Annotated in this window: 50 protein-coding genes, 2 tRNA genes, 1 pseudogene and 1 riboswitch (1 of these 54 cut by a window edge); of the genes and pseudogenes, 26 read left to right on the top strand and 27 right to left on the bottom strand. The window is 74.1% G+C overall.

Annotated elements, in window-relative coordinates; translation table 11 throughout:
• The 3 genes in view from CLV28_RS09920 to CLV28_RS09910 are tightly spaced (each overlapping or abutting the next) and all read left to right on the top strand, a layout consistent with a single transcriptional unit that may run on beyond the window.
• Positions 1–229: the 3' portion of a glycosyltransferase family protein gene (locus CLV28_RS09920; protein WP_157802592.1), read on the top strand. 911 nt of this gene lie to the left of the window's left edge; only the last 229 of its 1140 coding nucleotides appear in the window; its start codon lies off the left edge, out of view; its stop codon occupies positions 227–229.
• Positions 226–1317 carry a glycosyltransferase gene (locus tag CLV28_RS15825; RefSeq protein ID WP_157802591.1) on the top strand — a complete coding sequence of 364 codons (1092 nt, stop codon included), beginning with the start codon at positions 226–228 and terminating at the stop codon, positions 1315–1317. Before CLV28_RS09920 ends, CLV28_RS15825 begins: the two co-directional genes overlap by 4 nt.
• Positions 1314–2213 (top strand): sulfotransferase, encoded by a 900-nt coding sequence (locus CLV28_RS09910; RefSeq protein ID WP_100423178.1) that lies wholly within the window; start codon positions 1314–1316, stop codon positions 2211–2213. The genes CLV28_RS15825 and CLV28_RS09910 overlap by 4 nt, the downstream gene beginning before the upstream one ends.
• A 7-nt stretch (positions 2214–2220) precedes the next feature.
• Here CLV28_RS09910 and CLV28_RS09905 read toward each other — a convergent pair whose 3' ends face one another.
• From CLV28_RS09905 to CLV28_RS09895, 3 genes are read right to left on the bottom strand one after another with little or no spacing between them, the layout of a single operon-like run.
• The gene (locus tag CLV28_RS09905) at positions 2221–3480 is read right to left on the bottom strand and encodes a sulfate adenylyltransferase subunit 1 (RefSeq protein WP_100423177.1); all 1260 of its coding nucleotides are present in this window, start codon (positions 3478–3480) and stop codon (positions 2221–2223) included.
• 2 nt (positions 3481–3482) lie between these two features.
• Positions 3483–4382, bottom strand: a complete 900-nt coding sequence (gene cysD, locus CLV28_RS09900) for a sulfate adenylyltransferase subunit CysD (RefSeq protein ID WP_100423176.1) — start codon at positions 4380–4382, stop codon at positions 3483–3485.
• A complete protein-coding gene (locus CLV28_RS09895) occupies positions 4379–5200 on the bottom strand; it encodes an inositol monophosphatase family protein (protein WP_100423175.1) in 822 nt (273 codons plus the stop codon). Before CLV28_RS09895 ends, cysD begins: the two co-directional genes overlap by 4 nt.
• 143 nt (positions 5201–5343) lie before the next feature.
• On the opposite strand from CLV28_RS09895, the gene cysC reads away from it, so the two are divergent.
• Positions 5344–6540, top strand: coding sequence for an adenylyl-sulfate kinase (cysC, locus tag CLV28_RS09890; protein WP_239073049.1), 1197 nt, complete (start codon positions 5344–5346; stop codon positions 6538–6540).
• A 3-nt stretch (positions 6541–6543) separates the two neighbouring features.
• Here the strand turns inward: cysC and wecB are convergent, their stop codons facing one another.
• From wecB to CLV28_RS09860, 6 genes are read right to left on the bottom strand one after another with little or no spacing between them, the layout of a single operon-like run.
• Entirely contained in the window at positions 6544–7644 is a 1101-nt protein-coding gene (gene wecB, locus CLV28_RS09885) for a non-hydrolyzing UDP-N-acetylglucosamine 2-epimerase (RefSeq protein ID WP_100423448.1), read from the bottom strand.
• A gap of 13 nt (positions 7645–7657) precedes the next feature.
• Positions 7658–8605 (bottom strand): ABC transporter ATP-binding protein, encoded by a 948-nt coding sequence (locus CLV28_RS09880; RefSeq protein ID WP_100423174.1) that lies wholly within the window; start codon positions 8603–8605, stop codon positions 7658–7660.
• Positions 8592–9455, bottom strand: a complete 864-nt coding sequence (locus tag CLV28_RS09875; protein ID WP_100423173.1) for an ABC transporter permease — start codon at positions 9453–9455, stop codon at positions 8592–8594. Before CLV28_RS09875 ends, CLV28_RS09880 begins: the two co-directional genes overlap by 14 nt.
• Positions 9452–10192, bottom strand: coding sequence for a DUF6270 domain-containing protein (locus tag CLV28_RS09870; protein WP_157802590.1), 741 nt, complete (start codon positions 10190–10192; stop codon positions 9452–9454). Before CLV28_RS09870 ends, CLV28_RS09875 begins: the two co-directional genes overlap by 4 nt.
• Positions 10189–11955, bottom strand: a complete 1767-nt coding sequence (locus tag CLV28_RS09865) for a glycosyltransferase (protein ID WP_100423171.1) — start codon at positions 11953–11955, stop codon at positions 10189–10191. The genes CLV28_RS09870 and CLV28_RS09865 overlap by 4 nt, the downstream gene beginning before the upstream one ends.
• Positions 11952–13220 (bottom strand): glycosyltransferase family 4 protein, encoded by a 1269-nt coding sequence (locus CLV28_RS09860; RefSeq protein WP_100423170.1) that lies wholly within the window; start codon positions 13218–13220, stop codon positions 11952–11954. The genes CLV28_RS09865 and CLV28_RS09860 overlap by 4 nt, the downstream gene beginning before the upstream one ends.
• Before the next feature lie 119 nt (positions 13221–13339).
• On the opposite strand from CLV28_RS09860, the gene CLV28_RS09855 reads away from it, so the two are divergent.
• The 3 genes from CLV28_RS09855 to CLV28_RS09845 all read left to right on the top strand — a co-directional run bounded on the left by CLV28_RS09855 (position 13340) and on the right by CLV28_RS09845 (position 16406).
• Positions 13340–14440 carry an LCP family protein gene (locus tag CLV28_RS09855; protein WP_239073048.1) on the top strand — a complete coding sequence of 367 codons (1101 nt, stop codon included), beginning with the start codon at positions 13340–13342 and terminating at the stop codon, positions 14438–14440.
• A 200-nt stretch (positions 14441–14640) separates the two neighbouring features.
• Positions 14641–15072, top strand: a complete 432-nt coding sequence (locus tag CLV28_RS09850; protein ID WP_100423169.1) for a MarR family winged helix-turn-helix transcriptional regulator — start codon at positions 14641–14643, stop codon at positions 15070–15072.
• On the top strand, positions 15069–16406 hold the full coding sequence (locus CLV28_RS09845) for an MFS transporter (RefSeq protein WP_100423168.1): 1338 nt from the start codon (positions 15069–15071) through the stop codon (positions 16404–16406). The genes CLV28_RS09850 and CLV28_RS09845 overlap by 4 nt, the downstream gene beginning before the upstream one ends.
• Positions 16407–16415: 9 nt before the next feature.
• Here CLV28_RS09845 and serC read toward each other — a convergent pair whose 3' ends face one another.
• A complete protein-coding gene (serC, locus tag CLV28_RS09840; protein WP_239073380.1) occupies positions 16416–17564 on the bottom strand; it encodes a phosphoserine transaminase in 1149 nt (382 codons plus the stop codon).
• Positions 17565–17726: 162 nt separating this feature from the next.
• Between serC and CLV28_RS09835 the strand changes: the two genes are divergently transcribed.
• From CLV28_RS09835 to CLV28_RS09825, 3 genes are all read left to right on the top strand, one after another.
• Positions 17727–18431, top strand: a complete 705-nt coding sequence (locus CLV28_RS09835; protein ID WP_100423445.1) for an iron-dependent transcriptional repressor DtxR — start codon at positions 17727–17729, stop codon at positions 18429–18431.
• A 238-nt stretch (positions 18432–18669) separates the two neighbouring features.
• Positions 18670–18831, top strand: a riboswitch (cyclic di-AMP (ydaO/yuaA leader).
• Positions 18832–18834: 3 nt separating this feature from the next.
• Complete coding sequence (locus CLV28_RS09830) at positions 18835–19638, top strand: C40 family peptidase (RefSeq protein WP_100423167.1); 804 nt, start codon at positions 18835–18837, stop codon at positions 19636–19638.
• Positions 19639–19849: 211 nt separating this feature from the next.
• Positions 19850–20788: a universal stress protein gene (locus CLV28_RS09825; RefSeq protein ID WP_100423166.1), complete on the top strand. Its 939-nt coding sequence runs from the start codon at positions 19850–19852 to the stop codon at positions 20786–20788.
• Positions 20789–20818: 30 nt separating this feature from the next.
• On the opposite strand, the gene CLV28_RS09820 is transcribed toward CLV28_RS09825, so the two are convergent.
• The 5 genes from CLV28_RS09820 to ddaH all read right to left on the bottom strand — a co-directional run bounded on the left by CLV28_RS09820 (position 20819) and on the right by ddaH (position 26236).
• On the bottom strand, positions 20819–21676 hold the full coding sequence (locus CLV28_RS09820; RefSeq protein WP_100423165.1) for an ABC transporter permease: 858 nt from the start codon (positions 21674–21676) through the stop codon (positions 20819–20821).
• On the bottom strand, positions 21676–22671 hold the full coding sequence (locus tag CLV28_RS09815; protein WP_100423164.1) for an ATP-binding cassette domain-containing protein: 996 nt from the start codon (positions 22669–22671) through the stop codon (positions 21676–21678). The genes CLV28_RS09820 and CLV28_RS09815 overlap by 1 nt, the downstream gene beginning before the upstream one ends.
• A gap of 90 nt (positions 22672–22761) precedes the next feature.
• Positions 22762–24048 (bottom strand): aspartate aminotransferase type Ic, encoded by a 1287-nt coding sequence (locus CLV28_RS09810; RefSeq protein ID WP_100423163.1) that lies wholly within the window; start codon positions 24046–24048, stop codon positions 22762–22764.
• Positions 24049–24155: 107 nt separating this feature from the next.
• Complete coding sequence (rocD, locus tag CLV28_RS09805) at positions 24156–25418, bottom strand: ornithine--oxo-acid transaminase (protein ID WP_100423444.1); 1263 nt, start codon at positions 25416–25418, stop codon at positions 24156–24158.
• Positions 25415–26236, bottom strand: a complete 822-nt coding sequence (gene ddaH / locus CLV28_RS09800) for a dimethylargininase (RefSeq protein ID WP_100423162.1) — start codon at positions 26234–26236, stop codon at positions 25415–25417. The genes rocD and ddaH overlap by 4 nt, the downstream gene beginning before the upstream one ends.
• A 128-nt stretch (positions 26237–26364) precedes the next feature.
• On the opposite strand from ddaH, the gene CLV28_RS09795 reads away from it, so the two are divergent.
• On the top strand, positions 26365–27147 hold the full coding sequence (locus CLV28_RS09795) for a PadR family transcriptional regulator (RefSeq protein WP_100423161.1): 783 nt from the start codon (positions 26365–26367) through the stop codon (positions 27145–27147).
• Positions 27148–27177: 30 nt separating this feature from the next.
• Here CLV28_RS09795 and CLV28_RS09790 read toward each other — a convergent pair whose 3' ends face one another.
• From CLV28_RS09790 to CLV28_RS09780, 3 genes are read right to left on the bottom strand one after another with little or no spacing between them, the layout of a single operon-like run.
• Positions 27178–27642 carry an SRPBCC family protein gene (locus CLV28_RS09790; protein WP_100423160.1) on the bottom strand — a complete coding sequence of 155 codons (465 nt, stop codon included), beginning with the start codon at positions 27640–27642 and terminating at the stop codon, positions 27178–27180.
• A complete protein-coding gene (locus CLV28_RS09785; RefSeq protein WP_239073381.1) occupies positions 27639–28496 on the bottom strand; it encodes a hypothetical protein in 858 nt (285 codons plus the stop codon). The genes CLV28_RS09790 and CLV28_RS09785 overlap by 4 nt, the downstream gene beginning before the upstream one ends.
• Before the next feature lie 17 nt (positions 28497–28513).
• A complete protein-coding gene (locus CLV28_RS09780) occupies positions 28514–29023 on the bottom strand; it encodes an OsmC family protein (RefSeq protein WP_100423159.1) in 510 nt (169 codons plus the stop codon).
• Positions 29024–29127: 104 nt separating this feature from the next.
• Between CLV28_RS09780 and CLV28_RS09775 the strand changes: the two genes are divergently transcribed.
• Together CLV28_RS09775 and CLV28_RS09770 are read left to right on the top strand one after the other, a co-directional pair.
• Positions 29128–29964: a thymidylate synthase gene (locus CLV28_RS09775; RefSeq protein WP_100423158.1), complete on the top strand. Its 837-nt coding sequence runs from the start codon at positions 29128–29130 to the stop codon at positions 29962–29964.
• Positions 29964–30566 (top strand): dihydrofolate reductase, encoded by a 603-nt coding sequence (locus CLV28_RS09770; protein WP_100423157.1) that lies wholly within the window; start codon positions 29964–29966, stop codon positions 30564–30566. Before CLV28_RS09775 ends, CLV28_RS09770 begins: the two co-directional genes overlap by 1 nt.
• Here CLV28_RS09770 and CLV28_RS09765 read toward each other — a convergent pair.
• Complete coding sequence (locus CLV28_RS09765) at positions 30490–31764, bottom strand: acyltransferase family protein (protein ID WP_100423156.1); 1275 nt, start codon at positions 31762–31764, stop codon at positions 30490–30492. The two genes, CLV28_RS09770 and CLV28_RS09765, sit on opposite strands and share 77 nt — an antisense overlap.
• A gap of 196 nt (positions 31765–31960) precedes the next feature.
• On the opposite strand from CLV28_RS09765, the gene CLV28_RS09760 reads away from it, so the two are divergent.
• Together CLV28_RS09760 and CLV28_RS09755 are read left to right on the top strand one after the other, a co-directional pair.
• Positions 31961–32033, top strand: a tRNA-Arg gene (locus CLV28_RS09760).
• Positions 32034–32463: 430 nt separating this feature from the next.
• A complete protein-coding gene (locus CLV28_RS09755; RefSeq protein WP_157802588.1) occupies positions 32464–36825 on the top strand; it encodes a hypothetical protein in 4362 nt (1453 codons plus the stop codon).
• A gap of 404 nt (positions 36826–37229) precedes the next feature.
• On the opposite strand, the gene mscL is transcribed toward CLV28_RS09755, so the two are convergent.
• Positions 37230–37703 carry a large conductance mechanosensitive channel protein MscL gene (gene mscL / locus CLV28_RS09750; RefSeq protein ID WP_100423154.1) on the bottom strand — a complete coding sequence of 158 codons (474 nt, stop codon included), beginning with the start codon at positions 37701–37703 and terminating at the stop codon, positions 37230–37232.
• Positions 37704–37716: 13 nt separating this feature from the next.
• The gene (locus tag CLV28_RS09745; RefSeq protein ID WP_100423153.1) at positions 37717–38472 is read right to left on the bottom strand and encodes an SAF domain-containing protein; all 756 of its coding nucleotides are present in this window, start codon (positions 38470–38472) and stop codon (positions 37717–37719) included.
• A gap of 97 nt (positions 38473–38569) precedes the next feature.
• Between CLV28_RS09745 and CLV28_RS16265 the strand changes: the two genes are divergently transcribed.
• On the top strand, positions 38570–38785 hold the full coding sequence (locus CLV28_RS16265) for a hypothetical protein (protein WP_308440399.1): 216 nt from the start codon (positions 38570–38572) through the stop codon (positions 38783–38785).
• A 14-nt stretch (positions 38786–38799) separates the two neighbouring features.
• On the opposite strand, the pseudogene CLV28_RS16260 reads toward CLV28_RS16265, so the two are convergent.
• Positions 38800–38940: pseudogene (locus CLV28_RS16260) on the bottom strand (FmdB family zinc ribbon protein); the annotation flags it as partial.
• A 134-nt stretch (positions 38941–39074) separates the two neighbouring features.
• On the opposite strand from CLV28_RS16260, the gene CLV28_RS09735 reads away from it, so the two are divergent.
• Positions 39075–41711, top strand: a complete 2637-nt coding sequence (locus CLV28_RS09735; protein ID WP_308440398.1) for a penicillin acylase family protein — start codon at positions 39075–39077, stop codon at positions 41709–41711.
• A 12-nt stretch (positions 41712–41723) separates the two neighbouring features.
• Here CLV28_RS09735 and CLV28_RS09730 read toward each other — a convergent pair whose 3' ends face one another.
• From CLV28_RS09730 to CLV28_RS09720, 3 genes are all read right to left on the bottom strand, one after another.
• Positions 41724–42425: a cation efflux transmembrane domain-containing protein gene (locus CLV28_RS09730; RefSeq protein ID WP_100423442.1), complete on the bottom strand. Its 702-nt coding sequence runs from the start codon at positions 42423–42425 to the stop codon at positions 41724–41726.
• Positions 42422–42754 carry an ArsR/SmtB family transcription factor gene (locus tag CLV28_RS09725; RefSeq protein ID WP_100423151.1) on the bottom strand — a complete coding sequence of 111 codons (333 nt, stop codon included), beginning with the start codon at positions 42752–42754 and terminating at the stop codon, positions 42422–42424. The genes CLV28_RS09730 and CLV28_RS09725 overlap by 4 nt, the downstream gene beginning before the upstream one ends.
• A gap of 102 nt (positions 42755–42856) precedes the next feature.
• Positions 42857–43492 (bottom strand): 5-formyltetrahydrofolate cyclo-ligase, encoded by a 636-nt coding sequence (locus tag CLV28_RS09720; protein ID WP_100423150.1) that lies wholly within the window; start codon positions 43490–43492, stop codon positions 42857–42859.
• Between the two features lie 133 nt (positions 43493–43625).
• Here CLV28_RS09720 and CLV28_RS09715 point away from each other — a divergent pair, with 133 nt between their 5' ends.
• From CLV28_RS09715 to CLV28_RS09695, 5 genes are all read left to right on the top strand, one after another.
• A complete protein-coding gene (locus CLV28_RS09715) occupies positions 43626–44276 on the top strand; it encodes a GNAT family N-acetyltransferase (RefSeq protein WP_100423149.1) in 651 nt (216 codons plus the stop codon).
• Between the two features lie 80 nt (positions 44277–44356).
• Positions 44357–45628 carry a hypothetical protein gene (locus CLV28_RS09710; protein ID WP_100423148.1) on the top strand — a complete coding sequence of 424 codons (1272 nt, stop codon included), beginning with the start codon at positions 44357–44359 and terminating at the stop codon, positions 45626–45628.
• Positions 45629–45691: 63 nt separating this feature from the next.
• Positions 45692–45764, top strand: a tRNA-Ala gene (locus tag CLV28_RS09705).
• 346 nt (positions 45765–46110) lie between these two features.
• Positions 46111–47598, top strand: a complete 1488-nt coding sequence (locus tag CLV28_RS15530) for a hypothetical protein (RefSeq protein WP_157802587.1) — start codon at positions 46111–46113, stop codon at positions 47596–47598.
• 229 nt (positions 47599–47827) lie between these two features.
• On the top strand, positions 47828–49309 hold the full coding sequence (locus tag CLV28_RS09695) for a family 20 glycosylhydrolase (RefSeq protein ID WP_239073382.1): 1482 nt from the start codon (positions 47828–47830) through the stop codon (positions 49307–49309).
• 137 nt (positions 49310–49446) lie between these two features.
• Here the strand turns inward: CLV28_RS09695 and CLV28_RS09690 are convergent, their stop codons facing one another.
• Positions 49447–51381, bottom strand: coding sequence for a dolichyl-phosphate-mannose--protein mannosyltransferase (locus CLV28_RS09690; RefSeq protein ID WP_239073383.1), 1935 nt, complete (start codon positions 51379–51381; stop codon positions 49447–49449).
• Between the two features lie 74 nt (positions 51382–51455).
• On the opposite strand from CLV28_RS09690, the gene rsmI reads away from it, so the two are divergent.
• The gene (rsmI, locus tag CLV28_RS09685) at positions 51456–52409 is read left to right on the top strand and encodes a 16S rRNA (cytidine(1402)-2'-O)-methyltransferase (protein WP_100423146.1); all 954 of its coding nucleotides are present in this window, start codon (positions 51456–51458) and stop codon (positions 52407–52409) included.
• A gap of 21 nt (positions 52410–52430) precedes the next feature.
• Here the strand turns inward: rsmI and CLV28_RS09680 are convergent, their stop codons facing one another.
• Positions 52431–53039, bottom strand: a complete 609-nt coding sequence (locus CLV28_RS09680; RefSeq protein WP_100423145.1) for an isochorismatase family protein — start codon at positions 53037–53039, stop codon at positions 52431–52433.
• Between the two features lie 133 nt (positions 53040–53172).
• On the opposite strand from CLV28_RS09680, the gene CLV28_RS09675 reads away from it, so the two are divergent.
• From CLV28_RS09675 to CLV28_RS09665, 3 genes are all read left to right on the top strand, one after another.
• Entirely contained in the window at positions 53173–54087 is a 915-nt protein-coding gene (locus CLV28_RS09675) for an ABC transporter substrate-binding protein (protein ID WP_100423144.1), read from the top strand.
• Positions 54087–55085: an amino acid ABC transporter permease gene (locus CLV28_RS09670; protein ID WP_100423143.1), complete on the top strand. Its 999-nt coding sequence runs from the start codon at positions 54087–54089 to the stop codon at positions 55083–55085. Before CLV28_RS09675 ends, CLV28_RS09670 begins: the two co-directional genes overlap by 1 nt.
• Positions 55082–55357 (top strand): ATP-binding cassette domain-containing protein (locus CLV28_RS09665; RefSeq protein ID WP_425319655.1); only part of this gene is annotated, 276 nt, incomplete at its 3' end. The genes CLV28_RS09670 and CLV28_RS09665, both read left to right, overlap by 4 nt.

The following is a 55357-nucleotide window of genomic DNA, read 5'->3' as shown; positions in this document are numbered from 1 at the left end:
GCACGTGCCGTTCACGGAGGTGAGTCCGATGATCGAGGCCTACGGTGCCGGGTGGCTGGTCGACGAGGACGACGTCGAGGCGGTCGGGTCGGCGCTCGGCGCGGTGGTGCGGGACAGGGGAGAGCTCGTGCGCCGGCAGGACGGCGCCCAGGCTCTCGCCCAGGACCTCGTCGACGCGCGCGAGGCGACGCGAGCGATGTCGTCGCTGCTCGAGGAGGTGTGCCGGTGACGACCCCGACCCTGCACTTCATGACCCCGACGTACCGTCCGGCCGGCGGCGTGGTCAAGCTCATGGACTACGTCAACCACGCGCTCGCGGGCGGGTATGGCGCGGCCGTCTACTGCGCGGCACCCCGACGGGCGGACGAGCCGCTGTTCGAGATCGAGAGGTTCCGCGGGCTTCGTGACTCGGACGACGTGGCGTTCCTCCCCGAGTCGCAGCTGCAGGTGGGCGACGACGACCTCGTGGTCATCTCGCTGCCCGTGCACTACCCGCTCGCGCTCGCGGGGCTGCGGCCGTGGATGTCGCCCGACCGGATCGTGCACATCGTCCAGGGGGTGCGCCACGCCAACCCGCGCTGGCTCGGCGGAGGGCCGCTGCGGACGCTCTCGCGGCCGGCGTCGCGGATCTCGATCAACGAGATCGTGGCCGGTGTGATCGCGCCGTACCTCGATCCCCGTGGACTCCACCGCACCATCAACCTCGGCCACGAGGTCGGCTACTTCGCGCACCCGGGTCGGGAGGTGCACGACGGGCCCCTGCGCGTCGCGTACACGACCTGGAAGTCGGAGATCGGCGACAAGGTCGCGCACGACCTACGGGACGACGCGCGCTTCGAGCTGCGTGCCGTGCGGGAGCAGACCTCGTGGGAAGGGCTCAGGACTATCTACCGGTGGGCCGACGTCTTCCTCAGCACCCCCGGACCCGAGGAGGGCTTCTACCTCCCCGGCCTCGAGGCGATGGCCGCGGGGGCCGTCGTCGTCACGCCCGACGTCGGGGGCAACATGGCGTACTGCGTGCCTGACGTCAACTGCCTCCTGGTCGGGTACGAGGACGTGGCGGGCTACGTGACCGCGCTGCGCCGCGTCGAGGCCGACCGGACGGGCCTGGCCCGTGCCCTGCGCGAGCAGGGGCTGCTGACGTGCGAGGCGTTCGACCTCGGGTCCGAGGGCGAGCTCTTCCGCGAGTTCGTCGCGCAGGTGCGCGAACGTGCCGCGGACCGCGAGGGGCGGCCGTCGCCGTCGAGGCCCGCGCACGACCGCACGACGACGGGGCCGTCGGCCCTGACGACCGACGTACCGGAAGGATCGCGATGACGACGAGTCTCGAGGGCAAGACCTTCGTGCTGGGGGTCGGGGCCCAGAAGGCAGGGACGACCTGGCTCTACGACCACCTCGACAGGACGCCGGGCATCGAGCTGTCACCGATCAAGGAGCTGCACTTCTTCGACACGTGGTACCTGGGCGGCCCGCAGGCGATGAAGGAGCTGCGCCAGCGCAGCCGCGCCGAGGGCGGGCGGATCGCGCACAACTACTCGGCCGAGAAGGCGGCACGGCTGCTCGCCATCCTCGACCGTTCGCTCATGCTCGACTTCGACCGGTACTTCGCGCACTTCGAGCGGATCGGCGACCCGTCGTCGCCGTTCGTCGGGGAGATCACGCCGGCGTACGCGCTCCTGTCGGCGGAGAACTTCGGCGAGATCAAGCGGGCCTGCAACGACCGGGGGATGCAGGTCAAGGTCGTGTTCCTCATGCGTGAGCCCGTGGACCGCATGCGGTCGGCGGCGCGGATGACCGTGGCGACGAAAGGGGCGGAGTCGTTCGAGGACACGTACCGGCGTCTGCTGTCGATGCGCCCGCACGTCGACCGCGGCCGCTACGAGAAGCAGGTGCCGGCGCTCCGGGAGGTCTTCGGCGACGACCTGTACGTCACCTTCTACGAGACCTTCTTCGGCGGAGGGACCGCGGAGTTCGACCGGCTGGTCGACTTCCTGGGCGTCGAGCGGGTCGCTCCGGACCTGGCGCACCGGGTGCACACCTACGCGATGGAGGCGCGCGACCTGCCTGCCGAGCTCGTCCGGCAGGCCGCCGAGACGTACGCCCCGACCTTCGCGTTCGTCGACGCGGAGTTCGGCGACCAGGTCCCGGCGGCGTGGGCGGCGCGTGGTGGGGCCGGACGTGGACGTCGCCGGGCGGCGACGGTCGGCGGCTGACGCAGCGTCAGGAGCGGGCGACGACGATCCCCGCGCCGACGGTCCTGTTCGTGGACTCGTCGACGAGGATGAAGGATCCGGTCGTCGTGTTCTGCGTGTAGGGGTCGGTCAGCACGGGGCGGGTCGTGCGGAGCCGGACGCGGCCGATCTCGTTGAGCCCGAGCGAGTTCGCCGCCTCGTCGCGGCGCAGCGTGCTGACGTCGATCCGGTAGTCGACCTCCTTGACGACCGTGCGGACCCACTGCGTGGTGTGCTTGAGCGCGTAACGCCCGCCCGGCGAGAGCGACGCGCGGTCGTCGAGCCAGCAGACCTCGGCGTCGACGTCCTGCACCACGTCGGGCTGGTTGTGCGGCCGGCAGAGCATGTCCCCGCGGGACACGTCCAGGTCGTCCTCGAGCTGCACGGTCACCGCCATCGGCGGTATCGCCTCCTCGACCGGCCCGTCCGCCGTCGTGATCGCCGAGATGGTCGACTCGAGTCCCGACGGCAGCACGACGACCGGGTCCCCGGCGCGGAGGATCCCGCTCGCGACGGTCCCCGCGTACCCGCGGAAGTCCCTGTGCTCGTGCTGGTGCGGCCGGATCACGTACTGCACCGGGAAGCGCACGTCGACGAGGTTCCGGTCGCTCGCCACGTGGAGCCGCTCGAGGTGGCTCAGGAGCGTGGGGCCGTCGTACCAGGTCATCGACGCGCTCCGGTCGACGACGTTGTCGCCGAGCAGCGCGGAGATCGGGACGAACGTGAGATCGGTGATGCGCAGCCGCGCCGCGAACTCGGTGAACTCCTCCTGGATGGCGCGGAACACGCTCTCGTCGTAGTCGACGAGGTCCATCTTGTTGACGCACAGGACGAGGTGCGGCACCCCCAGGAGGCTCGCCAGGAACGCGTGCCGTCGGCTCTGCTCAAGGAGGCCCTTGCGGGCGTCGACGAGGATCAGCGCGACGTCCGCGGTCGAGGCGCCCGTGACCATGTTGCGGGTGTACTGCACGTGCCCCGGGGTGTCCGCCAGGATGAACTTGCGCCGCGGGGTCGTGAAGTACCGGTAGGCGACGTCGATCGTGATGCCCTGCTCGCGCTCGGCCCGCAGCCCGTCGGTGAGCAGCGCGAGGTCCGTGTAGTCGTTGCCCCGTGCGGCGCTGATGCGCTCGACGGACTCGATCTGGTCCTCGAAGACCGTCTTCGAGTCGTACAGCAGCCGCCCGATCAGCGTGCTCTTGCCGTCGTCGACCGAACCGGCGGTCGCGATGCGCAGCAGGTCTGTGCTCATGCTCAGAAGTAGCCCTCTCGCTTGCGGTCCTCCATGGCGGACTCGCTCACCCTGTCGTCGCCGCGCGTCGCACCGCGCTCCGTGACACGGACGGCAGCGATCTCGGCCACGATCTCGGGCAGCGTGGCCGCCCGCGAGTCGACGGCGGCGGTCAGGTTCGCGTCGCCGAGCGTGCGGTACCTGACCCAACGCCGTTCGACGACGTGGCCGTCGAGGGCCGGGGTGAACTCGTTGACCTCGTAGAGCATGCCCCCGCGGCGGACGACGTCCCGCTCGGCAGCGAGGTAGAGCTCGGGCACGTCGATCCGTTCCCGGGCGATGTACGACCAGATGTCGAGCTCGGTCCAGTTGGACAGCGGGAAGACGCGGATGCTCTCCCCGGGGTGCACGCGACCGTTGTAGAGGTTCCACAACTCGGGTCGCTGGTTCTTGGGGTCCCACTGGCCGAAGTCGTCGCGGAACGAGAACACGCGCTCCTTGGCCCGCGCCTTCTCCTCGTCGCGCCTGCCCCCGCCGAACAGAGCGTCGAAGCCGTTCTTCTCGACCGCCTCGAGCAGCACCGGCGTCTGGATCCTGTTCCGCGAGCCGTGCGGCTCGTCATGGACGAGTCCGCGGTCGATCGCCTCCTGGACCGACGCGACGACCAGCTGGAGACCGAGACGCTCGACCCAGCGGTCCCGGCACGCGAGGACGGAGGGGAAGTTGAGACCGGTGTCGACGTGCATGACCGGGAACGGCACCCGCGCGGGCGCGAACGCCTTCGCCGCGAGGTGCAGCATGACGATGGAGTCCTTGCCGCCCGAGAAGAGCAGGCACGGGGCCTGCATCTCTGCGACGACCTCGCGGAAGATGTGCACGCTCTCGGCCTCGAGGACGTCGAGCTCGTCGAGGACCCGGCTCATGCGTGCACCGCTCCCGCGCCGGTGCGGCCGAGCTCCGCGTCGATCGCCGCGCGCAGGTCGTCGTGCACACCGGGCCTGCTCACCACGAGGTCGGGCAGCCAGGGGGAGGCGCGGTTGTACTCGAGAGGCGAGCCGTCGAGCCGGGTGCACACCATCCCGGCCGCACGTGCCACCGCGACGGGCGCGGCCGAGTCCCACTCGTACTGGCCCCCGGCGTGGACGTAGGCGTCGACCTCGCCGGTCACGACCGCCATGATCTTGACACCGGCCGAGCCCATCGCGACGAGCTCCCAGCCGTGCTCGTGCGCGAGCGACGTCGCGATCTCCGGGGGGCGCGTGCGGCTCACGGCGAGCCGTGGTGCCCCGGTGCGCGCGACCGCGGCACGCGGCGGGGACGCGGTGGTGTGCACGACGTCGCGCGCGGGCAGCGCCACGGCTCCGGCCACCAGACCGTGGTCACGGTGCCACAGCGCGACGTGCACGGCGAAGTCGGTGCGCCACGCGCCGTCCGCCGCCCGCTCGGCGAACTCGCGCGTCCCGTCGAGGGGGTCCACGATCCAGACGCGCTCCGCGTCGACCCGGGAGGGATCGTCGGGCGCCTCCTCCGAGAGCACGTGGTCGCCGGGCGAGAGGCGGTCGATCGTCGCGGACGCGGCACGCTGCGCCGCCGCGTCGCCGGCCGCGCGCAGCGCCGCGGGATCGTGCCGTCCTTCGGCCTCGGCCTGGCGGCGTAGCTCGAGCAGGGCCGCGCCCGCGGCGAGAGCCACGCGCTCGGCGCGGGAGGTGTCGACCGGTCGTTCAGCGAGCCACGGAGCCATGGATTCCTCGTCGAGGTCGTCGGCGGTGAGCAGTGCGACGCTAGCACCGAGTGGCGCACGTCACGACTGCAAGGGATCCTCGGGCAAGGAACCTTCAACGATCCGCCGCTCGCGCCGTCCGGCGCCGACCGGGAGGTGTGCTGGTGAGTCCGGAGACCATCGTCCTCGAGGACGACGACCTCGACCTGCTCGAGCTCGTGCGCGGGGGAGCGATCCCGTCGGAGGCGCTGTGCGCGGAGCTGCCCGACGGGAGCGTGCTGCTCGACTGCGAGGGCACGCCGGTCGCCGACGTCCACGACCGCAGGATGGTGCTGCGACGCGAGCTCACCCAGGGGCGGGGAGCGTGCTGGCAGGGGGCGTTCCGCCGGGCCGCGCCGGTCGAGCGGGCTCGGCTCGCGGGACGGGACGTCGTGGCGGTCGTGGTCGACGAGCTGCCGACCCGGAACGAGCAGGACGCCGTGGGCAAGCTCGCGACCGAGCGGGAGGTCGTCGTGGTCGTGCCCGCCGCCCGCGCGGAGCCGAGGCGCTCGGCAGCGCTCGTGCGTGCCGCGCAGGGCATGGCGCGGAGCCTCGGGTCGAGCGACGTGCTCGTGGTGCCGTGGCCGATCTCGGGTGCCGGACGTCATCTGCGGGGCGCCCCGACGCTCGAGGTCGCCCTCGGGGCCTTCGGCCTCGGGGTCGCCGTGCGGTCGAGCTCGATGCGCGACCAGGACGTCGAGGCCGCCGTCCGCTCGCTCGACGCCCGCCGGCGCGGGCTCGTCGACGACCTGTACCCGCCTGCGTCGGCGGTCGAGGTCGACGTCGTCGGGCCTCCGCCGCACCAGGGGACCGTGGTGCTCTTCACCGGGCTCTCCGGGTCCGGCAAGTCGACCGTCGCGCGGGCCCTCGTGGAGGCGCTCGGCGAGTCGGGCAGCACCGCGACGCTCCTCGACGGGGACGTCGTCCGGCGCTGCCTCTCGGGCGGTCTCGGCTTCGACCGCGCGGGCCGTGAGGAGAACCTCGCCCGGATCGGCTGGGTCGCCGCTCTCGTCTCGGAGCACGGCGGCATCGCGGTCGCCGCGCCGATCGCGCCGTTCGCCGAGAGCCGGGCCCGGATCCGGCAGGCCGCGCTCGAGCACGGACGTTTCGTCCTGGTCCACGTGAGCACACCGCTGGAGGAGTGCGAGAGGCGTGACCGGAAAGGGCTCTACGCCGCGGCGCGCCGCGGCGAGATCGCCGACTTCACGGGGATCTCCTCGCCCTACGACGTGCCTCAGGACGCCGACGTCGTCATCGACACCGTGGAGGTCGGCGTGGACGACGCGGTGCGGCAGGTCCTGGCGGTCGTCTCGGCACGCTAGGGGTCACGTGAGCATCGCGCGCGTCGCGGCGACGCAGCGCGCGGCGGCATGCCCGTCGCCGTAGGGGTTGGTCGCGCGGGCCATCGTGCCGTACGCGTCGTCGTCGGTGAGCAGCGTCGTGACCTCCGCGACGAGGCGGTCCTCGTCGGTGCCGACGAGCTTGACGGTGCCGGCGTCGACGGCCTCGGGCCGCTCGGTGTTCTCGCGCATCACCAGGACGGGCCTGCCGAGGCTCGGGGCCTCCTCCTGGACGCCGCCGGAGTCGGTGAGGATGACGTGGGAGAGGCCGAGCAGGCGCGTGAACTCGCCGTACGGGAGGGGCTCGGTCACGGTGACGTTCGCGAGGCCCTCGAGGTGGGGGAGCACGGCCTCGCGCACGATCGGGTTGCGGTGCGCGGGCAGCACGACCTCGACCTCGGGGAACGCGCGGGCGAGCCGCCCGAGCGCGCGACCGACGTCCTGCATCGAGTCGCCCCAGTTCTCGCGGCGGTGCGTCGTGACGAGCAGGATGCGCCGTCCCGAGGCGGCGAGCGTCTCGAGCACCGGGTCGCCGAACGGCAGCGCCTTCTCGACCGTGGCGAGGAGCGCGTCGATCACGGTGTTGCCGGTGACGACGATCGTCGCGGGGTCGACGCCCTCGGCGATCAGGTTGGCGCGACTCGTCGCGGTCGGCGCGAGGTGCAGTGCGGCGATGCGCGAGGTGATCTGCCGGTTGCCCTCCTCGGGGAACGGCGAGGTGATGTCGCCCGAGCGCAGGCCGGCCTCGACGTGCACCACGGGGATCTGGCGGTGGAACGCCGCGAGGGCCGCCGCGGTCGACGTGCTCGTGTCGCCCTGCACGATCACCGCGTCCGGGCGCTCCGCGACCAGCAGCGGGTCGAGGCGCTCGAGCACGCGCGCGACGATGGTCGAGAGCGTCGAGCCGTGCGCGAAGATGTCGAGGTCGTGGTCGGGGACGATCCCGAACACGTCGTTGACCTGGTCGAGCATCTCGCGGTGCTGGCCCGTCACCACGGTCACCGACGCCAAGTCGGGGCTCGCCTCGAGCGCCTGGATCACGGGGGCGACCTTGATGGCCTCGGGACGGGTGCCGTAGACGGTCATGATGCGGTGCACGTCAGATCTCCTCACGGGTGCGGGCCGTGACGCCCGCGGGCGTGCGGGGCCTCACGCGCGGGCGGGCGTGCCGTGCGATCCCCCGCGGGGCGGGGGTACGCAGGACGTGCACCGCGACCTCTTCGTGGGCCTGGCGCGCCGCGTCGATGATCTTCCGTGCCTGGTTCGGGCGGTTCTTCGCGAGCGCCCACGCGAACCGTCGGTAGCGCAGCGCGACGTCCGCCGCGGGGCCGTCGAGGACGACGCGCCCGTGCTCGAGCCAGAGCGCCCGGGTGCAGGTCTCCTCGATCGTCCGGGCCGCGTGGCTCACGAGGAAGACGGTGCCGGCGTCGCGACGCAGCGCCTCCATCCGGGCCTCGCTGCGTTCGCGGAACGCGGCGTCGCCCGTCGCGAGCGCCTCGTCGATGAGCAGGATGTGCGGGTTCGCGGCGGTCGCGATCGCGAACCGCAGGCGCGCCGCCATGCCGGAGGAGTACGACTTCATGGGGCGGCGGATCGCGTCCCCGAGGTCGGCGAGCTCCGCGACCTCGGGCACCGCGGCACGCGCGCGGTCCGGGTCCAGGCCCATCGCGAGGCATCCGAGCCGGATGTTCTGCGCCCCGGAGAGCTCGGGCTGCAGCGCGGCGTTGACGCCGATGAGCACGGGCTGGCTCGTCGCGAGCACACGCCCGCGGGACGGGCGCTCGAGACCTGCGACGACGCGCAGCAAGGTCGACTTGCCGGAGCCGTTCTGACCCACGATCCCGATCTGCTCACCGCCGTGGGCCACGAACGAGACGGAGCTGATCGCGCGCACGATCATCGAGGGGCCCCTGCCCACGAGCGCGCGCACGGTGCGCGCCGTGCGCCCGAGCCCCGCCTCGTCGGCGTCTGCGGTCACGTGGTAGCGCATGCTCAGGTCGTCGACGACGACCGTCGCGCTCTCGTCCACGAGGTCAGGCCAGGGCATAGGTGTCCTCCGCGCTCCAGAAGACGAGGTAGCCGACGGCGAGGAGCCCGAACGCCCATGCGGCGAGCACGGCCCAGGACCCTGGCGCGGGCGTCACGCCGTACAGCAGGACGTCCCGGGCGACGTCCAGGACGACGAACATGGGGTTGGCCTCCATGATGCGGACGACGGTCGGATGGTCCACGAACCGGTCGATCGAGAAGAACACGGCCGAGCCGTAGAGCCACAGGCGCATCGCGAACCGGATCAGCACCTTGACGTCGGGCACGGCGGCGGTCCACCGGGCGACCAGGAGAGCGAGGCCGGTGCACAGCACGACCTGCAGCGCGAAGACGAGGGGCAGGAGAAGCACGCGCCACGTCACCCGCTCGACCGGGGGCAGCGCCGCGACGAGCAGAACCATGGCCGTGAAGACCCAGGCCATGTTGAGGACCTCGCGGACCACGACCGCGACCGGCAGCGACGCGCGCGGGAACGAGAACGCGCGGATCATCGCCCGACCGCTCGTGATCGACTGGGCGCCGCCCGAGACGCACCGGCTCGTGAAGGAGAACAGGAAGACGCCCACCACGAGATAGCCCAGGAAGTTCTCGATCCCGCGGTGGGTCTCGAGCAGGAGGCCGAAGATCAGGTAGTACGTGACGCCGTCGAGCACGGGGCTCAGGACGAGCCAGGCCGTGCCGAGGATCGTCTGCCGGGTGCCGGCCGCGACTCGCGCCCGCGCCTCGGCGACCAGGAAGTGTCGACGTTGCCACAGGCGTCGTGTGTAGGTCGCGATCGGGGGCCGCGTGCCGACCGGCACGAGGTCTCCGCCCGCGACGAGCTCCTGCCGCGCGCGCGCCGCGGTCATGCGGCACCTCGGTGAGCGTCCTGGTCGCGCACCTGAGCGGCGAGGTGCGCGTAGACCGCGGGCGTGTAGTGGAACGGTGCCTCGTCCCAGCGGTGCGCCGGGTCGGCGCGAGGCGCTGCGACCGTGAGCGGGGAGCGGGGCAGGAACCTGCGGACCGCTGCCTCGTACGGGGCAGCGGCACGGTTGAACGCCGCGGCCGTCGTGCCGAAGCTCGCACGGGTCGGTGCGCCCGCAGTGTTGGTGGTCGCCCAGGGGACGAGGATCGGCTGGACCCGGTCGAGCAGCCCGCGGTCGCGCAGGGCGGCGACGAACCGGGGCAGCGCGCGGAGCCACTCCGCGAGGTGGTGGTCACCGCCGAACTCCCGGAGCGGCGCCGCGGCCGTGAGACGCGCGGGCGCGGTCGTCCCCAGCAGCTCGACCGACCGGGTCAGGTGCGTGCCGCCGGGGCCGCACCAGTGGCCGAGCCGTTCGTCGGTCAGGTCCCACAGCACCAGGTCGACGCGCCGGGCGGCGTCGATCCGGTCGAACAGGTCGGAGCGGGCGTCGCCGTCGAGCATGCGCTGCTGGAACCCCGAGTCGAACCGGGGGAGCCGCACGTCGAGCGTCCAGGCCGGAGACGTGGCCGACACGAGCGACTGGCGCGCGACGTAACCCGCGACGGTGTAGCGGGGACCGAGGTGCTCGACGACGTCGCGGCTCACGCAGCTGCCGTAGACGAACACGCGCACATCCCTCATGGGACCACCGTGCCCGTGCGTGCGGCCGTGCGCGCGCCAGGGCCGTAGACACCCTGGTACGTCCTCGCGGCGGCGGCCCAGGTTCGCGTCCGCGCGACGGCGAGACCCGCGTCGACGAGCGAGCCGGCGAGCGTCGGGTCGGTCAGCACGGCACCGAGCGACGCGGCCCAGGCTGCGACGTCCCCCGGCGGGACCAGCAGCCCGGCGCGCGCCCCGCCCTTCCCGGTCGCGACCTCGACCGACGCGGGGAGGTCGCTCAGGACGACGGGGCGTCCTGCCGCCATCGCCTCGACCGGCTTGAGGGGCGTCACGCGACGGGTCACCTCGTCGTCGCGCCGGGGCAGAGCGACGACGTCGAGCGCGGCGAGGGCGGTGCGCGCCGTCCGCGCGTCGACCCGACCGGGCAGCACGGCGTCGGCGTCCAGCCCGAGCCGCGCCGCGAGTCGTGCGAGCGCGGGGCGCGACACGCCGTCGCCCACGACGAGGGCGTCCACGGCGAGGCCTGAGCGCCGCAGCGCCGCGACCGCGTGCAGGGTCGTCTCGAGCCCCTCGTAGTCGACGAGGCTCCCGACGCTCCCGACGAGCATGCGGTCCGGGTCGAGCCCCAGCGCGGCGCGGGCGGCCCGCGGCGTCGGCACGTCGTCGGGCGCGACCTCGGCCACGCCGTTGGGGACGACGACGACGCGCGCGGCGTCGACGCCGCGCGCGACCAGCTCGTCGCGCAGCGTCCCGCTGATGGTGACGACGGCGTCGGCGCTCGCGGCGAGCTCGGTCTCCTTGTCCCGCACGAGGTGGTACCGCGCGGACCGGGAAGCTGCCGATCGCGCCTCGGCGGTCGGGTGCGACGCGACCCAGGTCTCCTCGGGCAGCCCGCGCACCTCGTGGACCCAGCGCAGGCCGAGCGTCCGTGCGGCGTGGCGGGCGGCCGTCCCGGTGCCCCAGGGGGTGGTCGAGTGCACGACCTCCGCCCCGAGGCCCGCCGCGAGGTCCGTGAGCATCTCGGCGGCGTCGGCGGCCCGGGCACGGTGGTCGGCCGGGAGCGACCGGGGCAGGAGACGGTGGTAGTGGATCCCGTCCACGGTGTCGCGTGCGGGGGCGAGGGGGACACCGACCGTCACGGGGTAGGCGGACCGTGTCACGGCGGCCACGTCGAGGCCCGCCGCGGTCTGGGCACGCAGGATCGCGTGAGAACGCACGGTGTAGCCGTTGCGGGTACGGGGCAGCGACGCCGTGAGGTGGTGCAGGACGACACCTGGCACGCTCGCGGGTCGTGGCGCGGGCTGCGGGCACGGGCTCGGCGCGAGGAGGGCGACCTGCTCGAGCGCTCGTGCGCGCACACGCGCCCCGGCCCGGGTGAGCGTGCGGGCGTCGCGGACCGCGTCGACGTCGCCCAGGGACCACTGCGCCCGCAGGCGCGGCGCCTCGGTCGCGGGATCGTCCGCCGCAGCGGGGCCGAGCAGCGTCGCCGGCCGCCCGGCGGCCGCCGCGACCTCGGCGGCGGTGCGCCGCAGCACGCCTGGCCCACGGTCCGCAGCCCGCGCGGCGAGCGTGGCCGCGCGGGGGTCGTCGCCCGCGAGGTGCGCGGCGAGCGCACGGAGGGCGACAGGGCAGGGGCGGTGGTCGAGCACGCCCGCGAGGAGAAGGCGTGTGCGCAGCGGCGCACGCCGGGCAGCCTGGAGCGCGAGCCAGAACGGGTCCTCGGCCAGGGTGCGGAGCCCGAACTCGAGCACGAGGCGGGCCGAGGCGAGGCGTGCGTGCCTCATGCGAGCAGCTCGTCGAGCGTGCGCAGGTAGCGGGCGGCGAGCTGGTCGTCGCGCACGTGCGCGTCGACCCACGCGGCGGCGGCGGGCGAGACGACGGGAACCCGGACGCCGTCGGCGGTCCATGCTGCCCACAGGGCGGCGAGCGCGCGGTCGTCCCCGGGGGGGACGACCGCTCCCGCCCCGACCGCGGTCACGAGGTCGGCGGCCTCCCCGGCGACGCAGGCCGTGACGTGCACGCCCGCGGCCATGAGCTCGTAGAGCTTCGACGGGACCGTCCACTCGAGCGGCTCCCAGTCGCGCAGGCACACGAGCGCGGTGTCGGCCCACGCGTAGAGGCCGGCGACGTCCTGCGCGGCGAGCCGCGGCTCGAGCGAGACGGGGGCGTCGAGCTCGGTCGCGAGCCGACCGAGCCGGTCGACGTCGGCGCCCGCACCGACGATGCGGACCTCGATCGCGGTGCCCTCCCGCGCGAGCCGCGCGCTCGCACGGACGACCGCGTCGAGCCCCTGCGCCCGCCCGACGGTGCCGGCGTAGACGACGCGCAGCGCGCGTCCCGGCTGGTCGGACGCGGCGCGCCCGACGGTGCGGTACGCGGTGCCGTTGCGCACCACGACGGTGCGGCGTGCGCCCCGTGCGGCGGCGACCCCCGCGAACGTCTCGGTCGTGGTCACCAGCAGGTCGGCCCGTCGCTGCATGCGGGTGACCGCGAGGTGGACGAGGTGGGTCACCGTGCCACGCAGGCCGGTGCGTCGGGTCCCGGTGCCCGCGAGCACCTTGGACGGTCCGAGCAGGTCGGGCCAGGCGTCGCGCATCTCGACGACGAACCGCGCCCGCGCGGACCGGGCGAGCGCCCAGGCCGCGAACATCGACGGGATCCCCGGGACCGTGCCGATGACCACGTCGTGGCGCATCCCCTGCCGGTGCAGGCGCAGGCCCAGGAGCACCGAGCTCCAGGCGGCGACGGCCTGGTCCAGGACGCGCGTACGCAGTCGTGCGTCGTGCCGCCGGAACGCCGTGCGCACGACCGTCTCCCCGTGCGGACCGGTCGTCCGGCTGCCCGCGCGCGGGACGGCGGCGCCGGGCTCCGGGGTGCCGGTGGGGTAGTGGGGCGGAGGAGCGAGCACGGTGACCCGGACGCCGGCCCGGACGAACTCCTCGACGAGGGCCGACCAGCGTCGTTGAGGGGCGCCGTGCTCGGGGGCGTAGTAGTGCGTGACGAGCAGGACCGAGCGCAGCCTGCGCGGTGCCGTCGTCGAGTGCACCATCTGGCTCCCTGGTCCGATGCGGGGGACGTGCGTCCGGTCTCGTACGCTAGCGCCGCGGCCGCGCATTCTCTCGCCGAGGACCCCGCGCGCTCGTCCGTGGGCGGTCGTACGATCGGTGCGTGCCGAACGATGCGGACGTCTTCGCCGCGCTGCAGCCCGAGGACGACCCCACCGCCGGGACCTCCGGGACGGGCTCGGCACGGCACCGTACCCGCAACACCCTGATCGTCCTCGTGGTGATCCTGGCGGTGGTCGCGGGCGGCGCGTTCGGCGCCGTCAAGTGGTTCCAGCACTCGCTCGACAACAACATCGAGCACCTCGCCGACCCGTTCGCGGACCTGCCGGACGACGCGCGCCCGGCGCCCGCGCCGTCCGACGACGCGGCCGACACCACGGCCGTCAACATCCTGGTGCTCGGCTCGGACTCGCGGATCTCCGCGGGCGACCCGTCGCAGTGGGAGGCGGGCGCGCAGCGCACCGACTCGATCATGCTCGTGCACGTGCCGGTCGACCGCGAGAGCGCGCAGGTCGTGTCGATCCCGCGCGACCTGTGGGTCCCGATCCCGGGGCACGGCGAGGCGAAGATCAACGCGGCGTTCTCGTACGGCGGCCCGAGCCTCATGATCGAGACGGTCGAGGACCTCACGGGCGTCCGGATCGACCACTTCGTCGTGACGGACTTCGAGTCGTTCACGACCCTCACCGACGAGCTCGGCGGCGTGAGCATCCGGGTGGCCGACGGCGCCCCCGACGGTCAGGGCGGCACGTACGCCGGCGGGATCGTCGACATGGACGGCGAGCAGGTGCTCGCGTACGCCCGTGACCGGCACGACCTCGCGAACGGCGACTTCGGCCGCGTCCAGCGCCAGCAGGCGTGGCTGCGCTCGATCGTCGCGAAGGTCAACAACAACCGCAACGACGTGCTCATGATGAAGGGCTTCTTCGAGGCGGTGAGCAAGTCGGTGGCGGCGGACGAGGGCTTCACCATCGACGAGATGACCAAGCTCTACCAGAGCGGCCGGGACATCAGCACGACGGACGTCACCTTCATGACGGTGCCGCACTCCGGCACGGGCCGCAGCGCCGACGGGCAGTCGATCGTGGTCGTCAACCACGCGGCGATGGACCCGCTCATGGCGTCGATCGCGAACGACACCTCGGCGCAGTACGTCGAGGATCACGCGACCGAGCTCGACGTGCTGCCGCCGACCGCGCCCTGAGGTGCCGCCGACCGCCCCCTGAGCTGCCGCCGACCGCGCCCTGAGGTGCCGCCGACCGCGCCCTGAGGTGCCGCCGACCGCGCCCTGAGGTGCCGCCGACCGCACCCTGACCTGCCGCCGACCGCACCCGCCGCGGTCGGGCCGCGCACCGTGACCAGGTCCTCAGTTCGTTACGTGGGGTAATGACCTAGACTCATCATATGAGTCCCGACCTGCGCCCCGGCCCCCTCGGCAGCGAGCTGCGCATCTCGATCGTCCGCGTCGCCCGCCGCCTGCGCGCCCAGCGCGGGGCCGCCGAGCTCCCCGAGGGGCAGTTCGGGGTGCTCACGCGCCTGCACCGCTGCGGCCCCATGTCGCCCGGCGGGCTCGCCGACGCCGAGCGCATCAAGCCGCCGTCGATGACGCGCACGGTCAACGCGCTCGCCGAGCTCGGGCTCGTCGCCAAGGTCGAGCACCCGACCGACGGCCGGCAGGTCGTCGTCGAGCTCACCGACGCGGGCGTCGCCGAGGTGCTCGAGACCCGACGGCTGCGCGACGCGTGGCTCGCCCGCCAGATCGCGGACCTCGACGAGGACGAGCGGCGCACGCTCGCCGCCGCGACCGAGATCCTGTCCCGGATCGCCGCCGTATGAGTGCGACCTTCTCCTCGCTCCGCTACGTCAACTACCGCATCTGGTTCGGCGCGGCCCTCGTCGCGAACGTCGGCACCTGGATGCAGCGCGTCGCGCAGGACTGGCTCGTCCTGACCGTCCTGAGCGACGAGTCGGGCGTGGCCGTGGGCATCACGACCGCGCTGCAGTTCGTCCCCGTGCTCGCGCTCTCGGCGTGGGCCGGCGTGCTCGCCGACCGCCTGCCGCGCCGCCGTCTGCTCATGGCGACCCAGGCCGCGCAGGGCGTGCTCGCGGCGGGCCTCGGCGCGCTCGTCCTCTCGGGCGGCGTCCAGCTGTGGCACGTGTACGTGTTCGCGCTGCTGCTCGGGTGCGTGTCCGCGATCGACGGGCCCGTGCGCCAGACGTTCGTCGCCGAGATGGTCCCGCCCGAGAAGCTCTCGAACGCGGTCGGCCTCAACAGCGCCTCGTTCAACGCCGCGCGTCTGATCGGCCCGGGCGTCGCGGGCCTGCTCATCGCCGCGGTCGGCACCGGCTGGGTCTTCGTGATCAACGCGGTCTCGTTCGGGGCGACGATCCTCGCGCTGCGCCTCATGCGGGTGCGCGAGCTGCGCGTCTCGCCGAGCGTCGCGCGCGGCAAGGGGCAGATCCGCGAGGGCATCGCGTACGTGCGCGGACGCAGCGACATCCTCGTGATCATGGTCGTGCTGGGCGTCGTGTCGACGTTCGGGCTCAACTTCCAGCTCACGTCCGCCCTCATGGCCCGCTCCGAGTTCGGCAAGGGCGCGGGCGAGTACGGGATCCTCGGCTCGGTGCTCGCGATCGGCTCGCTCACGGGCGCGCTGCTCGCCGCGCGCCGCGACCGACCGCGCGTACGGCTCGTGATCGGCTCGGCGTTCGCGTTCGGGATCGCGACGGGCGTCATGGCCCTCATGCCGACCTACCCGTCGTACGCGATCTCCTGCATCCCCGTGGGGCTCGCGTCGCTGACGATGATGACGGCGGCGAACTCGACCATCCAGATGTCGACCGAGCCCGCGATGCGCGGGCGCGTCATGTCGCTCTACATGGTCGTGCTCATGGGGGCGACCCCGATCGGCTCGCCCCTGGTCGGCTGGATCGCCGAGCAGTGGGGGCCGCGCTGGGCAGTCGGGATCGGCTCGATCACGGCGCTGCTCGTCGCGACCGGCGCCGCCGTCTGGGCCATGCGCCGCTGGCACGTCCACGTGCGCTACCGCGTCGTCGCGCGCCCGCACCTGCTCGTGGTGCACCCGCCCGAGCGCGAGGCCGAGATCCGGGCCACGACGGCCCGCCGGCTCGGGGCCGAGGAGGCCGCCGACCGCTCGGCCGCGGCCTGACCCGGGCCGTCAGCCCAGGCGCTCGACCACGAAGTCCACGCACGCCGTCAGGGCCCGCACGTCGTCCGGCTCCGTGGCGGGGAACATCGCCACGCGCAGCTGGTTGCGCCCGAGCTTGCGGTACGGGAAGACGTCGAGCACGCCGTTGGCGCGCAGCGCGCCCACGACCGCGGTCGCGTCGATCGCGTCGTCGAGGTCGATCGTGCCGACCACGGCCGAGCGCTCGGCGGGGTCGGCCACGAACGGCGTCGCCCAGTCGCGCTCCTCGGCCCACGCGTACAGGTGCTGCGAGGACTCGGCGGTGCGCGCCGTCGTCCAGGCGAGGCCGCCCTGCGCGAGCATCCAGTCGACCTGCTCGGCGAGCATCACGAGCGTCGCGACGGCCGGGGTGTTGAGCGTCTGGTCGAGCCGCGAGTTCTGCACGGCCGTCGTGAGCGACAGGAACTCGGGCACCCAGCGGTCGGTCGCCTCGACCTGCGCGGCCCGCTCGACGGCGTCGGGCGACAGGATCGCGAGCCACAGGCCGCCGTCCGACGCGAAGGACTTCTGCGGCGCGAAGTAGTACGCGTCGGTCTCGGCGACGTCCACGGGCAGCCCGCCCGCGCCCGACGTCGCGTCGACGACCGTGAGCGCGCCCTGCTCGCGCGAGCCGGGCACGCGGCGCACGGGGGCCGCGGCGCCCGTCGAGGTCTCGTTGTGGGGCCAGGCGTACACGTCGACGTCCTCGGCCGGGACGGGGTGCGCGACCGTGCCCGCGGGTGCCGAGATCACCTGCGAGTCGCGCAGGAACGGCGCGCGCGACGTCGCGGCGGCGAACTTGGCCCCGAACTCGCCGAACGCCGCGTGCTGCGCCTTGTCGCGCACGAGGCACAGCGTCGCGACGTCCCAGAACGCCGTCGACCCGCCGTTGCCGAGCACGACCTCGTAGCCCTCGGGCAGCGAGAACAGCGTGCCCAGGCCCTCGCGCACGCGGCGCACGAGTGACTTCACGGGCGCCTGCCGGTGCGACGTGCCCAGCACGGTCGCGCCCGCGTCCACGAGCGCCTGCACCTGCGCCGCGCGCACCTTGCTCGGCCCGGAGCCGAACCGGCCGTCCGACGGCAGGAGGTCGGCCGGGATCGTCAGGCCGGGGGACGTGGGGGGCGTGGTCTCGGGCACGGGTCCACGATAGCCACGGTCGGACGCCGCCCGTGCGCCCCGCCCGGTGGCCGGACGCGGCCCCGGGGCGGGCCCCGCCACGAAGGCGTGCCGAGACCGCCTAAACTGGACGACGCGGCCCGCAGGGCCATGGCGCAGCGACGAATGCGACAGGAGCGCGACGTGACCGACCTGATCGACACCACCGAGATGTACCTCAAGACGATCTACGAGCTCGACGAGGAGGGCATCACGCCCCTGCGAGCCCGGATCGCGGAGCGTCTCGGCCACTCCGGGCCCACCGTCTCGCAGACGGTCGCCCGCATGGAGCGCGACGGGCTGGTCGTCGTGACGGGGGACCGCCACCTCGAGCTCACCGAGGCGGGCTGGGCCAAGGCGCGGCGCGTCATGCGCAAGCACCGCCTGGCCGAGCGTCTCCTGACCGACGTCATCAAGCTCGACTGGGAGTACGTGCACGTCGAGGCATGCCGCTGGGAGCACGTCATGAGCGAGCTCGTCGAGCGCCGGCTGACCGAGCTGCTCGACCACCCGCACCACGACCCGTACGGCAACCCGATCCCGGGCCTCGCCGAGCTCGGCGAGAACCTCGAGGACGTCGAGTTCCTCCAGGGCGTCGTCTCGCTGCCCGCGTACGTGGGCAGCAACGGCACGAGCGGCGAGCCGCTGCGCGTCACGGTCGCCCGCATCGCCGAGCCGCTGCAGACCGACGTCGAGCTGCTCTCGCGGCTCTCGGCCGCGGGGATCCTGCCCGGTGCGGAGATCCTGGTCGAGCACACCGCGGAGTCCGTGGGGGTCGCGCTGCCCGGCGCGGCCGAGGTCCTCGACCTGCCGGACGACGTCGCGCGCCACGTGTTCGTGACCGCGTAGCCCCTGCTCGCAGCACCTTTCGAGCGTCGGAGCGGCACCTGCGCCGCACCGTTTCGAGATCCTTCGCGCCCCGTCCTGGACGGCCCCCACGGCCCTCCGGGACGGGGCGCGACGTGTTTGTCCACCGTCCTTCGTGATCGGAGCGTGACATTCGTCGCCAGGTCATGTACGTTCGGTCCTGCTCCTCGGACTTCCCTCCGAGAGAGTCCTCGATCGGAACGCCGAGCCCTGTCGCCGGTCGAGGTTCACGACGACCCGAAACGACAGGGGCGGGGGACCCAATTCTGGGCATCGGAGACGATGTCCTTGGGGTGAAGCCGGACGGACCTCGGTCCGCACGGCCGGGTGTTCTCCCACCCGAACCCGACAGCTGACTTCGTAGGCGTACAGGAGAGGCAACAACGTGACCGTTAGCACGACGAAGGCGCGCCACCGCGCCGCCCGGCGACCCATCACGCCGCTCACCCAGATCGCCAAGTCGGGCGCCGCGTCGACCATCGGTCGCCGTACCGCCGTCGTCGCCGCGTCCTCCGGGATCCTCGTGTCGATGCTCGGCGCGTCCCCCGCGACCGCCGCGCCGGTCGACACCGACACCGGCAAGCTCGCCGTCGACACCTCGAACCTCACCGCCGAGGCGCGCACCGCGCTCCAGTCGGCCCCCACCGTCAAGGTGGACGCCGACCTCAAGTGGGACACCGAGGTCACCGAGGTCAAGGTCACCCCGCCGCCGGCTCCCGAGCCCGAGCCGGAGCCCGCCCCCCGCGTCGAGACCGTGAGCCGCACGACCGAGCGCGCCGCGACGACGACCACCTCGACCGAGACCGCGTCGACCGCGGCCACGACCGAGACCGCCACGGCAGCCCCGGCCGCCGCCGCGAACAGCTCGATCATCTCGATCGCGTCGCGCTACGTGGGCGTCCCGTACGTCTACGGCGGCTCGACCCCCTCGGGCTTCGACTGCTCGGGCTTCACCAGCTACGTCTACGCGCAGGCCGGCATCACGCTGCCCCGCTCGTCGAGCGCGCAGCGCAACGTGGGAACCGTCGTGTCCCGCTCGGCCGCGCAGCCCGGCGACCTCATCTGGACCCCGGGTCACGTCGCGATCTACGCGGGCGGCAACACGATGATCGACGCGCCGCGCCCCGGCAAGACGATCCAGTTCCGCCAGATCTGGCAGTCGAACCCGACGTTCATCCGCGTCGGCTGACACACCCTCTCCCGAAGCCCCGGTCACGGTTCGCCGTGACCGGGGCTTCGTCGTCCCCGGACTCTCGTGCGTGTCGGGCGGACGGGCCTGCCGCGTCGGGCGGACGGGCCCGCCGCGTCGTCCGACACCGACACGGACGGCCCGGGGTGTCCTGGCGCGGTGCGGGTGGGTAGGTTGTTCCCATGCTGCGCGCCGACGACAGGAGTCCGCGATGACCCGACCGACGACGATCCTGGTGGGCGTGGACGGTTCCGCGCCGAGCCTGCACGCCCTCGACTGGGCGACGGTGCACGCGCGACGCATCGGGTGGTCGCTGCACGTCGTGTGCAGCTACTCGCTGCCCGCGTTCACGGCCGCGTCGCTCGACGGCGGCTACGCGGCGCTCGACGACACCGCGATCCAGGAGGGCGCCCGCTCGGTCCTCGAGGAGGCGACCGCCCGGGTCGAGGCCGCGGGCGTGCCCGTGACCTCGACGCTGATGACGGGTGACGCCGCGGGCGTGCTCGTCGAGCTGTCGCGCGAGCACGGCCTCGCCGTGGTCGGCACACGCGGCCGGGGAGGGTTCGCCGAGCGCCTGCTCGGCACGACGTCCTCGGCCCTGCCGGCGCACGCCTACTGCCCGACCGTCGTCGTCCCGCTGCGGCAGGACGACGCGGGGCGCACGCCCGACGACGTCGCGCAGCTGCCCGGGATCGCCCCGCTCGAGCGGATCGTGGTCGGCGTCGACGGCTCGCCGTGGGCGGAGCTCGCGCTCGCCGAGGCGGTCTCGGCCGCCCGCGCGTGGGGGGCCGAGGTCGTCGCCGTGGCGGGCGTGCCGGTCGGCACGGGCGCGGGCCTGCTCGCGTGGCTGCCCTCGACGGTCGACCACGAGCAGGTGCTGGCCGACGTCACCGCCGGGCTCGACGTGATCGTCGACCGGCACGAGGCCGAGAACCCGGGGCTGTCGATCCGGCGGATCGTGCTCGACGGCACGGGCGCCGAGCTGCTGACCGAGTTCTCGCAGGCCTCCGACCTCATCGTGCTGGGCTCGCGCGGCCGTGGCGGGTTCGCCGGGCTGCTGCTCGGTTCGACGAGCCAGGCGGTGCTGCACCACGCGGTCTGCCCCGTGATGGTCGTAACCAAGCGCTGCGCCGAGCCCGAGGGCGCCTGAACCGGCACGCCCCGGGGCCCGGCGGTCGGGTCAGCTCCGGTTCTTGTACAGCCGCATCGTGACGGGGGCCAGCACGGCCGTGAGCACGACCGCCGCGACGAGGACCCACGCGACGTCGTCCCAGCCGGCGGTGCCGGCCATGAGGCCGCGCTCGGCGGTCACGAGGTGCGTGACGGGGTTGACCTTGACGAACCCCTGCAGCACGCCCGGCATGGTCGCCGGGTCGACGAACACGTTCGAGGCGAACGTGAGCGGCATGAGCACGAGCATCGAGACGCCCATGACCGCGTTGGGGGAGCGCAGCACGAGACCGAGGATCGTGAAGACCCAGCTCAGGGCGAACGAGAACACGAGCAGCAGGACCACGCCGGCGAGCACGCCGACCACGCCGCCACCGGGACGGAAGCCCAGGACGAGGCCGAGCAGCAGGGTCACGACCGACGCGATGGTGTACCGCACGGTGTCGCCGAGCAGCGCGCCGACGATGGGCGCGGGGCGCCAGATCGGCAGCGAGCGGAACCGGTCGAACACGCCCTTCGTGATGTCCGTGTTCATGGTGTAGCCCGTGTAGACGGTCGTGAACAGCACGGACTGCACGAGGATGCCCGGCAGGAGGTATTGCAGGTACTCCTCGGTGCTGCCCGCGATCGCGCCGCCGAACAGGTACACGAACATGAGCGTGAAGATCACGGGCGTCACGGTCACGTCGAACAGCTGCTCGGGCACGTGCTTGATCTTGAGCAGCGCGCGCCACGCGAACGTGAGCGTCGCGGAGACCGGCGACGGGCGGGTCGGGCGCTCGTCGAGCGCGATCGCCTCGCGCAGGGCCGCGGCCTCGGGCGTCGCGAGGTTCTCGTCGTCGGTGCGGGTCCCGGTGCGCTCGGCCATCAGGCCACCTCGCTCTCGGTCGTGGGGGAGTCGTCCTGCGTCTCGTGGCCCGTCAGGGCGAGGAACACCTCGTCGAGGCTCGGCTGGCCGAGGGAGAACTCGGGCACGCTCACGCCGGCCTCGGCGAGCGCGGGCAGGAGGCGCGCGACGGCGTCACCGCCGTCCTCGGGCACGCGCGCGCTCAGCGCGGTCGGGTCGGGGGCGAGCACGACCGCGGTGCCGAGCACGCGCTCGACCACCTCGGCGGCCCGGGGGCGCTCGTCCGCCTCGGCGACGCGCACCTGCACGCTGCCCTCACCGACGGAGGCCTTGAGCTGCGTCGCGGTGCCCTCGGCGATGACCTTGCCGTGGTCGATCACGGCGATACGGTCGGCGAGCTGGTCGGCCTCCTCGAGGTACTGCGTGGTCAGCAGCACGGTCGCGCCGTCGTCCACGAGCACGCGGACGATGTCCCACACCTGGTTGCGGCTGCGCGGGTCGAGGCCGGTGGTCGGCTCGTCGAGGAACAGCACCTCGGGACTCATGACGAGGCTCGCGGCGAGGTCGATGCGCCGCCGCATGCCGCCCGAGTAGGTCTTGACCTGGCGTGCGGCGGCGTCGGCGAGGCCGAACGCACCCATGAGGTCGTTCGCCCGGCGGCGGGCGCCCGGCGCCGTGAAGCCGTACAGGCGCGCGAGCATCACGAGGTTCTCGAGGCCCGTGAGGTCCTCGTCGACGCTCGCGTACTGGCCGGTGAGCCCGACGACCGAGCGCACCGCGTCGGCGTCGCGCACGACGTCGTGGCCGAGCACGCTCGCGGTGCCCGCGTCGGGCCGCAGCAGGGTCGCGAGCATGCGTACCGCGGTCGTCTTGCCGGCGCCGTTGGGGCCGAGGACGCCGTAGACGGAGCCGCGGCGCACCGCGAGGTCGACGCCGTCCACGGCCCGCGTGACGGACTTTCCGGTGCGGAAGTGCTTGACGAGGCCGTGCGCCTCGACGGCGAGGTCGTCGCTCACGTGGTCTCCCTGGGGTCGATGAGTTCGATCGTCACCCGGGGTGGACCTCGCGCGCACCTGGAATTCATCGGTGCGCGCGAGGCGCGGTGCTCAGGAGGGCAGCGAACCCGTCGCCGCCTCGGCCGCCGCGAGCAGCACGCACGTCGCGACGCCGTCCATCGCGACCTCGACCTCGTCCAGCGGGGGCAGGGTCGGGGCGAGCCGGATGTTGCCGTCCACCGGGTCCTGGCCGTACGGGTAGGTCGAGCCCGCGGGCGTCAGCGCGATGCCCGCGTCCTTGGCGAGCGCGACGACGCGCGCCGCGGTGCCGGGGACCACGTCCAGGCTGACGAAGTACCCGCCCTTCGGCGTCGTCCACCGGGCCACGCCCGTGCCGCCGAGCCGCTCGGTCAGGATCTGCTCGACCGCGGCGAACTTCGGGGCGATCACGTCACGGTGCTTGCGCATGTGCGCGCGCACGCCCTCGGCGTCGCCGAAGAACTGCGCGTGCCGCAGGTGGTTGACCTTGTCCGGGCCGATCGACTGCGCCGCGAGGTGCTTCTTGTACCAGGCGAGGTTCGCGGGCGAGGCGGCGAGGAACGACACGCCCGCCCCCGGGAAGGTGATCTTCGAGGTCGACGCGTACATGAGCACCCGGTCGGCGTGGCCGGCCTCGGCGGCGAGGCCCAGCGCGTCGGCGCTGACGACCTCGTCGTCGGTCAGGTGGTGCACGGCGTACGCGTTGTCCCACAGGATCCGGAAGTCGGGCGCGGCGGTCGGCATCGACACGAGTCGGCGCGCGACCTCGGTCGTGACGACCGAGCCGTCCGGGTTGGCGTACGTGGGCACGACCCACATGCCCTTGATGCTCGGGTCGTCGGCAACGAGCGCGGCGGCCGCCTCGGCGTCGGGGCCGTCGGGCGTCATCGGGATCGGGACCATGCGGATCCCGAGCGCCTCGCACACCGCGAAGTGGCGGTCGTAGCCGGGCGACGGGCACAGGAACGTGACGGTCTCCTCACGCCCCCAGGGGCGCTCGCCGCCCGGCACGCCGAACAGCGTCGCGAACGCGAGCGTGTCGTGCATGAGCGTGAGCGACCCGTTGCCACCCGCGAGGAGCTGCTCGACGGGCACGTCCAGGAGCTCGGCGAAGATGCGGCGCAGCTCGACCAGGCCGTCGAGGCCGCCGTAGTTGCGCACGTCGACGCCGTTCTCGCTCGCGACCGTGCCGGGCGCGGGCAGCGCGAACAGCCCGTCGGAGAGGTCGAGCTGCTCGGCCGACGGCTTGCCGCGCGTCAGGTCGAGCGTGAGGTTCCGGGCCCGCAGGTCGGCGTAGGCCTCCTGCTGCTCGGCGAGGACGGTGGCGGCGGCGTCGGGGGAGAGCGCGAGGGTGGTCACGTTTCCCGATCCTACGACCCGCCCGTGCCCGGGCGCAGGGGATTCCGTACAACCTTCGTGACCGGACGTGGGAGGCCGGCGCCACACCTCCCTGGGCGGCTCGGGGCTCAGCCCGCGGCTCTGCGGGCGACGAGGTCCGTCAGCGCGTCGCGCAGGCGGTCGAGCCCGAGCTCGAGGTCGGCGCGCGACGTCGTCAGCGGCGGCGCGAGCCGGATCGTCGACCCGTGCGTGTCCTTGGCGAGCACGCCGCGCGCGAGCAGCGCCTCGCACAGCTCGCGCCCCGTCGCGACGTGCGGGTCGACGTCGACGCCCGCCCACAGGCCCACGCCGCGCACGCCCGTCAGGAGCGCGTCGTCGACGAGGGCGCGCAGGCCGGCGTGCAGCACGACGCCGAGCTCGGTCGCGGCCGCCTGCGGCTCACCCGTCGCGAGCAGGTCGACCACCGCGAGACCGACCGCGCACGCGAGCGGGTTGCCGCCGAACGTCGACCCGTGGGAGCCGGGCGTGAGCACCTCGAGCACGTCGCGCCGCCCGACCACGGCCGAGACGGGCACGATCCCGCCGCCGAGCGCCTTGCCGAGCGTGACGACGTCGGGCCGCACGCCCCACAGCTCGCACGCGAGCGTCGTGCCCGTGCGCCCGAGGCCCGACTGGATCTCGTCGGCGACCAGCAGGACGTCGCGCGCCGCCGTGATCGTGCGCAGCCGCGGCCAGAAGTCGTCGGGCGGCACGACGACCCCGGACTCGCCCTGGACGGGTTCCATGAGCACCGCGACGGTCGTGTCGTCGATCGCGGCCTCGACCGCGTCCGCGTCGCCGTACGGCACGAGCCGGAAGCCCGGCGTGTACGGACCGAACCCGGCGCGGGCGTCGTCGTCGTCCGAGAACGACACGATCGTCGTCGTGCGGCCGTGGAAGTTCCCCGTGCCCACGACGATCGTCGCGCGCCCCGGCGCGACGCCCTTGACGTCGTAGCCCCAGCGGCGGGCCACCTTGATCGCGGTCTCGACGGCCTCGGCGCCCGAGTTCATGGGCAGCACGAGAGGGTCGGACGCCGCGTGCCCGGGCGAGGGGGACAGGTGCGGTCCCACGAGGGCGGCCAGGCGCGCGGCGAACGGCTCGAGGAGGTCGTGGCCGAACGCGCGCGACGTGAGCGTGACCCGGTCGAGCTGCGCGTGCGCGGCGGCGACGAGCGCGGGATGCCGGTGGCCGAAGTTGAGCGCCGAGTAGCCGGCGAGCATGTCGAGGTGGCGGCGGCCGGTGACGTCGGTGGCCCACGACCCCTCGGCGCTCGCGATCGTCACGGGCAGGGGCGCGTAGTTGTGCGCGAGCGCGCTCGCCTGCGCGCCGCCGCGGGCCTCGTGCGTCATGACCGCAGCACGAGCGTGCAGCACTTGGCGCCGCCGCCGCCGAGGAGCAGCTCGGAGGTGTCGACCGGCACGGGCTCGTAGCCGCGGTCGCGCAGCGCGCCCGCGTAGTCGGTCGCGGCGGGGTTGATCACGACGTGCTCGCCGTCGCTCACGGAGTTCAGGCCCAGCACGACGGCGTCGGCCTCGGTCGCGCGCAGGGCGTCGGGGAACAGCGCCTCGAGGCGTGCGCGGGACTCGGGCGAGAAGGCCTCGGGGTAGTAGGCGACGTCGACCGGGGTCTGGTCGGGGCCGGCGCCGTCGTCGCCACGCAGGACCGTGAGCGCGGTGTCGAGGTGGTAGAAGCGCGGGTCGACGAGCTCGAGGCTCACGACCTCGCGGTGCCACAGGCTCGCGATCTCGGCGTGCGACGAGCGTTCGCTGCGGAACCCGTACCCGGCGAGGATCCGGTCGCCCGCGAGCAGGAGGTCGCCCTCGCCCTCGTTGATGTGCCGGGCCTCGCGCGTGGCGAAGTCGTGCTCGGCGAACCACGCGAGGTACGCCGGTCCCTCGGCCGCGCGCTCGGGGTGCTTGAAGAGCGCCGAGTAGGCGGTCCCGTCGACGACGGTCGCGCCGTTGGCCGCGTAGACCATGTCGGGCAGGCCGGTGAGCGGCTCGATCAGGACGACCTCGTGACCGAGGTCGCGGTGCACGTCGCGCAGCCGCTCCCACTGGCTGATCGCCCGGGCCGTGTCGACCGGCCGGGAGGTGTCCATCCACGGGTTGATCTGGTAGCTCACCGTGAAGTAGGTCGGGCGGCACATGAGGTAGCGGCGGGTCATGCCTCAGGCTACGGCGGCACACCGGCGGGTGCCCCCGGGGCGCACCGGGGAGGGCGGGGCACGCAGGGCCTTGCCGTCGTACGTTCTTCGATATATCTTTGATGCATCGACAGAAGGAGACGAGAACCATGACGAACCACGACCACACCCCGTTCCGCACCCCCCTGCACTCCCCGAGCGGACCCGGCCTCGACCAGGCCGGCCGTCGCCGCACCGCACCCTGGGGCGACGAGCGGACCGCCCACCACCACGACCCCCGCGGCACCGCCTGGTGGGCCGGGCTCGACGACGACCGGTCCGACCGCCGCGGCGGAGGCCGCGGTCGTCGAGGCGGGTTCCCCGGCCCCGACGGCGCGCCCGGCGGTCCCGGCCCGCGCCGGGGCGGCCCGCACGGACCCCGCGGACGCCGCGGCCCGCGCGGAGACGTCCGCGGCGCCGTCCTGCTCCTGCTCGCCGAGGGACCCAAGCACGGCTACCAGCTCATCCAGGACATCGCCGAGCGCAGCGGCGGCATCTGGCAGCCCAGCCCGGGCGCGGTCTACCCCGCGCTCAACCTCCTCGAGGACGAGGGCCTCGTGACCATCACGGCGGACGGCGGGCGCAAGCTCGCGAGCCTCACCGAGGCCGGGCGCACACACCTCGCCGCGCAGGCCGACGCGATCGGCGACCCGTTCCAGGCCGTCGCCGAGCAGGGCCCGCGCGGACGCGTCGAGATGCACCAGCGCATCGGCGCGGTCATGGGCGCGGTGCAGCAGGTCGCCCGCACGGGCACCGACGCGCAGGTCGAGCAGGCCCTCGCGCTCCTGGACCGCACGCGCCGCGAGCTCTACCTGATCCTCGCGGGGCCCGAGGCGCCCGAGGCAGCGGCTGCGGCTCCCGCAGCGCCCGGCCCCGACGCGCCGCGCGACTGAGCACGGACGGTCGGGGTCAGCCGCGCGAGGTCACCGGTGCGCCGTCAGCGCCCGGTCGAGCCGGCGCAGCGACGTGCGCACGAGCGCGCGCAGCACGAGCGAGACCGCCGGGTCCGTGACCCTGCGGGGTACGGGCCCGGCGAGGTAGGCGTCCTCCCACCACACGACGCGGCAGCGGTCGACCGCGAGCGGCACGACCTCGAACCCTGCCGTGCCGAGCAGCACCGGGCCGCGCTTGACGACGGCGGACCAGCCCGCGCCGTCCGCCCGCGACGAGCTGCCGGGGGCCTCGCCGCCCGTCGTCGTCATCCGGTCCACGAACCCGGGCGCCCCGCGCCGGGCGAACGGGCCCGACACCATCGTGAAGTCCGCGCCGTCGAGCGCGTCGAGGCGCGTCACCGGGATCCAGCGGGGGTGCGTGCGCGGGTCCGCGACCCACGCGTACGCGCGCGACGCGGGCACCCCGATCACCCGGGACACGGCCGTGCGGCTCACGAGCGGCCTCGGGGCAGCAGACGGCGCACGCCGCGGCGGGCCGTCGGGTCCGGGGCGTCCTCGGGCGGGTCGAGCGCGGTCAGGCGGGGCGTCGCGGTCGGGTCCGTGGACTCGACGACCTCGAGCACGCGCCCGAACGTCGAGGGCGGCGGCCCGAACGCGGCGCGGGACTGCGCGATCACGCCCGTGCCGAGCGACCGCCCGCCCGCGAGGCCGACCACCGCGCCGACGCCGAACGGGATGATCCGGCCGAACGCGAGCCCGCCCTGCTTGACGAGCTGGGTGCGCACGAACCTGTTCGACAGCGCCCGGTTGACCTGCTTGAGCGTGCCCGCGGGCATCGACGTGAGCAGGACCTTGCCCCACGCGACGCCCGAGCCGCCCGCCGCGCGCTCGACGTCGCGCGCGCCCTTCTCGCCCAGGACCGTGGTCAGCAGCAGCGCCCGGCGCCGCTCGACGTCGTCGACCGCGATCCCGTGCACGTCGGCCACGGCGAGCGCGAACGCCGCCGACGACGCGAAGAACGTCGCGACGTCGCCCGACGTGAGCGCGACCGCGGCGCCCGTGCCGACCGCCGGGACGGCCGCCGCCGCACCGACCGCACCGCCCGCGGCGGTCACGACCGTGAGGTACTCCTTCTCGAGCAGGGCGATCAGCCGGGCCGGGGACGCCTCCGGGTTGCGTCGCCGCAGCCCCTCGACGTGCGCGCGGATCGCGGCCGACGGGATCGTCACGGCCTTGTCGAGCGCGGCGTCGAGCAGGGGCGTGCGGCGCAGCGGCGGCAGCTCCTCCTGCGCGGGTCCGGGCGCCACGACCTGGTCGCGAGGCGTCTCGGGGCGGGGCTTCTTCGGCATGCGGACTCCTGTCGGTGCTACTCCTGCGGCTGGACCTCGCGGCCCGCGCCCTCGGGCTGGAACGTCAGCTCGACCGACGCGCCCGCATTGAGCGTGTTCCCCACGGTGCACGTCTTGTCGATCGCTCGCTCGGCGACCGTGAGCAGGCGCTCGCGCGCGGCGTCGTCGAGCGACGACAGGTCGACCTCGAAGCGCTCGCGCAGCACGGGGTAGCGGTCGTCGTCGAGGTCCTTGAGACCGTCGACCCGGATCGTCACGGCGTAGTCGTCGCCGAGGCGGCGCGCGAACGTCGCGTCGCTCGACATGCCGGCGCACGCCGCGAGCGCGAGCTTGAGCAGCTCGCCGGGCGTGAACGCGCCCTCGACGTCGGCCGGGCCGATCGAGACCTGCGCGCCGCGCGCGGAGAACCCCGTGTAGGTGCGCGTGCCGGTGCGCTCGACCCACAGCGGGTCGGACGGCGCCTGCGAGGAGGGCGCGATCTCGTCGTCGGCGGGCGTGGTCGTGGGCTGCGTCTGGTCGGTGCTCATACGCCCATCATCCCAGGCCGGGCGTCGGCCCGGGGGCCGCTCGGGCGTCCCGCCCGGTGCGCCTGCCCGGGATGCGCCGTGGCCCTGCGTCTAGACTCGCGGCCATGGTCTCGACGCCCGCTGTCCCTCCGCACCAGGCCACCGCAGTGCCGACTCCCTACGAGGACCTCCTGCGTGACGTGCTCGTCAACGGCACGCGCAAGGGCGACCGCACCGGGACGGGCACGCGGTCGGTGTTCGGGCGCCAGATGCGGTTCGACCTGTCGCAGGGGTTCCCGCTGATCACGACCAAGCGCGTGCACCTGCGCTCCGTGGTGGCCGAGCTGATCTGGTTCCTGCGCGGCGACTCGAACGTGCGCTGGCTCCAGGAGCAGGGCGTCTCGATCTGGGACGAGTGGGCCGACGAGAACGGCGACCTCGGCCCCGTCTACGGCGTGCAGTGGCGCTCATGGCCCACGCCCGACGGCGCCGGGATCGACCAGATCGCGAAGGTCGTCGAGCAGATCCGCACGAACCCGGACTCGCGCCGGCACGTCGTGACCGCGTGGAACCCGGCCGAGGTCGACGACATGGCGCTGCCGCCGTGCCACGCCCTCTTCCAGTTCTACGTCGCGGACGGCCGCCTGAGCTGCCAGCTCTACCAGCGCTCGGCCGACCTGTTCCTCGGCGTGCCGTTCAACATCGCGTCGTACGCGCTGCTGACGCACATGGTCGCCGCGCAGACCGGCCTCGAGGTCGGTGAGTTCGTGTGGACGGGCGGCGACGTGCACCTGTACCAGAACCACCTCGACCAGGCCCGCCTGCAGCTCGCGCGCGACCCGTACCCGTACCCCGAGCTGCGGCTCGCGCCGCGCGGGTCGATCTTCGACCACGAGGTGGCGGACGTCGAGGTGGTCGGCTACCAGCACCACCCGGGCATCAAGGCCCCGATCGCCGTCTGATGGGCGAGAGCGCGCACCGTCCCGTGGTCGGCATGGTCTGGGCCCAGGCGCGCGACGCCGCGGGCCGGCCCGTGATCGGCGTCGCGAACGGCATCCCGTGGCACGTGCCCGAGGACGCCGCCCACTTCCGTCGCATCACGACCGGGCACCCGGTCGTCATGGGCCGGCTCACGTGGGACTCGCTCCCACCCCGGTTCCGTCCGCTGCCCGGGCGGCGCAACGTCGTCGTGACGCGTCAGCACGGGTGGACGCCGGACGCCGGCGCGACGGGCCAGGGGGCGTCGCCCGACGGCGCGGTCGCCGTCGCGGGGTCGGTGCCCGCGGGCGTCGCCACCGCGTCGCACGCCCCCGACGGGACGCCGGTGCCCGAGGTCTGGGTCATGGGCGGCGAGCAGGTCTACCGTGCGGCGCTCGACGACGCCGACGTGTGCGAGGTGACCGAGATCGACCTCGAGGTCGAGGGCGACGCGTTCGCTCCTGACCTCGACCCTGCGCGCTGGGCGGTCGAGAGTGCGGGGGAGTGGCTCACGTCGACGGCCGGTCCGCGCTACCGGTTCGTGCGGTACCGGCGCCGTCCCAGCCCAGGCGCAGCCCACGGCTGACCGCGCGCCGCAGCGGTGCCGCGAGCGGCCGCTCGACGACGCGGTGCAGCACGTGCGCGACGGCGAGCGACGCGGCGACGGCCGTGACGACGACGAGCCACGCGGGCACACGTGCGTGCAGCAGGTCGATGACAGCGAACCCGAGCTGGGTGTGGACCAGGTACAGCGGGTAGGTGAGTGCGCCGGCCGCCGTCAGCCAGCGCCAGCGCAGGTCGCGCAGCGGCCCGGACGTGCACGCCCACACGAGCGCCGCGCCCACGAGCACGACGGCCGCCACGACGGCGGGGCTCACCGGGCGTCCCTGCGCGGCGTGCACCGCGTGGCGCAGGCAGAGCGAGAGCTCGAGCGCGACGAGCAGCCACGCGACGGTCAGTCCGCCGCGCCGCGCCGACTGCTCGCGCTGCAGCAGGTGCAGCGCGATCCCCAGGGCGAAGTACGGGGCGTACGGCGCGACGAGCACCTGCGCCAGGAGGTCGGCGCCCGCGGTCTCCGCGAGCTGACCCGTGAGGGGCCACAGCACCGCGAACGCGACGAGGCGACCGCGCGTGAGACCCCAGGCCACGAGCAGCGCGACCAGCAGGTAGAAGCGCAGCTCGGCCCACAGGGTCCAGAACGCCCCCTGGACGTCCTGCGCCCCGAACGCTCGCTGGACCATGGTCAGGTTGAGCAGCGTGTCGGACGCCGACGGCGTCCGTCCCCCGTGCCAGAACGCCTGGAGCACTGCGGTCAGGACCACCGCCGCCCAGTAGGCGGGGAAGAGGCGCGAGACGCGTGACGCGACGAAGTCCGGGACGTCGCGCCCGAGTGCCGACATCGTGATGACGAACCCGCTGACGACGAAGAAGACCTCGACCCCGAGGTAGCCGTAACGCGTGACCTCGTTGAGCGTCGGGAAGACCTGGTCACCGGGGGTGCCCCACGCCGTGCTCGGGTTCCCCGTGAAGTGGTAGGCGACCACGGCGGCCGCGGCGGCGAAGCGGAGGCCGTCGAGCGCTCGCAGGCGACCCGCCGGGCCCGTGGGCACGGCGCTCGCGGGCGGAGGGGAGGCGTGCTCGGCCCGCTGGTCGGTGGCCCGATGGTCGGTGGTCGGCAGGTCGGTGGTCGGCAGGGCGTCGGCTGCCGGGTCGGCGGTGGGCAGGTCGTCGGCAGGCGTCGTCCCCGGGTGGGTCGGCTCGGGCTCGGCCCGCAGGGTGGTCATCCGGGCAGGCTAGGCAGCGCACCCGAACCGGGGATGAACGCCCGGCGACGCCCGGGGGATGGGTGTGCGGCGGGCGGCTGGGCGCAGGGCTCCGCGGCCCGGTCCCCGCCGGACCGGGGGCGCGGGGCCGGCGCACGGCCGCCGACCCGGTAGGCTGTGCGCCGACCCGTCTCGGGTCCCGTGGGCCCCGGCCCGCGCGCCTGTAGCTCAGGGGATAGAGCACCGCTCTCCTAAAGCGGGTGTCGGCAGTTCGAATCTGCCCAGGCGCACGTCCGCTCGACACGCACCCTGACCACGTCGGTCCGGTCGGCGCCCCCGCCCGGGTGCGCTGCGTGGCGCGACGTCGTCCACTGATCACCAGGCCGGGCAGCCTCCGCTGCTGGGAGCGATGCCATCCTGAGCGCCACCTGTGCGTGTCGACATTAGTCCGACAGGTGTCCTGGACAGGTGTCCAGCCGTTGTTTCGCGCGAGATTCCGCCGTTTCACCCGGTGTCACGAATTCGCCGGCCCCACTATTTGACGGCGACGGTTGAAACCTGTCATAGTTCTGCATGACGGCACGTACCGCCTGCCCCCTGCGCGGTACGTGCCGTCTTTTCATGTCCGGACCCGGCCACGCGCCGTCCGACCCGCGCGAACGTCCGCCTCTGCGGCGTGCCTGTCCCGGAACCTCACCGCGGCACGGCTAGCGTGCGAGGGTGAACTCAGCCCGACCGATCCCAGGAGCCAGGACGCTGGCGGAGCTCGCACGAGCGGCAGGTCGCCCGGGCGAGGCGCAGGAGCCCGCGCCGCAGCGACCCACGCTCGTCCCCAACCCCACCGACGACGACCTCGTGCGCAGCGCCGTCGAGGCGTGGCGCGCAGCCCTCGTCGACCTGTCCGGCGGGTCGTCCCTCGCCGACGTCGACCTGCTGGGCGACGCCGTCGTCGACCTCACCGGCGCCCACCCCTCGGGCGTGGCCCAGCTCTTCGCGGGCCGGCCGACGCGGTTGTCCAACATCTTCCGCGAGGTCGGCGGCGCGCTGCCGTCGGCCCGACGGCGTGCCCGCGCGGTCGCCGCACGGTCGCAGGAGTTCGGCCAGCGCTACGGCGTCCCCGCGACGTACCTCGCGATCGGCGTCGCGACCTGGGAGTCGGTCGACACCCTCGTCGAGGACGACGACGTCGTGGCCCTGGCCCGGGTCACGCGGGGAGCGGGCCGCCGCACGAGCGACGGCGGCGCGATCGTCACGCTCGAGCACCAGGGCGACGCGTCGGTCGATGCCGACGACCCGGGGCACGAGGTCGCGACGCGGGTGGCGCCGCCCACGGACGCCCCGGACGCACCGGACGTCGCCACGGACGCGCCCGCCGAGGACGCCGGGACCGCCGTCGGCCCCCGGACCGTGCGCGCCCCCGTGCTGCTGCGGCCCATCACCGTCACGCCGCTCGGCGACGGCGAGACGGACTACGAGCTCGTGCTCGAGCCCACCGTCGAGATCAACCCGCTGCTCGCCCGCACGTTGCGCGCCCACGGCGCGCTGCTCGACCCGGTCGCGCTCGCGCGCAGCACGTTCACGGCCTACGGGTTCGAGCCCGAGGACGCACTGGGGCGGCTCGCCGACCTCGGCGACGCCGTCCTCGAAGGCTTCGAGCTCGGGCGCAGGCTCCTCGTCGGGGCGTTCGTGCACCCCGGGCAGGCGCTCGTCGAGGACCTCGACGAGCTCGCGGTCTCGCTCGGGCGGCACGAGGTCGTCGCGGCGGTCGCGGGATCGGCCGAGGCCACGCGCAGCACGCTCCAGCCGGTGCGGGCCGCGGCGACCGGCGACGTCGACCCCACGGCCGAGCGCGGTGCGGGCGACCTCGACCAGTCGCAGCGGCACGTGCTCGACGCGCTCGCGGCGGGCGGGCACCTGTTCGTCGACGCCCCCGCCGGCTCGGACGTCGCCGGTACCGTCGCGGCCGTCGTCGCCGAGGCCGCGGCCAGCGGCCGCAGCGTCCTCTACGTGCCGGGCCACCGGCGCTCGGCCGACGCGCTGCTCGCACGACTGCGCACCCTCGGGCTCGACGACCTCGTGCTCGACGTGCCCGCGACGCCCACGTGGCGCACCGACGTCGCCAACCGGCTGCTCGCCGCGATGGCGAGCGCGCCCGAGCAGGGGCGCACGCCCGAGGCCGAGCAGGACCTCGACGCGCTCCTCGGCGCGCGCAGCCGACTCACCGCGTACATCGACGCGCTGCACCTGCGCCGCGAGCCCTGGGGCGTGAGCGCCTACGACGCGCTGCAGGCCCTCGCGCGGCTCACGTCCGAGCGCGACGCCCCCGCGACGCAGGTGCGCCTCGAACCCGCCGTCGTCCACTCGATCTCGGGCGAGCGGCGGGCCGAGCTCGCCGGGCGGCTCGAACGCGCCGCCGAGCTCGGCGCCTTCGACGACGCCGCCCGCACCACCCCCTGGGCGGGCGCCGACCTCACGACCGAGGTCGCCGCCGGCAACGCGCTCCTGCGGGTCACGCGGCTCGTCGACCAGACCCTGCCGCAGCTGCGCGCCCAGGTCGCGGAGGTCTCCCGCACGACCGGCCTCGACACCGCCCCGACCGTGCGCACCTGGAGCACCCAGCTCACGATGCTCGCCGGCATGCGCGGAACGCTCGACGTGTTCCTGCCCGAGGTGTTCGAGCGGGCCGCGGACGACCTCGTCAACGCGACCGCGACCCGCCAGTGGCGCGCCGACCACGGCGTCGAGCTCAGCTGGGCCCAGCGTCGACGCCTGCGCAAGCAGGCCAAGGACATGCTGCGCCCCGGCGTGCGCGTGCCCGACCTGCACGCCGCGCTCGTGCAGGTCGCCGAGCAGCGCACCGTCTGGCGCCGGCACTGCCCGCGCGGCGGGTGGCCCGTGCTGCCGACCGGGCTCGCGAGCATCGAGGACACCGCCGAGGCCGTGCGGATCGACCTCGAGGACCTCGCGCCCGTGCTCGCCGGGACCGCAGGCTTCGCGACCGACCCCCTGGACCTGCCGCTCGAGGAGCTCGGCGAGCGCCTCGCCGCGCTGGCCGCCGACGAGGCCGCGCTGACGACGCTGCCGCACCGGACCGCGACCCTGCGCTCGCTGCACGACGCCGGGCTCGGAGCTCTCGTCGACGACCTCGGTGCGCGTCGGGTCGGCAAGGACATGGTCGGGGTCGAGCTCGAGCTCGCCTGGTGGAGCTCGGTGTTCGAGCAGATCCTCGGCCAGGACCGCGCGCTCGCGGGCCAGGACAGCACCGGACTCGACGCGCTCGCCGGCCGCTTCCGCGAGCTCGACCGCCGGCACGTCGAGGCCCTCGCCGGTCCTGTGCGCGCCGCGGTGCGCTCGCACCTCGGGGAGGCGATGCGCGAGCACCGCGAGGAGGCCGAGCAGCTCTTCACCGAGCTCATCGAGGGCCGCCTCGTGAGCGTGCGCGAGACCGTCGAGCGGTACCCGCGGGTCGTGCGGCGACTGCGTCCCGTGACCGTCTCGACGCCCACGCTCGTGCCGCACCTCGCGCCGACGACCCGCACGGTCGACCTGCTCGTGCTCGACGCGCCGCAGCACACGCCCGTCGAGCAACTGATCCCCGCGCTCGCGCGCGCCCGCCAGGTCGTCGTGGTCGCCGACCCGCGCACCGCCTCGGGCAGCGCCGTCGCCGAGCTCTCGGACGTGCTGCCCACCGTGCGGCTCGACCCCGCGCCGTCGCGCCGCGACCTCGGTCTCACGCGGTTCCTGATCCAGCACGGCTACGAGGGCGTCATGGCCCCCGCCCCCGTGCCCCGCCCCGACGCGCTGCTGCACCGCGACCTCGTGGACGGGCGCGGCATGCCCGACCCCCGCACGGGCACGGTCGAGAGCACGCAGGCCGAGGTCGACCGGGTCGTCGAGGTCACGATCGAGCACGCTCTGACGCGCCCGGACGAGTCCTACGCGATCGTGGCCGGCACCGCCGCGCACGCCGAGCGGATCCGTGAGGCGTTGCTCGGCGAGGTGCGGCGCAACCCCGCCCTCGCCCCGTTCTTCGCGGGCTCGCGGCCCGAGCCCGTCGTCGTGGCCGAGCTGCCCGACACCGCGGGGCTCGAGCGCGACACCGTCGTGCTCTCCCTCGGTCTCGGCCGCACCCCGCACGGCCGCGTGCTGCACCGGTTCGGCGTGGTGAGCGAGGCCGGGGGCGACGCCGTGCTGCTCGCGGCCCTCACCGCCGCGCGTCGTCGGCTGCGCCTCGTGACGTGCTTCGAGGGGAGCGACCTCGACCCCGAGCGGCTCCGCGGCAAGGGGCCGCAGCTGCTGCGCGAGGTGCTCGACCTCGCCGCCGCGCGCGACGGGCTCGCCGACCAGCTCGAGATCGGCAACGGCGTCGACACCGCCGTGGGGCCGGACCGGCTCGTGGTCGACCTCGCCGAGCGCCTGTGGCGCGCCGGCCTCGTGGTCGAGACCGACTACGGGGTCGACGACGGTCAGCGCGTCCCGCTCGTGGTCGGGCACCCCGACGTGCCGGGCGAGCTGCTCGTCGCGGTGCTCACCGACGACGCCGCGTACGTCGCGGAGCCGAGCGTCCGGGTCCGCGACCGCCAGGTCGCCGAGCGGCTCGAACGCCTCGGGTGGAGCGTCGTGCAGGTGTGGTCCGCGGCGGCGTTCCTCGACCCGGTCAAGGAGGCCGAGCGCGTGCGCCGTGCCGTCGAGGCCGCACGCGACGCCCGCGTGCCCGGGCGTCGCGGCATGCCGACGACCCCGGCGGCGGCCGACGTGCCCGCGGTGATCGACGACACCGCGGTCGACGACACGGCGGTCGACGAGGCCTCGGTCGATCCGCGCCCTGCCGACGCGCCGCTGGTCGACAGCACTCCGGTCGGCACTGCTCCGGTCGATGGTTTCGAGGCCGACGGCGAAGTGGTCGAGAACGCCGTGGTCGACGCCCACCCGGCCGAGGACGCCGTGGTCGGAGGAGCGACGGACGAGGCCCCCGCGGCCGACGGCGTGACCGTCGAGGCGTCCGGCGTCGAGGCGTCCGGCGTCGAGGCGTCCGGCGTCGAGCGTCCGGCCGACGGGACGGACGTCGAGGTCCAGGCGTGACGGCCGGGAGCCAGGGCGGGGTCGACGATCGGGGGTCGTCGAGCAGTCCAGGAGATAGCGGTCCGGGAGATCCCGGCACGGGCGCTCCGCGCCGTCGGCGCCGCCGGGTCGTGCGTCCGGGGACCGAGCAGGCGCCCGTTCCCGGGGCGAGCGACGACGAGACGGACGACCTGCGGCCGGACGACGCGAACGACGAGCGACTGCGTCGGGACGTCCCGCCGCACTGGTGAGCCGGCACTCGTGACTCACGCACCGGATAGTGACTCAACGCACCGGCGCCGGTGCATCGGCGCGTCAGTGCGGCGTCGAGCCGGTTCGACGGGCCCTCAGCGCTGCGTCGAGCGGGTGCCACGGACTGTCAGCGCAGCGGCGAGCAGCTCCGACGGTGGCGTGGTGCCGGCGAGTCAGTGTCGGGGCGTGACCGGCAGCTCGCTGCCGCCGCTGAGTCCTCCGGCGGCGAGCAGGTCGCGGATCTCGTGCAGGGCGACGACCTCGTCCGAGAGCGCGGACTCCTTCTCGGTGTCGCCCTCGACCTCGGCCTTGCGGCGCGCCCGGCGTTCGGCGAGCGCGTTCATGGGCAGCACGATCGCGAAGTAGATCGCGGCGGCGACGAGCAGGAACTGCAGCAGCGCGTTGAGCACCAGCCCGAACGAGATGACCGCCGGGTCCGAGCCGTCCTCGAACGTGCGGATCGTGACGTTCCAGACGCCGCTGAGGTCGGTCTCGCCGAAGATCGCGGCGATGAGCGGGTTGAGCACCCCCGTGACGATCGACGTCACGACCTCGCTGAACGCCGCACCGATGACGACGCCGACGGCGAGGTCGACGGCGTTGCCGCGGACGATGAACTCCCGGAAGCCCCTGAAGACGCGATTCATGCCAGTGATCGTGTCACGGCACGACGACGGCTGCCAGCCCTCCCGCGCCGCTCGCGCGGGCGACCCGGGGCGCCTCGTCGGGCGTCGTCGCGACGAGCACGAGCGAGTCCTGCGGAGCGCCACTGCCCAGCAGGGAGTCGTCCGTGCCCGCGGGGACGGCGACGACCGTCACGCGCCGCGCGACGTACGGGGCGGCGTCCGCGGTCGTGCCACCCGTTGCTGTGTCGCCCGTCGCCGTGCCCTCGGACGACGTGCTCTCGGACGACGTGCCGCCCGCTGACGTGCCGGGTGCCGGGGCGACCGCCGGATCGCCCAGCATCGTCGCCGGGGCGACGAGGTCGACGTGGTCGCCGGGGGTGAGGAGGGCGACCACGCCCGCGTCCTGGAGCCGTACGGGCACGACCACCGTCCCCTCCGGCCCGCGGGCGGCGAGCTCGCCCCCGCCGACGAGCGCCGGGAGCAGGACCTGGTCGGCGACGAGCGCGACGGCGGTCGAGCGGCCGGTCACGTCGTCGACGGAGGCGGGGGCGGCGTCCGGCACCGCGGCGATCGGGAGCTGCTCGACGCGCACGTCACGCGCCGTCAGGACTGTGCCCGCGCCCAGGTCGTGCGCGACGACCACGGCCGCGCGGGTCTCCGGGGGCGGCGGGGCGAGGGTGTGCACGACCTGAGTGATCGCGAGCGCGGCGCACAGCGCGACCGCGACGTGGCGTGCGCGCCAGGCCAGGAGGCGGAGCCGGCGCGCCGCGCGGCGGGATGGGGGAGTCATGCCGCGACGCTAGCGACGCGTCGCGGGATGCGGACGACGCGCGGCGGGCCCTGGGGACAGGGCCCGCGCGGTCGCCGGTGTGGACGAGGTTCGTCCGGTGCGTCAGCTCGCGGCGGCGGCGGAGCCGGACGACGACCCGCCCGAGGACGAGGTCGACGCGCCCGTCGAGGACGAGCTGCTGGACGCGCTCGAGGACGAGGACGACGAGCCGGACGAGGACGAGCCGGACGAGGACGAGCCCGACGACGCGGGCGTGGTCGCCGCGGTCGACGTCGAGCGGCCCTTGCCGCCCGAGCGCGAGTCGGTGCGGTAGAAGCCCGACCCCTTGAAGGTCACGCCGACCGAGCTGAACACCTTGCGCAGGCGGCCCTCGCACTCGGGGCACACGGTCAGCGAGTCGTCCGAGAACGACTGGTGGATGTCGAAGGCGTGCCCGCACTCGGTGCAGGCGTAGGCGTAGGTAGGCACAGGCCCTCCCGGGGTCGCAGTCGTGGGCGGCTTCCGCTCGTCGGCCGGTGCGGCGCTCCGGGCCCTCTCGGTCCTGGCACTCGCACGGGTCGAGTGCTGATCATACGCGGTGCGGCAGCAGGTAGTCTCGCACCGTGTCTGCAGACGTCCCCACCAGTGAACCGACCGTCGACGACGCGGTGACGCCGCCCCCGGCCGCGAGCCGGCGTCGTTCCCGCCTGAGGGTCGCGCTCGCGGCCGTCGCGATCCTGGTGGTGCTCGTCCTGGTGGCGGTCACGGTCTTCTCGGTCGTGGTGCTGCGCCGTCCGCTGCCGCAGTCGGACGGGACGGTCTCGATCCCCGGTCTCGACGCGACCGTCACGGTCCAGCGCAACGAGCAGGGCGTGCCCGACATCTACGCGGACACCGACCACGACCTGTTCATGGCGCAGGGCTACGTCCAGGCGCAGGACCGGTTCTTCGAGATGGACTACCGCCGGCACGTGACGTCGGGGCGGCTCGCCGAGCTCGTCGGGGACGACGCCGACGCGATCGCTGCCGACAAGGTGACCCGGACGTTCGGGTGGCGCGAGGTCGCGACCCAGGAGTGGGACATCCTCGACCAGTCGACGAAGGACAACCTCGCGGCCTACGCGGCGGGCGTCAACGCCTACCTCGACGGGCGCAGCCCGGGCGAGATCGCGGTCGAGTACACCGTGCTCGGCACGACCGTGGACGTCGCCGACCCCGAGCCCTGGGACCCGATCGACTCGCTCGCGTGGCTCAAGGCCATGGCGTGGGACCTGCGCGGCAACTACGACGTCGAGCTCGAGCGAGCCCTGGCGTACACCACGCTGGGTGACGTCGAGAAGGTCGACGAGCTGTTCCCCGCGTACCCCGAGGGCACGAACAGCCCGATCCTCGACCCCGCGGACGTCGCGTCGGACGTCGAGCCCGCGGCGCGGCCCGTCGACGGGATCGGCTCGTCGCTCGGCACCGACCAGCTCGACGAGGCCATGGCGCAGGCGGAGTCCGCGCTCAGCGCCGTCCCCGTGCTCGTCGGCCGGGGCGAGGACTCGGGCTCCAACTCGTGGGTCGTCTCGGGCGAGCACACGACGTCGGGCAAGCCGCTGCTCGCCAACGACCCCCACCTCGCGCTCGGCGCGCCGAGCATCTGGGCGCAGGTCGGGCTGCACTGCACGAGCGTCGGCCCGGACTGCGGCTACGACGTCTCGGGCTTCTCGTTCGCCGGGTTCCCGGGGATCATGATCGGCCACAACCAGCAGATGTCGTGGGGCCTGACGAACATGGGCGCCGACGTCACGGACTTCTTCGTCGAGCGCGTGCGCTCCGAGACGTACCTGCGCGACGGCGAGTGGGTGCCGCTCGAGACGCGCGAGGAGACCATCAAGGTCAACGGCGGCGACGACATCCCGCTCGAGGTGCGCAGCACCGTGCACGGGCCCATCCTCACGGGCGTCATGAACGAGCTCACCCCGCTCGTCGGCTCCCCGACGGGGACGGCGACTGTCGGCGAGCGCGCCGTCTCGCTGGGGTGGACGGCGCTCACCCCGGGCCACACCGCGGACGCGGTCTTCGCGATCAACCGGGCGTCGACGCCCGCCGAGCTGCGCGAGGCCGCGGCCGGGTTCGAGGTGCCCGCCCAGAACATCGTGTTCGCGACGGTCGACGGGCACATCGGGTACCAGGCCCCGGGCAGGATCCCGGTGCGCGCGACGGTCGCGGGCGACGTGCCGAGCGACGGCTCGTGGCCGCGCCCCGGGTGGGACAGCCGGTACGACTGGCAGGGGTACGTCGACCCGGCCGACATGCCGCACGTCGTCGACCCCGCGGAGGGCTTCGTCGTCGCGGCGAACCAGGCCGTCCTGCCCGCCGGGTCGGAGCCGTTCCTGACCACCGACTGGGACTACGGCTACCGCTCGCAGCGCATCCGCACGCTCCTCGAGGACCAGATCGAGTCGGGCCGGAAGTTCGACGTCGACTCGATGCGCGACATCCAGACCGACGACTGGAGCCCGTACGCGCAGGCGCTCGTGCCCGCGCTGCTCCAGGAGGACATCGGCACCGGGTTCGAGGCGGACGGGCAGAAGCTGCTCGCGGCCTGGGACTGGGACACCGACGCCGACTCGGCCGCGGCCGCCTACTTCGCCGCGGTCTGGCGCAACATCCTCGAGCTCACGTTCTGGGACGACGTGCCCGAGTCCATGCGTCCGTCGGGCGGCAGCCGGTGGCTCGCCGTCGTACAGGGTCTGCTCGAGCGGCCCAAGGACCCGCTGTGGGACGACCGCACGACGCTCGGCGTCGTCGAGACCCGTGACGAGGTGCTCACCAAGGCGCTGCTCTCGGCCCGTCAGGAGCTCACGACCGAGCTCGGCAAGCGGTCGCTCGACTGGGAGTGGGGCAAGCTCCACCAGCTGCGGCTCGAGCACCCCGTGCTCGGCGGCGACTCGATCCCGGCCGTCGTGCGGGGCGTCGTGAACCCCGACCCGATCGAGATGCCGGGCGGCTCGTCGATCGTCAACGCCATGGCCTGGGACGCGGCGTCCGACAGCTTCGACGTGACCGCGGGTCCGTCGATGCGCATGGTCGTCGACATGGGGGACCTCGACGCCTCGACCTGGGTCACGGTCACGGGGACGTCCGGCCACCCGGGTTCCCCGCACTACGACGACCAGCTCGACTCGTGGGCGCACGGACTCACCTACCCGTGGGCGTCGAGCAGCGGCGCGGTCGAGGCGGCCTCGACGGAGACGCTCACGCTGCGCCCCTGACGGCGACGCGTCCTACCTCTCGGGGGTGCAGCACCCGTCGACGCACGCGTCGTCCTGCCCGACCGCCTGCCCCACCGCGAGCGGGGCGCAGCAGGCGTCGCCGCGCCACGCCTCGACCCCTTCCTTGACCGCGACCGCGGCGATGGCGAGGGCGGCGAGCGGGTCGGCCCAGGACCACCCGAGGGTCGCGTTGAGCACGAGTCCGACGAGCAGGACCGCCGACAGGTAGGTGCACAGCAGGGTCTGCTTGGAGTCGGCGACCGCGGACGCCGAGCCGAGCTCGCGACCGGTCCGTCGCTCGAACCACGACAGGAACGGCATGATCGCGAGGCTCACGGCCGCGAGCACGATCCCGACGACCGAGGTCGCGGGCTCGGCGGCGCCCGCGAGGGTGCGCACCGCGTCGACCGCGACGAACAGCGCCAGCCCGAAGAACGACACGGCGACGAGACGCAGCGCGACGCGCTCGCGCCGCTGCGGCTCGGGCGAGGCGAACTGCCACGCGATCGCGGCGGCGGACAGCACCTCGACGATCGAGTCGAGCCCGAAGCCCACGAGGGCTGCCGACGAGGCGATCCGGCCCGCGGTGATCGCGACCACGGCCTCGACGACGTTGTAGGCGATCGTCGCGGCGACGACGAGGCGCACGCGACGCTCGAGCACCGTGCGGCGTACGGCGTCCGGCCGGGTCGGGCCGAGGGAGACGGAGGTCATGAGCAGGTGCACCCGTCGGACGAGCAGCAGGTCGGGTCGACCGTCACGACGAGGCGCAGCAGGTCGTCGAGCGCCGGGGCGAGATGCGTGTCGGCGAGGCGGTACCAGGTGCGCCGTCCGTCGGGGATCGCCTCGACGAGCCCGCACCCGCGCAGGCACGCGAGCTGGTTCGACATGACCTGGCGCGACACGCCGAGCGCGTCCGCGAGGTCGGCGGGGTAGGCGGGTGCCTCGCGCAGGGCGAGCAGCACGCGCGTGCGGGTCTCGTCCGACAGCGCATGGCCCAGCCGCGCGAGCGCGGCGGTGTGGGTGAGGCTCACGGTCTCCATGGACGTGACAGTACACAGGATCGTGTATTCACGAAAGCCTGTACTCACGCTTGAGCGAGTGATCGAGCGAGCAGCCAGGCCGCGGACGCCGGTCGGCCGGGATCAGTCCCGCGTGAGCCGGTGCCAGCCGTGCGGGGTCACGACGGCGTCGACGCGGCGGTCGTGCGCCTCGAACGGCAGCGGGTGCAGGTCCGCGTCGTAGAGCTCCTCGGGGTAGACGACGGCCACGACCGTGACCCCGGGGCGTACGTGCTGCAGCGCGCGGTCGTACCAGCCGCCCCCCTGCCCGAGCCGGACGCCGCGGGTGTCCACGGCCAGGGCCGGGGCGAGCACGACGTCCGCCTCGACGAGCGTCTCGGGCGGCAGGGTCGGCGTGCCCGGCTCGGGCGGGCGGCCCGGTGCGCGGACCTGCAGGTCGTCGGGGCCCGCGTACACGGCCCAGTCGCGCTGGAGGCCGGCGCCCAGGACGGGCAGCAGCACGCGCGCGCCGCGCAGCGCGAGGCGGTCGTGCACCACGCCCGTGCCGGGCTCGTGGCTGCGCGCCGCGTAGCTCGCCACGCACCGGGCCAGCGCGACCTCGGGAACCGTGTCGACGACGTCCGCGATCGCTGCGGAGGCCTCGGCCCGCAGCCGCTCCGACCGCTCGGAGCGCGCCGTGCGGATCGCCTTGCGCAGGGCGTCCTTGGCGTCCTCGGCCTCGAGGTTCGGACTCGGGTGGGGCTGCGTGCTGCCGCTCATGGTGACAGTGTCGCAAATCTGGCAGGTGGGCGTCGCCGCGTGCGACGGCCCCGGACGTGATACACCCTCTCCTGCGGGTGCCTCCCGGCCGACGGCCGAGCGGTCAGGACACCCCGGGAGAAGGCGGGCACGGATGTCCAAGGTGCTTCGTGGTCGGGTCGCCAGGCCCTGGCCCGTGGTCCTGAGCGAGGAGACCCCGCACGGGCTCCTCGTGCTGCGCCCGCTGCGGCGGCGCGACGCCGAGCAGTGGCTCGCGCTGCGCGCGCGCAACCTCGACTGGCTCGAGGAGTGGGAGGCGACCTCGCCGCAGGGCACCCCCGGCTCGGCGCCCACGTTCGCGGAGTACGTGCGGCTGCTCGCCTCGCAGGGGCGCAGCGGCACCGCGCTGCCGTTCGGCATCGAGCTCGACGGGGCGCTCGTGGGCCAGCTCACGGTGTCCGGGATCGCGCACGGGTCGCTCGGCTCGGCGAACATCGGGTACTGGATCGGCCAGCACGTCGCCGGGCGGGGACTGACCCCGGTGGCCGTCGCGATGGCGACCGACTACGCGTTCGGCGTCGTCGGCCTGCACCGGGTCGAGATCAACATCCGGCCCGAGAACGGACCGAGCCTGCGCGTCGTCGAGAAGCTCGGGCTGCGCGAGGAGGGTCTGCGCGAGCGGTACCTGCACATCCGCGGCGAGTGGCGCGACCACCGGTCGTTCGCGGTCACCGCGGAGGAGGTGCCCGACGGCCTGCTCGCGCGCGCCCGCGGGCTCTGGGGATCGGCGCAGGGCGCCCAATAGCGGGAGACGTGGCGCACGCCGCGGCGACACGCCGGGTCGCGTCCCTTTCGGTGCGCGGGGCCTCGCCTACGGTCGGTCGTGTGAACTCGTCGACAGGTCTCCTCGCCCTCGCGGTGCTGGTGGTCTGGCTCGCGTTCTACGTGCCGCACCGCGTGCAGGCGCGTCAGCAGGTGCTCGAGTCACGGCTCGAGGACAGGTTCTCGGGCACGCTCCGGATCCTCACCGTCGCCGGCCGCCCCCGGGGTGCGCGCGGCACGACGGCAGGACCGACCGTGGCCCGGCCGGCCCTCGCCGCAGCGGGTGGGGACGTCCGGCTGATCGCCCGGACGACGTACGACGAGGGAGGGACCCCGATGACCGGACGGACCGAACGGAGCGGGGACCGCGCACCCGCGCGCCCCACCACCGCCCCCGAACCCGCCCCGCGCACGGGCGCGCTCCCGATCGTGTCGCCCGCGCGCCTCGCGGTGCTCGAGCGCCGGGCCGCGGCCGCGCGACGTCGGCTCGTGATCTCCGCGACGCTCCTCGTGCTGACGGTCGGCGCGTGGGCGCTCGTCGTCGCCGGGTCCCTCTCGTGGACGGTCGCGCTCGCCCCGACCGCGCTCTTCGGTGTCGTCCTCGTCCTCGGACGTCGCGCCGCGGCGTCGGCCCGTCGGGCGGACGCCGCGTGGCGGGCCGAGCGTCGGGCGCGCGTCGCCGCGCGTGCCGCACGGGGCGTCACGGGAGGGCCGGCCATGCCGCGCAACGCGAGCCAGCGCGTGACCGGGCGGGCCGTGCGCGGCTCGCAGACCGCGACGCAGATGATTCCGCGCGTCGCGGCGCCGGACGTGCAGGAGGACGCCGAGCGAGAGGGTGCGGAACGCCGTGCCGACCGTGACGTGTCGGAGCACGGTGCGGAGCGCGGTGGCGCTCCTGCGTCCGTGCGGCCCGCGGGCGCGTCGCGCGTGGAGGTGCCGGGCGCGTCGTCCACGGAGGCCACCGCGGAGCGCCGGGCGACGGTCTCCGGCTCGCCGGCGCCGACGGCGGGCCGGGCGATCGTGCCGCCGCCGGCGCACACGGCGTCTGCTGGTGCTCCCGTGGGGGCTCCGACCCCTGCCACGCCGTCGCGCGAGGCCTGGAGCCCGACACCCGTCCCGCGACCGACGTACACGATGAAGCCCGCGGCCCCGCGTCGCGAGCCCGCGCCGCTGCCCGAGCCCACCCAGGCCACGGGCTCGGTGCCTGCCGCGCGCACGGCCGCTGCGACGTCGTCGGCCGAGCCCCCGAGCGTGCGCGAGACCCACCCGCGCACGGACACCCTCGGGCTCGACCTGGACGAGATCCTCGCGCGGCGTCGAGCTGCAGGTCAGTAGCGGAACCGCAGGATCCTGCCGATTCCACATCCCGGCGCGGGAGTGCTAATCTAGACCCCGCTTGGGGCTATGGCGCAGTTGGTAGCGCGTCTCGTTCGCAATGAGAAGGTCGGGGGTTCGAATCCCCCTAGCTCCACCGCAGAAGGTCCCTGACCGGGCAGCTCGCCTGGTCAGGGACCTTCGTCGTTTCCCACCCGCACTCCACCGTTGCCCGCCCACCGCCGTCCGCCCACCGCCGACCGTGCGATCCGTCACGCAAAATCGCCGAAACCCGTGACGGATGACGCGTTCGGCGGTGGGGGAACGGTGGGGAACAGTGGGGGAACGGCGGGTCGGCGGTGGGGGAGCGGCGGGGAGCGGCGGGTGAGCGGCTGGACCGCGGTCCGGGGGGCTCGCCGGAGGTGACACACTTGGCTTCCGTGAGCCCGCTAGATGCCCCGAACGCCCGTTTCGTGCGACCTGGTCGCCGTGCCGTCGCGGCGGTGTCCGCGCTGGTCGCGGTCGCCTCGCTGCTCGCCGGCTGCGCGACCGACGACGTGGGCGACGTCGGGGACTGGCGCAAGGACCCGGGCCTGCCGGGCGCGGTCGTCGCGAACCTCCCCACGGGCATCACGGTCGCCTCGGACGTCCCTGCCGAGCTCGCGCTCATCGCGAGCCAGACGATCTTCGCCGCCGCCCCGGCCGTCGTCCTGGTCGAGGACGGCGACCCCGAGGCCGAGGCCGCGGCGGCCGAGGCCGCCGACGAGGTCGACGGCCCGGTGCTCGCGGTCGGCGGCGTGATCTCGGACGACGGGCTGCGCATCGAGCTCGAGCGGCTCGGGGCGACGGGAGTACTGGTCGTGGGTGACGTCGAGGACGCGACGCTGCGCTCGATCGCCCCCGCCGCGACCGCCGTGCGGCTCAAGTCCTCGTGGGCGGCGGGCACGCCCACGGGCGACACCGAGATCGCGGGCGCGATCGCGCAGCTCCCGGAGCGCGGCAAGCCGCAGCAGGCGACCGAGGCGGTGGCGCTGGTCGACCCGGACGCGGACGAGGACGTCACGCTCGCGGTCGCGACGGCGCGCGCGGCCGGGGCCGTGGTCATCGAGGTGCCGGGTGGCGACCCGCGCGCGTCGCACGCGAGCGTCGACGCGCTCGCGAACGCGCAGGCGCTCTCGGCGATCGGGATCGGGACGACGTTCGGCTCGTCCTCGCAGCTCGCCGCGCGGTTCCGGGCGGCTTCGACGGGTGTCGAGCTCCCCGGTGGCGGCCAGCTCGTGACGGGGTCGCGGTACGTGGGGCTCGCCGGGTCCCCGGTGAGTCCGAGCCTCGGCGCGCTCGGCCGGCAGGACGTCGACGCGACGGTCACGCGCGCGGCCGAGGTCGCGGGCGCGGTCGACCCTGACGCCGTGCCGACGCTCGAGATCGCCGCGACGGTCGCGGCGCCCGCGGCGGGGGAGGACGGCGACTTCTCGAACGAGACGCCCGCCGACGAGCTCCGCCCGCTCGTCGAGGCGGGTCTCGCCGCCGGGCAGTCGGTCGTGCTGGACTTCCAGCCCGGGGGCAGCACGTTCGTCGAGCAGCTCGCGGAGTACCGCGACCTGCTCGACCTGCCGGGGGTCGGCGTCGCGCTCGACCTCGAGTGGCGCTATCCGGACGGCGCTCCCGGTGGTCTCGTCGCCGGCCGGGTGCCCGCGGCCGAGGTCGACGAGGCGCTCGCCTACCTGGCCGACGTCGTGGTCGACGGCGCGCTGCCGCAGAAGCTCGTGGTGCTGCGCGACGACGCGACCCCGTCGGTCGACGACCCGGGCGCGCTCGACCTGCAGCGCGACCCGCTCGGCGTGGTCGTCTCGCTCCCGGGTGACGTCGACGCCCCGGCGTGGTCCACGGCCGCGGACGACGTCATGGCGGGCGTCCGCCTCACGCTGCCCTCGTGGGGTCTGCCGGCGGCCGCGGACGACGGGACGCCGGCCTACGTCGTCTACCGCTGAGAACCGCGCGGGCGGCCCTGGCCACGGAGGTGGCGCGGGCCGCCCGGGCCGCACGGGTGCCCCGACACCCCGAGGCCCGGGAGCGCGCCGGCGGTTCGCCGCCGGGGGTTGTCCCGGCTCGTCCCGCATGGTTAGGCTGGCGTCCTGCCGATCGACCGAATCGATTCGATGGGGCAATCGCCCAGGCAGCACCACCGGACGAACCGCTCCACGACGACGAGGAAACCCGTTGCTGTCGATCATCCCCCAGCCACTGCAGGTCACCCACGACGAGCATGCCGCGGTCTTCCCGCTGGGCTCGGCGCTCGTGCTCACGGCCGACACCGACGCCGAGCGCTCGGTCGGCCGTCTCGCCGCGCAGCGCCTGGGCCGCGCGGCCGAGACCGGCCCGCTCGCGCACGTCACGCCCGGGGAGCGCGACCTCGCGGCCCCCACGGTCGTGCTCGTGCTCGACCCGGCCGCCGGCCCGGAGGGCTCGACCCACCCCGAGCGCTACTCGCTCGTCGTGACCGGCGAGGAGGTCGTCGTGAGCGCCGCCGAGCCGGCCGGCCTCCAGCTCGGCGTCTCGACCCTGCGCCAGCTCGTGACGACCGACGCGGCCGGACGTGCCGTGGTCCCGGCCGTCGTCGTGCACGACGCACCCCGCTACGGGTGGCGCGGGCTGTCGTTCGACCTGTCCCGGCACTTCTTCCGGGTCGAGCAGCTCGAGCGCGTCGTCGACCTGCTCGTCGACTACAAGCTCAACGTGCTGCACCTGCACCTGACCGACGACCAGGGCTGGCGCATCGAGTCGCCGTCGCGGCCCGAGCTCGCCAAGGAGGGCTCGACCTGGGAGATCGGCGACGGCCCCGGCGGGTACCTGAGCGTGCTCGAGTTCGACCAGCTGCAGGACTACGCGGCCGAGCGCTTCGTCGCGATCGTGCCTGAGATCGACGTGCCCGGGCACATCAACGCCGCGACGCACGTGTACGGCGACCTGAACCCGGACGGCAAGCCCACCGACGAGTACCGCGGCATGGAGGTCGGCTTCTCCAAGCTCACCTACGACCTGCCCGCGACCGAGCCGTTCCTGCGCGACGTGTTCTCGGACATCGCCGCGATCACGCGCGGCGAGCACGTGCACATCGGCGGTGACGAGGTGTTCACGATGGACCCCGCGGAGTTCGCGAAGTTCGTCGAGCTGTGCGAGAGGGTCGTGCTCGACGCGGGCAAGAAGGTCGTCGCGTGGCAGGAGGCCGCGCACGCCGACGTCCGCCCCGGGACGCTCATCCAGTTCTGGGACACGAACAAGAAGGACCACGCGCCGTTCCTGCGGGCCGCGACCGAGGAGGGCGCACGGTTCATCATGTCGCCCGGCAACCGCGCCTACCTCGACATGAAGTACACGGCCGACTACGCGCTCGGTCAGGACTGGGCCGGGCTCGTCGAGGTCCACGACGCCTACGACTGGGACCCGGAGACCGTGATCGCGGGCATGCCCGCCGAGGCGATCGAGGGTGTCGAGGCCGCGATCTGGACCGAGACGCTCAGCACGCTCGACGAGGTCTTCGAGATGCTGCTGCCGCGCCTGCCCGCCGTCGCGGAGGTTGCGTGGACCGACCCGGCGCGCAAGGACTGGGCGTCCTTCCGTGCGCGCGTGGCCGTCGAGGCCGCGTCGTGGCGACGCGAAGGACGGGCGTTCCACGCGTCGCCGCAGGTCGTGTGGTCCTGACCCGCTGACGTCGGTCCGGGCGACGTCGGTCCGGGCGACGCCGGTCCGGACGACGGTAGCCCGGACGACGACAGCCGGGACGACGACGGCCCCGGGCCGCCCGTGAGGGCGCCCCGGGGCCGTCGTGCGTGCGGGGGTCAGATCCAGCTCTGCAGCCACATGTGCTGGTGCCAGAAGTCGTACGGCACCTGCATGCCCGTCCAGATCGGGAAGAAGTACACGCTCACCGCGACGATGAGCGCGAGCACGACCGCGATCGCCGTGCGCGTCCAGGCCCGGGCCACGACGCGCCCCTCGGTGCGTTCGACCGCGACGGCCATGACGTACACGACGGCGAGCACGACCCAGGGCGTGAACGCGATCGAGTAGAACGTGAAGATCGTCCGGTCGGTCACGACGAGCCACGGCACCCACCCGGCGACGAAGCCCGAGAGCACCGCGGTCGCACGCCAGTCCTTGAACCGGACGAGCAGCGCGATCGTCGCGACGAGCGCGAGCGCACCGAGCCACCACAGCAGCGGGTTGCCGAGCGACGTGATCGCCTCGACGCAGCGGTCCTGCCCGCAGGTACCCGTCCCGCCGTCGTACGACTGGTAGTAGAAGGACGTCGGGCGCCACTGGACGATCCAGGTGTACGCCTCGGACTTGTACGGGTGGTCGGAGACGAGGCCGGTGTGGAAGTTCCACATCGACACGTGGTACTCCCAGAACGAGCGCAGCGCCTCGGGCAGCCACTGCGGGCCCTGCCCGGGGTTCTCGACCGCCCAGTTGCGCATGTACGAGTTGTCGGCGCGGAACCACGAGAACCAGGACGCGACGTACGCGACGAGCGCGGTCGGCAGCATCACGAGCGCCGCGGGGATCGCGTCGACGACGAAGGTGTCCTCCCACCAGCGCTTGACCCCGACCTTGCGCCGTGCGCTCGCGTCCCACAGGACCGACAGCAGCGCGAACACCGCGAGGAAGTACAGCCCCGACCACTTGATCCCGCACGCGAACCCGAGCGACACCGCGGCCGCGAACCGCCACCAGCGCCAGCCCAGGCGCGGACCGTACTTGCCGATCACGCCGCCCGCGTCGACGATCGCGCCGCACTTCTCGGCCAGGCGGCGCCGCGACTGCTCGCGGTCGCGCAGGATGCACCAGAACGCCACGAGGGCCCAGAACATCAGGAAGTTGTCGAGCAGCGACGTGCGCGAGTGCACGATCGCCTCGCCGTCGATCGCCATGAGGCCGCCCGCGATCACGCCCATCGCGGTCGACGCGAACAGCCGGCGCGCGACCCGTGCGACGAGGAACACCGCGGCGATGCCCACGAGGGCGGTCGAGAGGCGCCAGAAGAACGAGCTGTCCGCACCGCCGAGCCACATGCCGGCCGCGATCATCCACTTGCCGAGCTGCGGATGCACCACGTACGACGGGTCGCTCAGGTACGAGTTGACCTCGCCGGACTCGAACGCCGGGTTCGGGTTGTCGGGCCACGTGCCCTCGTAGCCGAGCCCGAGCAGCGACCACGCGTCCTTGACGTAGTAGGTCTCGTCGAACACGAGCTCGTGCGGGTGCCCGAGCCGCCACAGGCGCAGCACCCCGGCCAGGACCGCGACGAGCGCGGGGCCGAGCCAGCCCCACAGGCGGTCGTTGCGCGTCGCGCCGAGCGCGAGCGTGCGCGCCCCGAGCAGCGCGAGGAGGAACTTGTCGCGCGCGGCCGGCACGGGGGCGTCCGAGGCAGCCTGGTCCGGGTCGGAACCGTCCTGGGTGCCGGTGCCGTCCTGGTCGTCGAGGCCCTCCCGGTCGTCGGTACCGTTCGCGTCGGCCGTGAGCACCGCGGTGCCCGCGCCCTCGGCGGCGGTCTCCCGCGCGTCCGTCCCGGTGCCGGACGTCGCGCGCCCGGCTCCCGCGTCGGACGTCGCCCGCCCCGGACCGCCGTCGCGCGCGGCCGCGTCGTCGTGACCGGCGTCCGACGCGGGCGGGGGTGTGGGCGCGCTGCGCTCCCAGGCCTCCCGCTCGGACGGCGGACCGGCCGGGACCGGCGTGGTGTCGTGCGGCTCGGCGTCCGCGGCTTCGGGGTGCACGCAGTCATGGTAGAGGGTCCTCGCAAGGCCCCGGCGCGGTCGGTCGCACCGCGGTCCCGTGCCAGAGTGGACCCATGACCGACGAGCCCCGCAGCGTGCCCGACGCGACGTCCGACGACGCGCACGACGACGCGACCGCTGTCCCTCGCGGCGACGCGCCCGCGCGCGGGCTCGGCGCGGGCGGGCGCACCGGCGGCGCGCTCGTGCTCGCCGCCACCCCCATCGGCAACGCGGACGACGCGTCGGCCCGGCTTCGTCGTCTGCTCGCCGAGGCCGAGGTCGTCGCCGCGGAGGACACGCGCCGGCTGCACGCCCTGGCCGCACGCCTCGGGCTGACCGTCGGCGGGCGCGTCGTGAGCTACCACGAGCACAACGAGGCCGAGCGGGCCGACGAGCTGCTCGACGTCGTCGAGGGCGGGGGCGTCGTCGCGATCGTGACCGACGCGGGCATGCCGAGCGTCTCGGACCCGGGCTACCGCGTCGTGACCCGCGCCGTCGAGCGCGATCTGCCCGTGACCGCGGCGCCCGGGCCGAGCGCCGTCCTGACCGCGCTCGCGCTCTCGGGCCTGCCGACCGACCGGTTCTGCTTCGAGGGGTTCCCGCCGCGCAAGCCCGGCGAGCGCTCCCGGGCGTTCGAGGCCCTCGCGCGCGAGCCGCGCACCATGGTGTTCTTCGAGGCGCCGCACCGCATCGACGACACGCTCGCCGCGATGGCGGTCGCGTTCGGCGCCGAGCGTCCCGCGGCCGTGTGCCGCGAGCTCACCAAGACGTACGAGCAGGTGCTGCGCGGCCCCCTCGCCGAGCTCGCCGAGCGCGCCGCGGGCGAGCAGCTGCGCGGCGAGATCTGCGTCGTGGTCGCCGGGGCGCCCGCGCGCGAGCAGGCTTCCGAGGCCGACCTCGTCGCCGAGGTGCTCGCGCGCGCCGACGCCGGGGAACGGCTCAAGGACGCGGTCGCCGCGGTCGCCGAGGCCGCGGGTACGTCCAAGCGCGAGCTGTACGGCGCGGCGCTCGCGGCGCGCAAGCGCTGACGCGCCCGCGCGCCCCGAGCGCTACGGGGCGGTCGAGGCCCGCAGCCGGACGCCCGCGGCGCGCAGCTCCTCGCGGGCCGCGGCGCCGAGCTCGGGGCTCACGGGCGCGGTCAGGTCGGTGAGCACCGTGGTGTCGAGGCCGAGCGCGTGCGCGTCGAGCGCGGTCGCGCGCACGCAGTGCGACTCGGCGAGGCCGACCACGTCGACCGAGCCGATCCCGGCGGACTCGAGGATCTCCGCGAGCGTCTTGCCCGCGACGTCCGCACCCTCGAAGCCCGAGTAGGCGGCCTGGAACTCGCCCTTCTTGACGCTCGCGTCGGGGGAGAGGTCGGCGAGCGCGGGGTGCAGCTCGGCCTCGGCGGTGCCGGCGACGCCGTGCGGGGGCCAGGTGTCGACGAAGTCGGGCTCGTCGGGCGGCGTCGCGAAGTGCGGGCCCGGGTCGATGTGCCAGTCCTGCGTCGTGACGACGAGGTCGTACGCGTCGCGGTGCGCGCGGGCGTGCTCGGCGATGCGCTGCGCGACGTCGTTGCCTCCGGTCACGGGCAGGGCGCCGCCCTCGCAGAACGTGGGCTGGACGTCGACGACGACGAGCGCGCGGCCGGTCGGCGCGTCGGGGCGGGGGAGAGCCATGGCACCACTGTGCCATCCCGGCGGCCGCGGCGGCAGGGCGCGGGCGGCGTCCGCGGACAGGACCGGTTACCCGTCGGTAACACGGCCGCCCTAGGATGCACCGGCCCCACCCGTTCCTCGAATCGGAGTCCCGATGCGCAAGCTTCCCCTCGTCGTCGCCCTCGCCGCGGCGACGTCCCTGGCCCTGACCGCCTGCACCGACGCGTCGCAGCCGGCCGACGACGCCGCGACCGACACCGCCTCGAGCGCGACGTTCGACCTGTCGAGCATCACCAAGGACGACGCGGCCGCGGCCCTGCTGCCCGCCGACGTCGCGGACGCCGGCACGCTCGTGGTCGGCTCGAACACCGAGTACGCCCCGGCGGAGTTCATCGACGCCGACGGGTCGACGCCCGTCGGCTACGACATCGACGTCATCACGGCCGTCGCGCAGACCCTCGGCCTCGAGGTCGAGATCCAGTCGGCCGACTTCCCGGCGATCATCCCCGCGCTCGGCAGCAAGTACGACGTCGGGATCTCGTCGTTCACGATCACGCCCGAGCGGATCGCCGAGTCGAACATGGTCTCGTACTTCACCGCGGGCGAGGCGTTCTCGGTGCAGGAGGGCAACCCGAAGGGCCTCGACGCCGACGACATCTGCGGCGCCACGGTCGCGGTCCAGACCGGCACGGTCGAGGACGAGGACGCCGACACCATCAGCGAGAAGTGCGTCGCCGACGGCAAGGACGCGCTCGAGATCCTGCGCTACGACAACCAGGCCGACGCGACCACGAACCTGGTGGGCGGCAAGGCCGACATCATGTTCGCCGACTCGCCCATCGTCGCGTACGCGGTCGAGCAGACCGGCGGGCAGATCGAGCAGCTCGGCGACACGTTCGCGTCGGCCCCCCAGGGCATCGTGACCGCGAAGGACGACACCGACCTCGCCGCCGCCGTGCAGGCCGCGCTCCAGAAGCTCATGGACGACGGCTCGCTCGAGAGCATCCTCGACGTGTGGGGCAGCGCCGACGGCGCGCTCGACACCGCCGAGATCAACCCGGCCTCCTGATGGCGGCGAGCAGCACGGCGGCCACGCCGTCGACACCGCACGACGCGGTGCCCCACCGCATCCACGCCGTGCCCGTGCGCAGGCCCGGGCGCTGGGTCTCGGCCGTCGTGCTGCTCGTCCTGGCCGCGATGGCCGTGCACGGCCTCGTGACCAACGAGAAGTTCCGGTGGGACGTCGTCTGGCTGTACCTGCGCGACGTCGTCGTGATGCGCGGCGTCGGCTGGACGCTCGTGCTCACGTTCGGGTCGATGGCGATCGCGATCGTGCTCGCGGTCCTGCTCGCCGTGATGCGGCGGTCGGACAACCCGGTGCTGCGCTCGACCGCGTGGGCCTACATCTGGTTCTTCCGCGGCACGCCCGTGTACACGCAGCTCGTGTTCTGGGGCCTGCTCGCGGTGCTGTACCCCCGGTTGAGCGTCGGGGTGCCGTTCGGCCCCGAGCTCTTCTCGTTCGACACCGCCGACGTCATCACGGCGTTCTGGGCGGCGCTCCTGGGCCTCGCGCTCAACGAGGCCGCGTACCTCGCCGAGATCGTGCGCGCCGGCCTCGGGTCGGTCGACCCGGGCCAGGCCGAGGCCGCGAAGGCGCTCGGCATGAAGGACGGCTCGATCCTGCGCCGCATCGTGCTGCCGCAGGCCATGCGCGTGATCGTGCCGCCGACCGGCAACGAGACGATCTCGATGCTCAAGACCACGTCGCTCGTGCTCGCCGTGCCGTTCACGCTCGACCTCACCTTCGCGACCAACGCGATCGGCAACCGCACGTTCCTGCCGATCCCGCTGCTCGTGGTGGCCGCGATCTGGTACCTCGCGATCACGAGCGTGCTCATGGTCGGCCAGCACTTCATCGAGCGCTACTACGGTCGCGGGTTCGACGGCGCACACGGTGCTGGCGGTCGCGGCGGTGGCGGACGCCGGCCCCGCCGGTTGTCGCGGCAGGCGGCGATCGCGGGGGCGGGCACGACCAAGGACGATCCCTTCCTGGAGGTGACCCCGTGAGCGGGACGAACGAGAGCGCCGGCACGAGCACGACCGACCTGAGCGCGCCGATGGTGCGGGTGCGGGGGTTGCACAAGGAGTTCGGGTCGGTGCACGTGCTGCGTGGTGTCGATCTGGACGTGGCGGCGGGGTCGGTGTGCGTGGTCCTGGGTCCGTCGGGGTCGGGCAAGAGCACCCTGTTGCGGTGCGTGAACGAGCTCGAGGAGATCACCGGGGGGTCGGTCGAGGTCGCGGGCGAGCTGATGGGGTACCGGGTGCGTCCGGACGGTCGG

The organism is Sediminihabitans luteus (assembly GCF_002797595.1).
In the GTDB taxonomy this organism is placed as follows: Bacteria; Actinomycetota; Actinomycetes; order Actinomycetales; family Cellulomonadaceae; genus Paraoerskovia; species Paraoerskovia lutea.
This window is presented reverse-complemented; position numbering and strand designations above follow the sequence as displayed.

Excerpts from the sequence above, each read along its gene's own strand:
- CLV28_RS09910 (WP_100423178.1), top strand. The coding sequence starts at position 1,314 with ATGACGACGAGTCTCGAGGGCAAGACCTTCGTGCTGGGGGTCGGGGCC.
- CLV28_RS09905 (WP_100423177.1), bottom strand. The coding sequence starts at position 3,480 with ATGAGCACAGACCTGCTGCGCATCGCGACCGCCGGTTCGGTCGACGAC.
- cysD (WP_100423176.1), bottom strand. The coding sequence starts at position 4,382 with ATGAGCCGGGTCCTCGACGAGCTCGACGTCCTCGAGGCCGAGAGCGTG.
- CLV28_RS09895 (WP_100423175.1), bottom strand. The coding sequence starts at position 5,200 with ATGGCTCCGTGGCTCGCTGAACGACCGGTCGACACCTCCCGCGCCGAG.
- wecB (WP_100423448.1), bottom strand. The coding sequence starts at position 7,644 with ATGACCGTCTACGGCACCCGTCCCGAGGCCATCAAGGTCGCCCCCGTG.
- CLV28_RS09880 (WP_100423174.1), bottom strand. The coding sequence starts at position 8,605 with ATGCCCTGGCCTGACCTCGTGGACGAGAGCGCGACGGTCGTCGTCGAC.
- CLV28_RS09875 (WP_100423173.1), bottom strand. The coding sequence starts at position 9,455 with ATGACCGCGGCGCGCGCGCGGCAGGAGCTCGTCGCGGGCGGAGACCTC.
- CLV28_RS09870 (WP_157802590.1), bottom strand. The coding sequence starts at position 10,192 with ATGAGGGATGTGCGCGTGTTCGTCTACGGCAGCTGCGTGAGCCGCGAC.
- CLV28_RS09865 (WP_100423171.1), bottom strand. The coding sequence starts at position 11,955 with ATGAGGCACGCACGCCTCGCCTCGGCCCGCCTCGTGCTCGAGTTCGGG.
- CLV28_RS09860 (WP_100423170.1), bottom strand. The coding sequence starts at position 13,220 with ATGGTGCACTCGACGACGGCACCGCGCAGGCTGCGCTCGGTCCTGCTC.
- CLV28_RS09850 (WP_100423169.1), top strand. The coding sequence starts at position 14,641 with ATGAGTCCCGACCTGCGCCCCGGCCCCCTCGGCAGCGAGCTGCGCATC.
- CLV28_RS09845 (WP_100423168.1), top strand. The coding sequence starts at position 15,069 with ATGAGTGCGACCTTCTCCTCGCTCCGCTACGTCAACTACCGCATCTGG.
- CLV28_RS09825 (WP_100423166.1), top strand. The coding sequence starts at position 19,850 with ATGACCCGACCGACGACGATCCTGGTGGGCGTGGACGGTTCCGCGCCG.
- CLV28_RS09820 (WP_100423165.1), bottom strand. The coding sequence starts at position 21,676 with ATGGCCGAGCGCACCGGGACCCGCACCGACGACGAGAACCTCGCGACG.
- rocD (WP_100423444.1), bottom strand. The coding sequence starts at position 25,418 with ATGACGCACGAGGCCCGCGGCGGCGCGCAGGCGAGCGCGCTCGCGCAC.
- ddaH (WP_100423162.1), bottom strand. The coding sequence starts at position 26,236 with ATGACCCGCCGCTACCTCATGTGCCGCCCGACCTACTTCACGGTGAGC.
- CLV28_RS09795 (WP_100423161.1), top strand. The coding sequence starts at position 26,365 with ATGACGAACCACGACCACACCCCGTTCCGCACCCCCCTGCACTCCCCG.
- CLV28_RS09785 (WP_239073381.1), bottom strand. The coding sequence starts at position 28,496 with ATGCCGAAGAAGCCCCGCCCCGAGACGCCTCGCGACCAGGTCGTGGCG.
- CLV28_RS09780 (WP_100423159.1), bottom strand. The coding sequence starts at position 29,023 with ATGAGCACCGACCAGACGCAGCCCACGACCACGCCCGCCGACGACGAG.
- CLV28_RS09775 (WP_100423158.1), top strand. The coding sequence starts at position 29,128 with ATGGTCTCGACGCCCGCTGTCCCTCCGCACCAGGCCACCGCAGTGCCG.
- CLV28_RS09770 (WP_100423157.1), top strand. The coding sequence starts at position 29,964 with ATGGGCGAGAGCGCGCACCGTCCCGTGGTCGGCATGGTCTGGGCCCAG.
- CLV28_RS09765 (WP_100423156.1), bottom strand. The coding sequence starts at position 31,764 with ATGACCACCCTGCGGGCCGAGCCCGAGCCGACCCACCCGGGGACGACG.
- mscL (WP_100423154.1), bottom strand. The coding sequence starts at position 37,703 with ATGAATCGCGTCTTCAGGGGCTTCCGGGAGTTCATCGTCCGCGGCAAC.
- CLV28_RS09745 (WP_100423153.1), bottom strand. The coding sequence starts at position 38,472 with ATGACTCCCCCATCCCGCCGCGCGGCGCGCCGGCTCCGCCTCCTGGCC.
- CLV28_RS09730 (WP_100423442.1), bottom strand. The coding sequence starts at position 42,425 with ATGACCTCCGTCTCCCTCGGCCCGACCCGGCCGGACGCCGTACGCCGC.
- CLV28_RS09725 (WP_100423151.1), bottom strand. The coding sequence starts at position 42,754 with ATGGAGACCGTGAGCCTCACCCACACCGCCGCGCTCGCGCGGCTGGGC.
- CLV28_RS09720 (WP_100423150.1), bottom strand. The coding sequence starts at position 43,492 with ATGAGCGGCAGCACGCAGCCCCACCCGAGTCCGAACCTCGAGGCCGAG.
- CLV28_RS09715 (WP_100423149.1), top strand. The coding sequence starts at position 43,626 with ATGTCCAAGGTGCTTCGTGGTCGGGTCGCCAGGCCCTGGCCCGTGGTC.
- rsmI (WP_100423146.1), top strand. The coding sequence starts at position 51,456 with ATGACCGACGAGCCCCGCAGCGTGCCCGACGCGACGTCCGACGACGCG.
- CLV28_RS09680 (WP_100423145.1), bottom strand. The coding sequence starts at position 53,039 with ATGGCTCTCCCCCGCCCCGACGCGCCGACCGGCCGCGCGCTCGTCGTC.
- CLV28_RS09675 (WP_100423144.1), top strand. The coding sequence starts at position 53,173 with ATGCGCAAGCTTCCCCTCGTCGTCGCCCTCGCCGCGGCGACGTCCCTG.
- CLV28_RS09670 (WP_100423143.1), top strand. The coding sequence starts at position 54,087 with ATGGCGGCGAGCAGCACGGCGGCCACGCCGTCGACACCGCACGACGCG.